Here is a 57,671-nt window from a genome sequence, read left to right on the forward strand (position 1 = left end):
GCTCCGAGCGGATCCAAATCCTGATCGACATCGCCGGACGGTTCAAGAAGGTGGTGGTGCCGGAGAGCGTGGCGACGCGCCCCTTTCCGGAGGACCACAAGGTCCCGGGATGCGAGTCGCAGGCTTACGTCTGGGCCACCGACCTGCCGGATGGCACTCTCAAGTACACCTTCGCCGTCGAGAACCCCCAGGGAATCTCCGCCATGGCGACCTCGGTCATTCTGGCGGAGACTCTTTCCGGCGCACCGCTGCGACAGATTCTCCAGGTCCCCAAGGACATCATCTACACCATCTTTGGCGATGAGCTCTCCATGGGGAAAAGCATGGGGCTGATGGGGATCATCGCAATGGTGCAGCACCTTGCCCGGCGCAAGCTGGAAGAGCAGGGCTCCGGATCCCCTGCGGCTTAGTGTCTAGCTGCCGGAATCCCTGCTCCGGCGCAGGGGCATCGGAGGCGGCGCCTCCAGGAAGAGCGGCTCTCCAGTGGAAGGATGCTCCAGCTGAAGCCTGTGGGAGTGCAGCAGGAACCCGCCTTCGCCCGGACGGGACGTCGTTCCGGGCAGAGGCACCCCGCCGGGACCGTAGAGAGGATCGCCGGACAGCGGATGGCCTGACGCCGCCAGGTGGATGCGCGCCTGGTGCGGCCTTCCCGTGACGATCTCGATCTCCACCAGAGCTTGATTCTCCCTTGCCTCCAGGACCTCGACGCGGCTGAGCGAAGGCTTGCCTGCCGCGGTCGCGGCATGGACGAAGCCTCCCTCGCGATGCGGAATCTTCCCGATCGGAACGTCGACCGTGAACGATTGTCTCAGCGGCACTCCGGCGACGAGCGCGCGGTAAGACTTGCGCACCTTCCCCGCGCTCCAGTCGCGGGACAGGCGGGCGGCCGCCGGGCGGTTTCGCGAGCACAGCACCAGGCCCGTGGCCGGGCGCCCGATCCGGTGCAATGGCGACGCTTCGGGGTACCGCCGTCGCAGGAGTGCCAGGAGCGTGTGCTCCAGGTAGCCGCCTCCCGGGAGCGTCGGAAGACCGGCCGGTTTCAGGACTGCCAGCAGGTCGGCGTCGCGATGCAGCAGGGCGAACGACAAGGGAGCGGTCGGCTCATCCCAGCCGGGCCGCTTCCAGGTCAGGGTCTCGCTCCCCCGAAGGACGGCTCCGGGCCGGGCCGGCTGTTCGTCGAGCAGGACGCTGCCGGAGAGAATCCTCAGCTCCCACTCCGGTCCCGCCGTGTGGGGGTAGCGACGCGCGAGATAATCCAGCAGGGTTTCCCCGGCGGCTGCACCCTGGACGGGCCCCCGATACTCGTAGCCGCGATTCATGGCGCCGCCACGGAGGCGCGCGCGGCGAAAGGGAAGGCGCGGCGCGTCAGGATCGACTCCCACAGCTTTCCCCAGGTAATCCAGTCGTGGCCGCCGGGGAGAACGATTACCCGCTCGGGAGGAAGGATTTCCGCCAGCAGGCGTTGCGCGGCGGCGTAGCGATCGGACTCACCGAAGGCGAGGAGGACCGGCGGCGCAAGCGGATCGCGCGCGATGCGCCGGAGATGCTCCCAGTTGCGCGCGAAAAAGGGCTCGAACGACCTGGACAGGTCTGGGCTGCCGGGAGACCAGCGCCCGAGCCCTGCCGCGCTAATCTCCTCGATCATCGCCTCGGGACCGAGGAAGGGGCCCATCAGGATAATTCCGGCGATCGAGCCGGAGTATTCACGCGCCGCCCCTACCGCGGCGGCCGCGCCCACCGAGATCCCCACCAGGGCGACTTCCGTGTAACCGGCCGTCCGCGCCGGCTCGAGGACGTCCCGGCGGAGCCGTTCCAGAGGATCTGCTTTGAGGTAATAGCCGAAGTGCAGATCCACGGCGAGCAGGTCGGCCGCCAGACGATGCTCGCGAGCCGAAGCGACGAATCCATGGCGTTCGAAATGCGTCGCTCGCGAGCCCCGGCCGGGCATCAGGACCACCAGGCGATCCGACCGGCCGGAAGCGGTGGAAGGATACGAGGTGGTCGGAACAGGAACCGAGGCGGGCGGCAGGAAAAGCGATCGGATGCCGTAATGAACCCCGTCCACGAGATGGCGCGCGATGTGACGCGGATTCATGACCTCACGTCCTTCGATGCATGTGCTCCGGCGGGTCCGCCCCTGGCCGGGGCGCCGGGCTGGAGCCGGCCCGGCGCCCTGCGTTTCATCGATCAGCGGCCTATGGCCTTGAATCAGCCGGCCTGCGGTCTTCGATCAAACGGCCTGCGGCCTTGGATCAAACGGCCTTCGGCCTTGGATCAAACGGCCTTCGGCCTTGGATCAAAAGGCCTGCGGCCTTGATCAGCCGGCCCGCCGCCTCGGATCCGCCGAGCGCGGGTAGGTCCGCTCTTCCTCGAACCTTCCGGTCCGATCCTTGATCTTCACGGACCCCCCTTCCGGCCCCAGCGCCTTGGCGACGCCGCCGCCTCCGATAGCTTCCTCTTTCGTGTCGAATTCGTCGCAGATCTCGCCCGTGCCGTCTTCCAGGAGGGCCCATTTCCGCTTCGCATCATCATAGGTCAAAGTGTACCTGGGAATGTTTGGCATGGATTCTCCCCTTCTTGTGCCGACCGGATGGCAGGATTCGAATCTATCGTCCCGCGGCCGGACGGACAATGCTTTTTCCCCCTCTTTATGGCTCCGGAAAAATCGGCAGGGAAATACCCGGAGTCCCTTCCGATCCGGTGCGCGCCCGCGGGCGAAAGTATTGAGGCGACGGCCCCAGGGCGCTTATTTCCCTCGCGCCGGGAGTTGCGGTAGATTACCTTGCGGTTCACTTTTCAAAGGAGTCACAATGAAGAAGGGTGGGATTCTGGCTCTGGGCGCCGCGGCCCTGCTGGCGGCGGGAGCGGCCGTCGCCGACAGCTCGCCATCCGGCAAGTCGGCGGCGCAGACGGCGCCCGCAGGCAAGAGATCGGTGCCGATCGAGGGAAGGAGCGGCAGCAGCCTCACCGGGACGGCGGAGTTCATGGTGCACGGCGGTCAGATGATGATCACGGTCAACGTCAAGGGCGCCCCTCCCGGCACCCACGCCGTCCACATCCATGAGAAGGGGGACTGCAGCGCCCCCGACGCCTCTTCGGCCGGAGGCCACTTCAACCCCGCCGGTCACCAGCACGGCGCCCCCGACGCCAAGGAGCACCACGCCGGGGACCTGGGCAACATGGAGGTGAAGTCCGACGGCACCGGGTCGCTGATGATCCACTCCTCCGACCTGTCGCTCGAAGGAGCCAACTCGATCGTCGGCAGGGCAATCATCGTGCACGAGAAGTCCGATGATTTCGTGACCCAGCCCACCGGCAACGCCGGAGGCCGCATCGGCTGCGGCGTGATCAAGTAGACTCTCCCGCGCGGCGGGATTCCTTCCGGCCGGACGGACGCCACTCCCGCGTCCTTCCGGCCTTTTTGTGTCCCGCGGGAGATCGGCGCTGAGAGAGACACTTTCGGATTTGAGAGCCTTCCTGGCGCGCCTGCGCGAGGCCGGGGAGGTTATCGAGATCCCCACCGAGGTCGACCCGCGTCTCGAGGCCGCGGAGATCCATCGCCGCGTGGTCGCCGCCGGCGGCCCCGCGCTGCTGTTCCGCCGGATGAAGGGGTCGGGCTATCCCGCCGTGACCAACCTCTTCGGGACCGCGCGGCGCGTCGAGCTGGCGTTCGGGACCCGGCCCGCCGAGTTGCTGGCGCGCGCCGCGCGCCTGCCCGAGACGCTGCTTCCTCCGAGCCTTTCGAAGCTCTGGGACCATCGCGATCTCCTGTCGACTCTGCGCCGCATCGGGCTTCACCGCCGGCGCCGCGGTCCCGTGCTGGACCGGATCGAGTCCCCGCCGCGGCTGCGCAGCCTGCCGGCGCTGACCACCTGGCCGAAAGACGGCGGACCGTTCATCACCCTGGGGCAGGTCTACACGGAGAATCTCGCCGGCTCCGGCCACAACCTGGGGCTGTACCGCCTGCAGATCTTCGACGATGCGACCACCGGGATGCACTGGCAGATCGGCAAGGGGGGCGGGTTCCATCACGCCGCGGCGGAAGCGCAGGGGAAGCCGCTGCCGGTCGCCGTCTTCCTGGGAGGTCCGCCGGCGCTCACGCTGTCGGCGGTGGCGCCGCTGCCGGAGAACGTGGGGGAGCTGCTGCTCGCCTCGCTGCTGCTGGGCGAGAAGCTCCCGGTCACTTCGAGCGCGCTCACACCCCATCCTTTGGTGGCGGGCGCCGAGTTCGCGCTGCTCGGGGAGGTCCCGGCGGGGGAGCGCCGGATGGAAGGTCCCTTCGGGGACCACTACGGCTATTACTCCCTGGCACACGAATATCCCGTCTTCCGGGTGCGGGCGGTGGCGTGCCGCGAGGACGCGATCTACCCCGCCACCGTCGTCGGCAAGCCCCGCCAGGAAGACTTCTACCTGGGCGATTTCCTCCAGGAGCTGCTGTCGCCGCTGTTCCCGGTGGTGATGCCGGCGGTGCGCGCCTTGTGGTCGTACGGCGAGACCGGCTACCACTCGCTGTCGGCGGCGGTGGTGCGCCAGCGCTACAAGCGCGAGGCGCTCGCCTCGGCTTTCCGCATCCTGGGGGAGGGACAGCTGTCGCTCACCAAGTTCCTGCTGCTGCTGGACCGACCGTGCGACCTGAAGGACTTCAAGACGGTGCTGACGGAGGTGCTGCGGCGCGCCGACTTCCGCACCGACCTCTACGTCTTCGGCAATCTCTCCATGGACAGCCTCGATTACGCCGGCCCGCGGATCAACGAGGGGAGCAAGGGCGTCCTCCTCGGCGTGGGGGAGCCGATCCGCGAGCTGCCGGCGGAGTTTTCCGGGCAGCTCCCGCCGGGGCTGCGCAAGGCGATCGTCTTCTGCCCCGGCTGCCTGGTGGTGGAGGCGCCGCGCTTCCCGGAACCCGGGACTCCGGGCCGGCCCGCCGCCGATCTGGCGCCCTACCTGGGACATCCATCCCTCCAGCCCTGGCCGCTCGTGGTCTTCAGCGACGACGCGACGCGCTGCGCGCGCAGCGTCTTCAACTTCCTCTGGAGCACCTTCACCCGGTTCGAGCCGGCGGCCGACCTGCATGCCCGCTCGGTCGAGCTGGTCCGCAACCACCCATCGTTCACGCCGCCGGTGGGGCTGGACGCCCGCATGAAGCCCTGGTATCCGGAGGAGCTGTTCTGCGACGCGGAAACGAAGGCGCGGGTGGATCGGCGATGGAAGGAGTACTTTCCAACGGGTGGCGTGGAGATGGGAGATTCCGACCGGGCGCACCTCGACTGAGGCGGTGCGTTACTTCGTCTCGAAGTGCACCACCCCGTCCCAGTCGGCGGGAGGCTCCTGAGCGAAGCGCGTCAAGAGGTCGAGATAGAGCTCCGAGGGGCCGTCGCGCCCGCCGAGCAGATCGCGCGTCTGGCGGAAGCCCTCGGCGGCCCGCTCCAAGCGGCGCTCGGTGTAATCCTCCAGCGCCTCCTGGAAGCGCCGCAGTGCCGCGGCGGGGAGCGGAGATTCCTCTCCTTTCAATCCCAAGAGCTCGAAGAGCTCCACCGGCTCGCCCCGGCCCACCACCCGGGCGCGCCCGAGGCGACGCGCCAGGAAGGCCCCGCCGGTCCGTGAAAAAGTCTCGCCGCTCACCAGGGCCACCGTCCCCCAGGCTTTGTTGAGGCTTTCCAGCCGCGACGCCAGATTCACCGCGTCGCCAATCGCGGTGTAGTCGAAGCGCTGCGCCGAGCCGAGGTTCCCCACCACCATCGCCCCGGTGTGCACCCCGATGCGGGTGATGAGGCGCCCTTCACCCAGGCCCACCGCCTCCGCAACCTTCCGGTCGCGCGCCAGCTCGAGGGCGGCCCGGCAGGCGCGCGTGGCGTGGTCGTCCATGCGCAGCGGCGCCCCCCACAGGGCGAACACCGCATCGCCGATGTACTTGATGAGCGTCCCCTCCGCCTCGAAGATGTGGCGGGTCGCCTTCGAGAAGTAGTCGTTGAGCAATGCCGCGGTCTGGTGCGCGCTGAGCGATTCGGCGATCGTCGTGAAGCCTTTCAGGTCGGTGAACAGCGCCGTGGCGACGATCTCCTCGCCCCCCAGGTTGAGGGAGTCGGGGCTGGCGGCAATGCGCCGCGTCATCTCGGGGGAAAGGTACAAGGAGAAGGCCCGCTTGATGCGCTCGCGCTCCCGCACCGTGGTCAGGTAGTACCAGCCGAGGCAGAGCACGCCGGCGATCGGCAGCTGGATGGCGCAGGGAATCACCACCGGGAGCCAGAAGTGCCAACGGGCGAACCCCACACCGGTCAGCGCGAGCGTGCCCAGCTCCATGGCGCCGAAGGCCAGTACTCCCCACAAGGGACGCAGCGCCAGGAAGACCAGCGTGGCGGCGAGCGGCAGCAGCAGGAGCATGGCGGCCTCGGCGCCGCGCGGCAGGAGCCGGATGCGCCGCCCCTCCAGGAGGTTTGCCGCCACCGTGGCGTGCACCTCCACCCCGAAGGTCAGATCACCGGCGGCTCCCCGGAACGGGGTCAGGAAGGCGTCCTTGGCAGAGATGCCGGTGGCGGTGGCCTGCGACAGCCCGACGAAGACCACCTTGTCCTTGAAGTAGTCGGGCGGGAGGTACTGCGCCGGATCGAGCGCCTGATAGTAGGAGACGGTCGGAATGGTGCGCGGCGGCCCGTAGTAATCGATGAGGCGGGGTCCGGTGTCACGAGCCTGGAGGTTCTTCGCGGCGACCCGGACGGCCGCCAGGGAAAGGGCCTCATGGCCCCCGTAGGACATCGAGGCGGTGCGGATGATGCCGTCGCGATCGGTGGAGAAGTTGGCGTTGCCGACCGCCGCGGCCGCCTCGGCGAAAGGCGGGTAGGGATCCTTCATCTGGAGGCGGCGGAAGCGCGGGTCATCGACCTGATCGACGGTCGAAGCGAGCACGACATTGCCCGCCTCCGACAGGGCCGCTTGCAGCTCCTCGTCCTGCGCTGCGTCGCGCGGCTCCTCGAAAAGAACGTCGAAGGCGATGGAGGAGGCGCCGGCGCTCTGCAGGGTCCGGATGAGGGTGGCGTGCAAGGCGCGCGGCCAGGAGTCGGTTTGTTTGACGCCCAGCTCCGGGTAGGAGTCGTCGTCCAATGCCACGACGCGGACGCGATCCGGCGACGGTAGCGGCCCGCGGATCTGGAAGAGGACATCCAGCCCGCCGCGCTCGAGGTTTTCCCCCGGCGCCCAGCGGGACAGCAGGACTCCCACCGCGCCCGGGATCAGCGCGATCAGCAGCGCGGCCCTGAGCTTCCCGGGGCGCTTCCGGGAATTCGGGCGCCGCGGCGAAGCCATCAGTAGGTGAGCGTCACCCGGAGGCTGACGGTGCGGGCCGGGATTACCGAATCCTGGATGGTCCGCTCGTAGAAGTCGAACTCGCGATCACCCAGGTTGCGCGCCTGCAGCGTCACGCTGCCGTAGCGTTTCGGGAAGCGGTACCCCACCATCAGGTCCTCGATCCAGAACTTGGTGTTGATCGAGTTGCGGCTGCTCGACGTGAAATCGTCGAAAGTGTCGACCTGCTGGTCGTAGCGGGTGCCGGCGACCCCGGCGAAGAAGCCGCTGGGGAGGTAGAAGCGCACCTGCGGCCGCAGGCGCTGCGTCTCGATGTAATCCTCCCAGGTGTTGGTCGCGAGGAGCACCCGCGTGTAGTCGAAGTCGTACTGCTCGACGGAATACTCCACGCCGGCGGAGACGAAGCGCCCCAGCGCGGCATTGACGTAGGCGTTGAGGTAGTCGTCCTTGCTCTCTTTGTGGTCCACGATATCGGCGACCTGGAAGCCGCAGCCGCCGAAAGGATCCTCGGTGGAGCAATAGGCCTGCGGGATGTTCAGGTCGCGGCGCACCACCGACAGCCCGCCGAACAGCCGCTTGCCGAACTCCTGGTCCACGCCGAAGCCGTAGGACAGCGAGTGGGTGCCTCCCGGCTCCTCGTAGAGCTGGTTGAATCCGGAGATCTGGGTCGGCTCGAGAGTCTGCACGCGCCCGAGGCTCGGGGCGAGGCGGTACCAGCCGGCGGCGCGCAGCGTCGTCTTCGAAGGCAGGTAGAGGGAAACCCCGGCCTTGGGACTGAACTTGGTCTCGGAGAAATCGAGATCCTCGGCGGCGCCGATGCCGGAGTTGCGCGGCAGTACCAGCCCGGTGGGAACGTCGACGCTCTCCACGGCGACCCCGGCGGTGAACTCCCAGGGACTGCCGTGCCTGCGATATTTCATGTAGCCGTAGCCGTTGAAGAAGGTGTCGTCCCCTTCGAGCTGTCCCGCCCCCTGGTCGAATTCGGTGGTGCCGTCGAAGCCGCCGACCCCGGCGATCCAGCTCATGCTCTCGCCGGTCTTGAAGACGGTCTGCGCCTCGACCTGGGGCCCTTTCAGCGTCCCATCGCCCTTTGCCTGCGTGAAGAGATCGGTGATTTCCTGGTCCAGGTCGTTGTAGATGCCGGAGACGACGAGGTGGGCGGACGGGGAGAGCCTGCGATGCCATCCGAATCCGACGTTGGTCAAACCGGTGTTGATCCGCTCGTAGAGGATCAGTGCCGGGGTCTCCGTCAGCGGCTGGTCGCCCGTCTCGCGCCGGCCGATCTGGGCGTTGACCTGGAAGCTGTCCTTGTAGCCGGGCGAGTACTCGAAGAAGCCGCGGTAGGTGGCCAGGCGCTGGTCGTTGTTCTGGCGGAACCCGTCGTCGTCGAACTTGCGGTACGAGAGAGCCCCGGCATAGTGATCCCCGTTGACCGTGCCGGTCACGTTGCCGTCCCAGAAGTTGCTGTCATCCAGCTCGGTGGCCTGATCGCACGGAATCCCCCCCGGAAAGCCGGGCGGGAAGCAGAGGACGTTCGAAGGGACCACCTCGTCCAGCTCGGTGTCGGTCTGCCCGTACTCGAAGGCCCCGAAAGCCCGGGCCCGCGGCCGATCGAACAGTGCCGTATATTCGTTGAAGGAGACGTTGCTCTCGTTGATCACGTCGGGCCGCGCCGCGTTGACGTTGGCCGGCTGGAAGATGCGGGCCTGCAGGACCTCGCTCAGGAAGGCCGGTGCGTAGTTCGGTGTGGTCCGGTAGGTTCCCGACAGGAAGAGATGGCTGGAGAAGTTGGCCTGATCCTGATCGGCACTGCGCCGCGCCGTGACCATTCCCAGCTGCTCGAAGCCGAGATCGTTGTAGACCCGCGCCATATCGCTGGCCCGGGTGGCGGTGTCCTGGTCGAGCAGGAGGCGCGAGCGGTAGACGGCGCGCCGGTCGTTGCGCTCGATCGATTCCTGCATCGCCGTCAGCGCCTCCAGCGGGCGGTTGTCGTTCTGCTTGAGGATGGCGTCATAGAGGTAAGGTGTCGGGTCGTTCGGGTCGAGCTCCTTGGCGGTCGCCAGCTCCTTGCCTGCCTCGGGAATGCGGCGCTCCTCGTAGTAGGCCTTTCCCAGATACGAGCGCGCCAGCGAGTCGGCCGGGTCGAGGGTCGCCGCCGTCTGCAGCGACTCGCGCCCTTTCTCGACCTGCTTGGTGCGCATCTGCGAGATTCCGAGGCCCAGGTGCGCCAGCGGAAGTCCCGAATCGGCCTGAACTGCCTGCTCGAACAGCTGCCTTGCCTTGCTTGAGTTGAACTCGGCCAGCTCCACGAAGCCCAGCACCGACAGGGCGCGGGCGTTGCCGGGGGCGGCCTTCACGGCCGCTTCGGCCATCGACCGGGCCTGCTCGATGTTTCCCTGGGCCATCAGCATCTCGGCGGTGCGTGCCTTCGCCTCGCCGCTGGAGGGATCCAGCTCCGACGCCTTTCGGGCCAGGGCCGTAGCCTTGTCGATGTCGAAGGCGCCCTGCGCGGCAATCGAGCCCGCCAGCGCCGCCGCCGCGGAATCGGGGGCCGCCGCCATCGCTTCACCGGCCAGCTTCGTCGCATCCTCGCGCCGGTTCTCGCCCGAGGCGATCACCGACGACAGGGCCAGTGCGATCGGGTCGCGCGGATTGGTCTTCAGCGCGCCGTCGACCAGGGGCTTGGCTTCATCGACCTGGCCGGCGGAGAGCTTCGTGGCGGCGCGAGAGAGCGAGTCGCCCGCGGCTCCCTGCTTCTCGAGCCGGGCGGCGTCGCCCTTTCCGAGGATCGGCGGGTAGTAGAAGCTCCAGGCCACGGCGTCGCGCGGGTGCACCAGGGTGCGGCGGACCGGCGCCTTGCCCGGCTCGACGTAGGCCTGCTCCCCGGGCCGGACCTCCAGGCTCCCCTGGGCGTTGCTCGCCTGAACCACCCCTTCGAGCATGGTGATGGTGACGGTGGAATCCTCGGCCACGTCGACCTCGAACTCGGTCCCCTTGATCGCGGCGGTCACGGTCGGCGTCTCGATCTTTCCGAAATCCTTTGGCGTGCGGCTGGAGAAATAATGCTGTCCGGAGAGGACCTTCAGCACTCCGGGCGTGTCACCCGCGGGCGGCAGGATCTCGACCTCGCTCTTCTCGTTGAGCCGGTGCAGGGTCTGGTCGGCGTAGAGGAGCGACGCCCGGCTGGCGGCGCCGGTGCGCACCCGATCATGCCCCTGAAGCGTCTGGTTCACCGTTGCAGGGGCCCAGCCGGTCTTTCCGGACGGGCGCGACTCCACCGTGTTCTGCATCGAGGTAATCCGGGCGACGGCCGGCCCGGCGGCGAAGGAGCCGCCGCGAATCGAGCCGAAGAGGACCAGGACGGGTAGCGCGGCCAGGGCCGCGGCGCGGAGCGCGCCCGGGATTCGGGCCGTCGCGGCGCGGGGCAGTGACGACATGCTCAGACCCCCGTATCAGAACTGCGATTGTGGATTGGAAAGCGGCCAGCCTCGTGCTGCAGGGTTGCAAAAGAAACCCCCCGGGGGATGGCCCCCGGGGGGGAAAGACGTGACTTCTCGCTCCGGATTCGCCCGTTATTGCAGGACAAAGCCCGTGACGAACCGGCGCCCGTTGATATCGATCGTAAGAGTGTAGATTCCGGCACCCAGCTCCTTCGTCCGCATGTTGTAGATCCACTGCGAGGAGTTGGTGTTGTAGCGGAAGAAGGGATCATTCGTGTTCGCGTCGTCGTTCAGGTTGATATGCGAGATGTCCAGGGCTCCGAGCGCGGCTTCCGAAAGGCCCACGATCTGCGGCGGATTAATCATCGAGCCGGTGAGATTGATGCCGCCGCACAGGAGCTTCATCTTGAGGGGACGGGACTTGCCGACGGCGAACGGCTTCGGAGGGAACGGCACGATCTCCCCTTCGGGAACGAGCTTGGCCATGGGGGAATCGAGGCCGACCAGGCCGTCGAAGGTGCGATCCGCCACGGCGCAGGCTCCGGCGATCCCCAGGCTGACGGGGACGTCGAAGACGATCGGCCCGGACGACGAGTTCCCGGTGAAGTGCAGATTGAACGGTCGGGCAACATCCCCGGGATGATTGATCGGCAGCGTCACGACGAACGGGGAGAGGTTGGTCGCCGGCGTGACGGGGCTGGGCGGGAGATTGCAGTCGCCGCTTCCCGCGGCAGCGCCGGCAATCGAGCCATAGGCCTGGGTGGCGCCCGCGATGGTGATGCCCACCGGATTGGCGACGCCGTCATCCGTGAGATCGACCGGAGGGCTGCTCAGGGTCGCGGAGACTCCGGTCAGCGCGGTGTTGCCGGCATTGATCACGGAGATCTTCAAGCTGGCCTTTTCCCCCGGCCCCATCAGGCCGTCACCCGTCGCATCGGCCACGGCCACCAGATAAGGCGACAGGAAGATGGCGGGAATCCCTTTGGTCAGATCGGGGAGGAGCTGCATGTAGGTTCCCTGGGTCGGAGGCAGGCCGTTGTCGCACAGGCCGTCGAGGCCGACCGGGCTGCCGCCGGCACAGTAGATGAACCGGTTCACAACCTCCTTGGCGAGAACCGCGCTGGTGTGGCAATCGCTGAAGCTGCCTCCCGGCGGGAGGGTCTCCTGGATCGGCTGCGTCTCGCACAGCGGCGCCTCCACGGGCAGAGGAGCCGACGTGCGCAGACCGGCGCCGCTCCCCGTGCACTGGCAGGATTGTCCCTGGCTGCAGGTTCCCTGGCCGGTGGACGGGCAGAGGTTATTGCAATTGATGCCGCAGCCGCCGCAGTTCTGGGAGTCGGTGTGGATGTTCACGCACTGGTTGTCGCAGGCGGTCTGGGTCGGCGGCGTGCAGGTGACGCAGGCCCCGCTGGTGCAGATCTGGTTGTCGCCGCAGGCATTGCCGCAGCCGCCGCAGTTATTGGGATCCGACAGCAGGTCGACGCAGGCTCCGGCGCACAGCGTCGTCCCGGCAGGGCAGCCGGCGACACAAGCTCCCTGCGAGCAGGACTGGCCCGAGGGGCAGATGTTGCCGCAGGCGCCGCAGTTGAGGACGTCGGTGAGGTAATCGACGCAGGTGCCGTCGCAGTTCAGCTGGTGCTCTGAGTTGCAGCAGCCGGGAGGAAATGCCGGAACGTCCAGGGTAACGGTCGAGTTCGACGGATTCCGCAGCGTGGTGGTGTAGCCCACCTGCCCGGTGGAGACTTGCCCGACGCTGCTGGTGGCGCTGAAGACCAGCTGATCCGGGCTGAAGAACTGGATCAGGCTCGAGGTCAAAGATGCGTTCGACAGCGTCACTCCGGTGGAGGAGAGCGATCTCCCCGGCACCGCGAACGGTCCGCGGGTGGTGATGGGATCGGGCCCGGCAGTCTTGGTGAAGCAGATATCATTGCTGCACAGCGACCCGGTGTAGGAGACGATCGACGAGCCGGTCTCCCAGGTGTACTTGACGCCGATGCCGGTCGCCGTTCCCGCCGCGATGTTGGTGCTGAAGCCGCCCGGCGCGGCGGAGGGATAGCTGAAGGTGAAGGCGTCGCCGACCGCCTTGTTGGTGATCTTATTCTCCACCTTGGGGGGGAAGGTCCTCAGGATCGTCAGAGTGACGGAGCTCTCCGCGCTGTTGGTGGTCTTGCCGTCCAGGTCGATCGACTTGGATGCGGCCCAGGCGGCGAGAACGCCGAACGCGGCGGCTATCGCGAGGATAACGAGAAATGCATGAGGCCTTCCGGACTTTCCAAGCATGAACACTCTCCTAGACGAGCGGCCCACGTACTTGCGACCAATCTGTTCTGTTAGAATTCCGCGGCGAAGAGCTGGAATGGCTTTATACTATACGCCCTTTGACCAAAATGTAGCACAGAAATAACAGGTTTTGCACGTCAGGTTGGAGCGGCCGCCTCACCGGCGGTCAGCGAGGGAGCTTTGACCGACCCGGGCTACAAGCTGCGGTTCTGGGGAGTGCGGGGCACCGTACCCACGCCGGCACGCGAGATGCTCAGCTTCGGCGGCAACACCGTCTGCCTGGCGGCGGCGCTGGGGGAGCAGGAGTTCCTGGTCCTGGACTGCGGCAGCGGCCTGCGGCTGCTGGGAAACCACATCGCCTCCCTGCCTCAGGGGATCCCCCGCCGATATCATATCTTCCTTTCCCACTATCACTTCGACCATATCGAGGGGCTGCCGTTCTTCCCCCCGCTGTACGATGCGCACTCGGCCTTTACCTTCCACGGCTTCAAGTCGGATGGACGGTCGACCCGCGAGATTCTCGAGGGGCTGATCTCTCCTCCCTACTTCCCGGTGCGGCTGGCGGGAGTCCCCGCCCGCGTGGAGTACATCGACACGGATGGCTTTCCGATCAAAGTCCGGGATGTCCAGGTGAGCTGCCTGCCGCTGCGCCACCCGGATGGGTCGCTCTCCTATCGCCTCGAGCACGCCAACCGGCGCGTCGTCTTCGCCACCGACCACGAGCATGGGGACGAGGCGACCGACAAGGCGCTGGTCAAGTTCTCCGAGGGGGCCGACTACCTGATCTACGACGCCACCTATCTGCAGGGGGAGTACGAGAGCCTGCGCCGGGGCTGGGGGCATAGCACCTGGTACGCCGCGGTGCGGACGGCCCGCCTGGCGGGGGTGAAGAACCTGGTTCTCTTCCACCACCATCCCGACCATACCGACTCCGACCTGGAAGAGGTCCTGCGCGTGGCGCGGGAGGAGCTCCCCTCCACCGAGATCGCGCGGGAAGGAATGGAGCTTCCTTTTTGAGCCCTGCCGTCCGATAGCCCGAAATCCCCCTTTCATGCATCCCTTGAATCGTCCTCTCCGGGAGAAGCCTTGAGACTTCCGCTGCGCTGGAAGCTGATTCTCGCCATCTCTCTCCCGGCCATCGCGGTGTGGGGGGCGATGAGCTGGATCCTGGCGGACCAGGCCGGGCGCCGGAGCGAGCGACGCCTGGAGGAGGAGTCGACGCGGCGCATCGGCCGGATCGCTGCGCTGATCGAATCGAGGGTCGAGCGGATTGCCGCAACCGCCGGGCAGGCGGCCGCAGCAGCGGGGAAGGCGCCCGATCTCTCCGAGGCGGCCTCGAGGTCGCTGCTGGAGGCGGCTCTCGAGAACGAGCCCGCCATCCTGCGGGCCGGCGCCGCATGGAAGCTCCCCGGCGAGCCAGGCGCGCACGGGATCGCTCTCACGCGAGCCGCGGGAGGCTTCGAGGCCGAGACACTCCCGGAGGAGGCGGCGTCGAGACAAACGGCGGATACGGCGGGCTGGAAGGTGCCGGAAGCGGAGCGTGGTCCGGGCCTGGTTTTCACGGCGCCGTTTGCCCGCCCGAGCGGCGGGCAGGGCGATCTTTCCTTCGAGGTGTCCCTGGAGGATCTCTGCGCCGGCCTTCCCGTGGAGCTGCGCCGGGAGGGGGCCTATGCCCTGGCGGGCCCGCAAGGCAGGATCCTCTGCGCCTTCGCTCCTCCCGGAAGCCGGCTTCCCGAGGAGGTATCCCTTCCGGAGATCGTACGCAAGTCGGGCCGCGCCGACCTGGAAGATCTCGGCCGCCGCATCGCGTCGGGAGAGACCGGCATCGCGCGCGCCCCGGGACTCCTCACGCCGGATCGGCGCTGGTTCGCCTACGCCCCGATCCATTCCCTGGACGGCTACCTGATCGCTTCGGTCCCCGAGTCGGTGGTCCTGGCCTTCTCCCGCAGCCAGATCTACATCGGCTTCGTGCTGCTGTCCGCGGGGCTGGCGGCGCTTTTGGGGATCATCATCGCCATGTCGACGCGCATCACCGCGCCGCTGTCGCACCTCTCCGGCGCGGTGGCCGAGCTGGGGACGGGAAACCTCAAGACGCGGGTGACGGAGGTGCCGGCGGGAGACGAGATCGGCGATCTGGCGGCGTCGTTCAACCGCATGGTGGGCGATCTGGAGCGGCACGTCGAGGCGCTGCAGCGGGAGACGGCGGCGCGCGAGAAGGTGGAAGGGGAGCTGCGGGTGGCGCGCGGCATCCAGACCGCGCTGCTGCCGAAGCGCCTGCCCACCGGGTCGAAGTTCGAGATCTCCGCCACCAACCTGGCGGCGCGCCACGTGGCGGGCGATTTCTACGACGCCTTCCTGAGGAACCCCGACACTCTCGTCCTGCTGGTGGCCGATGTCTCCGGCAAGGGACTGCCCGCCGCTCTTTTCATGGCGGTGTCGCGCACGGTCCTGCGCCGGCTGCTGCACTCCGAGGCGCCCTTGTCGGAGGTCCTGGCGCAGGCGAACGAGTCGCTCGAGGGGGAGAACGTGGGCGGGATGTACGTCACCCTGTTCGCCGGCATCTACGACATCCCCTCGGGCACGCTGCGCTACGCCAACGCCGCCCATCCCGTGCCCCACCGCATCGATGCCCGCGGCAAGGTCACCGACCTGGGAGAGGTCACCGGGACGATGGTGGGGCTGCTGCCGGCGCGCACCTACGAGGAGAAGGTCGAGCATCTGGCGGTGGGGGATCGGATCCTGATCGTGACCGATGGCGTGCCGGAGGCGAAGGACGCGGCCGAGGAGTTCTTCGGGGACGAGCGGCTGAAGTCGCTGCTGGGTGCCGGGGATCCGGGCGAGACGGCCGACGCGCTGCGCCGTCGGGTGATTGCGGAAGTGGAGCGCTACCAGGGGGAGAACCTGGCGGACGACGTGACGGTGATGGCGCTGCGCCGATTGGGATGAGGGGCTAACGCGGCAGGCGGCGGACCAGGAGCATCGTCATGTCGTCGGCCTGCGGAACCGGCCCGCAGAAGCGCTCTACCTCGGCCACGATGCGCTCCAGAAGCCGCGCCATCGGATCCCCCTGATGCTCCTGGACGAGGCGGGCGACGCGCTCCTTCCCGAAGGCTTCCTCCTGCGGGTTCTCGTATTCGAAGATCCCGTCGGTGATCAGTCCCAGGATGTCCCCCGGGCCCAGGTCGTGCGATCGGGCCTCCGGGAGCGGCAGGCCCGCCATGAACCCCATCGGGACGGTGGAGGCCTCCATCCACTCGCAGGTTCCCGACTGCGCGTGAAAGTGCAGCAAGGGTCCCTGGCCTCCGGCGTGGTAGATCACCCGGTGCTTCTCGGTGTCGAGCAGCCCCAGGAAGGCGGTCACGAAGCGGTTGTCGGGGAGATCGTCCACCAGCTGATCGTTGATGTGCCGGAAGGCCGAGTCGAGGTCGCTCCCCAGGCGCACCGCCATGCGCAGCATGGCCCGCACCTGGGTGACGCTGAGAGCGGGGCCCACGCCGTGCCCGGTGGCGTCCCCGAGCAGCAGCATGAGACGGTTCCCGTCCATGGCGATGATGTCGAAGATGTCGCCGCCGGTCTCGTTGGCGGGCCGGCTCCAGCCCGCCAGATCGTAGCCGGCCAGACGCGGCACCGCCTTGGGTAGCACCCGCGCCTGGATGTCCCGCGCCACCGAGAGCTCCTGCTTCAGCTTCTCGTTCTCCACCAGCTCCATCAGCATCTGCGTCCGCTGGATGGCCACGGCGCACTGCGCGGCGAGAGCCGTGGCGATCGACTCGTCTTCCTCCGAGAAAACCCCCTCGCGCTTGTTGAGCACCTGCATCACCCCAACCAGCGAGTTGTCGTAGCCGATCAGCGGGACGGTGAGCAGGCAGCGGGTGCGGTAGCCGGTCTTCTGGTCCGCCTCGCGGTTGAAGCGCGGGTCGTTATAGCAGTCGGGGACGTTGATCACGGCGCGGCGCTCGGCGCACTCGCCGATGATGCCGCGGTTGGCCGGGAAGCGCAGCGCCGTCACGCCGGTGGCCACCGTCGTGGTCAGCTCGTGGGTCTTGGGGTCGTAGAGAAACACCGATCCGCGATCGGCGTCGAGGACGGCCCGCGCCGCGTCGATGACATGGCTCAGGGTGGTATTGAGATCGAGGGGCCGGGCCAGCTCGCGGGTTACGGACAGGATGCGCTCCATCGCCTCTGCGGTGGGGGACGAGCGAACCTTCTCCTGCCCCATGTCCCGTGACCTCCCCACAAGTGTCCGGTTAGAGTAACAGAGAACCGTTCCGACGCCTACCGGGCGGCGGGGTTATGATAGACGGGCGAGGTGCGGAGATGACGGCGGCGCGCGGCGCGCAGCGCAAGGGGATCGGCAAGTCGCTCGTCCTGGGCGGAGCGTTCGCCCTGGTCATGGGCGGGCTCATCTGGTACGCCAGTGTCTCTCTGGGCGGCCACCGTTGCGAAGTCTGCCTTACCTACGGCGGCGGCCACTCGTGCCGCAGCGCCGAGGGGGCCACTCTGGAGGAGGCGCGGCGCACGGCGCTCGATCTGGCGTGCGCCGAGCTGGCCTCGGGGATGACCGAGAGCCTGCGCTGCCAGAACACCCCTCCCACCCGGGTCACCTGCGACCCCTGACGCATGCGAAGCAACGACGTGAAGGAGCGCCATGAGGCATGAACGGACCCCCGGCGGCGGATTGATGCTGGAGCTGGATGCCCGCGAGGCCAGGCTGATGAAGTTCCTGGCGGAGCGGGCCACCTTCGTGGACACCCCGCCGGAGGAGCAGGACGACATCCTCCGGCTGGCCGATCAGATCCTCGGCGCGCTGGGGGAGCGGACCGAGCCGTGAGCGGCAGGGCCATGGTGCGGATTCTGCCGGGGCTGTCGATTCCCGGCGACGAGATTGTATATACCGCCTCGCGCAGCGGCGGCCCGGGCGGCCAGCACGTCAACAAGGTCAGCAGCCGCATCACGCTGACCTTCGATGTCGCCGCTTCGCGCGCCCTGTCGGCCGAACAGAAGCGCCGGATACGAACGAAGCTTTCGACGCGGATCAACTCGGAGGGTGTCCTGCGGGTCATCGCCCGGGCCTCCCGCAGCCAGTCGGTGAACCGGGACGCCGCCGAGGAGCGCTTCGCGGAGCTGCTCCGGCGGGCGCTGGCCACTCGCAAGCGGCGGGAGAAGACGGTGGTCCCGCTCAGCAAGCGCCGCGACCGGCTCGAGGAGAAGCGGCACCACTCGCAGATCAAGCGTGAGCGGGTCTTTCGGGACGGAAAAGAGGATTGACGGGAGCGCTTCAGGCCGACGCCTTGCCCGGCCCCCCCTTGATCGGCAGGACCGACTTGTCGTCCAGACCCAGGACGTTCACCAGGTCGGACCCTGCCGGGATGATGTATTTCGTCTGGGTGGCGAGGATGTGGTTGAGCACATCGAGCCGCTTGCTGACCTCGGCGCGCTCCTTGAAGTAGTGCTCGGCGGCATTCGACACCACTTCGATTGCCTTGGCCTCGGCGTTGGCCCGGGTGATCCTCGCCTGGGCGTCGCCTTCCGCCCTCAGGATCTCCGACTGCTTCACTCCCTCCGCCTGGAGAATCTGGGCCTGCTTCACCCCTTCGGCCTCCAGGATGTTGGCGCGCTTGTCGCGCTCCGCCTTCATCTGCCGCGACATCGCTTCGGTGATGTCGGCGGGCGGGTCGATCTTCTGGACCTCCACGCGGGTCACCTTGACGCCCCAGGTGTTGGTGGCCTCGTCCAGCACGGTGCGCAGGTTGGCGTTGATGGTGTCGCGGGCGGTGAGGGTCTCGTCCAGCGACTTGTCGCCGATCAGGTTTCTGAGGTTCGTCTGGGCCAGCGTGGTGGCGGCGTAGCCGAAGTTCTGCACCTCGAAGGTGGCCTTCACCGGATCGCTGATGCGGTAGTAGATGACCGCGTCGACGACCACCGAGACGTTGTCCTTGGTGATGACCTTCTGCGGCTCGACGTTGATCACCCGCTCGCGCATGTCCACCTTGATCATGCTCTCCATGATCGGCACGAGGAAGGTCAGCCCGGATCCGACCGTCGTCCGGTAGCGCCCCAGGCGCAGCACCAGCCCCTTCTCGTACTGCGAGACGATGCGCGCCGAGCGCGCCAGCGCCACCAGCATGATGAAGGCGAAGATCAGCAGGAAGATGAACAGGAAGCCGCGGCCGAGATCGTTCTCCATGGGTGCTCTACCTCACCGTGAGGGTCACGCCGTCCAGGCCGATGACCGTGATTTCGGCGCCTTCTTCCACCGCCTCCGCTTCCTCCTGCGGCAGGACCGCCCGCCACTCCTCCTGGTTCACCCGCACGCGTCCCGGCAGGTGCGGCGCGATGCGGGCGAGAACGATTCCTTTGCGCCCGATGAGCGAGTCGGTATTGCTGGTGACCGCGGCGCCCTTGAGATCGAAATGCGACCTCACCCAGCGGCGTCCGACGGCGATGTACAGGGCGCACAGGACGCCGGTGACGAACAGCCCCAGGTAGAGGCCCTGGAACATGAGGCCGACCGCGCCCCCGATGACGAAGGTGGTGCCGATCAGGACGAGATCGAACGCGGCGAAGCCGCCGGCCGCCACCTCGATGAGGATCATCGCGGCGCCCGCCAGGATCAGCAGCCAGTTCCACGAGACCGACATGCCCACTCCTCCCTTGAAAGAGCGATCGAGCGCGACGCGGCCGGTCGGACGAGGGGGCCCGCGGAGCCGGCTGTCTAACCCCAGGGCTCGGAGCCGCCGCGTTTGTACCAGGCGCATTCGCGGGAGGTGTCCCGCGTGCGCGATTCGATCTTCGCCATCGTCTCGGCCGGCAGCGGCTTGAAGGCGCGCGCCAGGGAGACGTTCTCCTCGAGCTGGGCGACCGTGTCGCACCCGATGATCACCGTGGAGACGGGAAGCGTCCAGGTGTAGCCGACGCATTCCTTCATGCTCAGACGGGCCTGCTGGAGCAGGCGCCCGCGCGCCGGGACCTTCATTCCGATGATCCCCATCTTCCTCGAGACGGCGGTGGAGAGAAGCTCGTCCTGGAACGGGAGGTGATGACGGTCCGCGGCGTTGAGCGCCATCAGGATGCAATCGAAGTCGTAGCGGCGCAAGCCTTCCAGGAGAGAAGCCGGATCGAAGTGACCGGTGATCCCGAGGAAGCGCGCGCTCTTCTCCTCCTTGGCGCGGACCATCGCCTCCAGCGCCCCGCCCTTGCCGAATGCCGACTCCAAATCGGCGCGCGAGCCGACATGGTGCATCTGCCAGAGGTCCACGTGATCGGTCTGCAGCCGCTTGAGGCTCGCCTCCAGCAGCCGCAGGGAGCCGTCGCGCGTCCGGTCGTCGGTCTTGGTCGCCAGGAAGGTTTCCTTGCGGCGGGTCTTCATCACTTCGCCGTAGTAATCCTGGCTGGGACCGTACAGCGGTGCCGTATCGCAGTAATTCACCCCGAGATCGAGGGCGCGATGGATGATGGCGACGGCGGTGTCGTGGGCTTTGGCGCCTTCCTGCTCGAGGGTCGCCTGCCCCCCCAGGGAAAAGAGCGCGACTTCGTGGTCCGTCTTGCCGAGCGATCGCCGCGGCATTCCGCGAAGCGGCTCGGAGCCGGCGGCAGGCCGCGAGGGCGTCGTGTCCGGAGCGTCCGCGCCGGAGCGGGCTTGCAGCAATCCCAGGGAAATGCCGGCGGTGCCGGTGAGCCCGGCCTTTAGGAAGGTACGACGATTGACTTTGGGAGACATGCCTCGCCTCGTGGATTTCCGGCCCGCGGTGGAATCCGGCGCCGGCCGATGCTTCTGAAGCCCTCCCAAACCCCTGGCGGATACTACCAAGGAAACGGAGCGCGCAACAACAACGATGCGGGGATCAGTCGACGGAGGGGAGGCTGGAGGCTTCGGGGGGCGTCTTGTCGGGCTTACCGCGAGGGCGTGCGACCAGCCGGGCAGGGCGCAGTGCCTCCTCGCCGAAGCGCTCCCGGAGAGTGTCGGCGGCCGCAACCAACCGGTGCGCTTTCAGCGAGCCGGCGTCGGGGAACAGCGCCGCCTGGCCGGAGCGCGCGGAGAGCAGGTGGGAAGCCCCGACGCCGAGCAGACGCACCCCTTTCCCTTCGAGGCGGATGTGGCGGCTGAACAGATGGCGCGCCGCCTGCAGGATGGCGTCGGCAAGATCGGTCGGGGCCCGAAGCGTCATCGAGCGCGTCCAGGTGGTGAAATCCCCCGTGCGCACCTTGAGGCGGACGGTGCGCGCCACCAAGCCGGCCCTTCGCAGCTCACGGGCCACTCCTTCGGATCGCGCCACCAGCGCCCGGTCGATCGCTTCCTCGCCGCGCAGGTCCTCCGCGTAGGTGCGCTCCTGGGAAATGGATTTCGCCTCACGCGACGAGTGCACCTCGCGCGCGTCCTCGCCGCGCGCCAGCGCGCACAGGTGGTGCGCCAGCGCGGACCCCAGCGACTCCTCGAGGCGGCGCGACGATTCTTGACCGAGATCGCCGATCGTCGTGAGCTGAAGAGCGTGCAGCCGGGCGGCCGTCTTCGGCCCGACGCCCCAGAGCCGCTCCACCGGCAGCGGGTGCAGGCGGCGCGGAATATCGGAAAGGGGGAACACCACCAGACCGTCGGGCTTCTCCAGGTCGGAGGCGATCTTGGCCAGGAACTTGTTCGGTGCGACGCCCACCGATGCGGTGAGGCGCTGCTCCCGCGCGATCCTTTGCTTGAGATCGCGGGCAATCGACGCCCCGCGCTCCAGGGACGGGGCGATGCCGGTGAGATCAAGGAAGGCCTCGTCGATCGACAGCGGCTCGACCACCGGAGTGAAGTCGTCGAGGATCCGGCGGATGGCGCGCGACACTTCGACGTACAGATCCATGCGGCCGGGAAGCCAGGTGGCCTGCGGGCAGAGGCGCTCGGCCGTCAGCGACGGCATCGCCGAGCGCACACCGAATTTCCGGGCCTCGTACGAGCAGGTGGAGACCACACCGCGCCGGCCTCGGTGGCCGACAATCAGCGGCTTTCCGGCGAGCCCCGGGTCTTCGCGGACCTCCACCGCGGCATAGAACGCGTCCATGTCGAGGTGGAGAATCACACGCTCCGGATGCTGCTTCGGCATAAATTTGCTTTGCCCTGCGCCGATCTGATGGGACAACCGCATTTGACGCGCAAATGATCTTGCGCAGCCGCGCGGGCCGGGGTATAGGGTAGATCAAAATCCCGTCAGCGCGGGGAGAAACAATGGCGGTGACATACCCACCCAAGCCGTTGGTGAAAGCTCCGTTTCTCCCTGGAGATGAGAGGGCTGCGGAACCGGCTTCTCCGCAGTCTCCAGCCTTGACCCCGCGCTGACGGGGACTTCTTCTAAGAACGGGCCGATTCCGCCTCGAACACCGCATCCCGGAACCAGCGTCTCCCGCCCACCGATCCCCTCAGTCCCCAGATCGCGAGCCCCAGAATGGCCAGCAGCGGCAGCATGATCGTCGCTCCATACCAGGCGCCGGGCTCGATCCCGATCGGAAGCTGGTCGAGGAGCCGATTGACCGTTCCCAGCACGACCATCGCAAGCAGCCCGAAGCGGAACAGCGCCGTGAAGAAGATGACCACGCCAATGGCCAGGCCGACAAGCGAAATGACGGGACTTCCCGACTGAAAGGTCACCACGGCGCCGATGATCGAAGTTCCCGTGATGGCCACCCAGGTGCGTCCTGAAAGCAGCCGCAGGATGAGGAGGAGCATCAAGGGGAAGAACATCTCCAGCGCCGAGCTGACGTGCACTCCCAGCAACGCGGCGATACCGTTGCGGAAGCCACGCATCGATTCGAGGGCCCAGATGTCGATTCCGGGCAGGCTCCCGGGGAGCCCCAGCCGCGCCGCCAGGACAGTCACACCGGTGCCGGCCAGGGAGAGGAGGACGCCGAACAGGCTGCCGACCAGGACGTCGCGGCCCACCAGCGGATCGCGGAAGCGACCGTCCACCAGCCTCACCCAGGAAACCAGCATGCGGGGCCAGAGCTTCCGGGCATAGGGTTCCAGCGCGAGATAGAGGACGCCAACCATGCAGACCCGATAGGTCGACCAGGCCAGATGCGCCATGAGCAGGTCCACCTCCGCATCGCTCGGCAGGTGGTGTGCGGAAAGCATCCAGAGGAGGCGCAGCGTTCCCAGATAGACGGCGCAGCGCAGAGCTCCTCTCCAGTCGCCCCGTCCCTGGCGCAGGTTGCGGGTGGCGACGACCAGGGCGGCGACGATCGCCGACACGAAGACGGCGGCGCGCGCGAAGCGGACGATCCAGGGATCCGACCCCGAAGGCTCGGAGCCTGCCTCTTCGCCGCGATCCCAGGGAGCGAAAATCCGGAACCCCACGACCTTTCCCGCCAGCCCCGCCGCTTCGAGGCGCACCGGCGTCGGCGGGGAGGTGGGATACTCAGCCTTCCAGGCCTTGCGGGTATCGGAGAAACAGGGCGGGACCCACTGCGGCTCCACGCTCTCGAGACTGCTTTCCGCGAATCCCGCGATCGATAGGAGCTTCGCCCAGTCGGGCTCACCGGCGGGCGCCCCGGTTGGAAGCTTCTCCGGAGGCGTCGCCGCGAGCGCCACCAGCCTGCCGTCGGATCCCAGCGTGACGTCGAGCATCCCCGGCCGGAGGGGTGGAGGATCCAGGAACCAGTCGCCGATCGTCCCCTTGCTCTCGCGCACCAGCAGCGCCGGGCTCTCCCGGAGGCGGAACTGGATGACCGCAGGCTGGGGCCGGGCCAGCGTCTCCGGCCATTGCGGCGGAGGACGCAGGCGGTTCAAATAGGAGAGATAGCTGGTATCGATGGTGAAAGCGACAATATGGTCCGCGGGGCGCTCGGTGTATCCCAGCTCCCCGAGGATTTCCCGGGCCCTCTCGGCGAGCACCTCGGGTGATTTCGACAGCCTGGAGAGGAGGAGAACCTGACTGCGGGCCGCGAGTGGGACGAGTGCCGCCATCCCCAGGACAATTCCGGCGAAGAGCATCGCCGCCGTCTTCACGCGGAGGCCTTCGGAGTCACCTCCCGCGGCGACCATCTCAGGGGAGGGAGTTTCTCCCGCGGCCAGCGCGGCGGCAATGGGATCCCCGCCCGGCAGCGCCGCCGCCACCGCCAGCGCGGAGGAAGGCCGGCCGGCGGGGTCGGGGCTCAGGCAGCGCAGAATGATCCGCTCCACGGCCGGATCGAGCCCCCCGACCACGCTCGAGGGAGACGTGGGGGAGGTGGTGGTCTGCTTCTTGAGAAGATCGGCTCCCGAGGTCGAAGAGTAGGGCCGCTTGCCGGTGAAGGCCTCGTAGAGAATCAATCCGAGCGCATACAGATCGCTGCGCTGCGTGACCCCTTTTCCTTCCAGCTGCTCAGGCGCCATGTAGGCGGGTGTCCCGGAGCGAGCCTCGTCACCTTTGACCTCCTCCCCCAGCGCCGCCAGCCCGAAGTCGGTGATGCGGGCCCGGCCACGGCCGTCGATCATGATGTTGGCGGGCTTGAGATCACGATGCAGGACGCCGGCGTCGTGCGCCGCCGCCAGGCCGGCGCTGATCTGGCGCGCGATTTCGACCCCTTTGTCCGGGGGAAGGCGGCCGATGCGCCTCAGGAGCGAGGCGAGGTCCTCGCCGTCGACATACTCCATCGTCAGGAAGTGGTTGCCGTCCACCTCGCCCACGTCGTAGACGCGGCAGACGTTGGGATGGGCCACCTGGCGCGCGATGCGTACCTCGTCGTGGAACCGGGCCAGCCGCGCCGCGTCCTTCTCGATTCCCGGAGGCAGGAACTTGAGGGCAACCGCCTGACCCAGCTTCAGGTCGTCGCCCCGGTAGACCTCACCCATGCCGCCGCGTCCGAGCAGGGCGATGATGCGGTAGCGATCGCCGAGCAGGGTGCCGGGAAGGAACCGGCCGTGCCGGGGGTCGGAGGAGGACGAGCCGGAGGAGCTCAGGCGCGTCGGTGCCTCGGAATCGCTCAGGGACGCGCCGCAGGAAGGGCAGAAGTGCCCGAAGCCGGCTTCGGAAGAGCAGGTGGGGCAGCGCGCCATCGGCGTTCTCGCAGGCCCTGGGTTGCGACTCGGATGCGGATCGTAGCACGCGCCGGAGTCGGGATTCTCAATGGGCGCTGCGGGTGCGCTCCCGGGCCCAATTCCTGAGGGCCTGGATCTTCTCTCCCATCGTCTGGATCAGCGGCCGGGTGCGGGTGATCTCCTGGAGAATCGTCTCCGTGGTGAGAGGGCGGCCGCCCGAGAAGGCGGTGTACAGCGCGGCCACGATTGCCTGCTCCACCTCGGAGCCGCCGAAGCCTTCCGTCGCCTCGACCAGGCGGGGCAAATCGAAGGCGGTTGGGTCCTTGCCCCGCTTCTTCAGATGGATCGCGAACAGCGCAGCGCGCGCCTGGGCGTCGGGAAGGTCCACGAAGAAGATTTCGTCGAAGCGCCCCTTGCGCAGGAACTCGGGAGGGAGGATCGAGACGTCGTTGGCGGTGGCGACCACGAAGACGTCTCCCTTGCGGTCCTGCAGCCAGGAAAGGAACGTGCCGAAGATGCGCTTGGAGAGCCCGCCATCCTCGGCCTCGCCGGCGGCGGAGAAGGCCTTCTCCAACTCGTCGATCCAGAGCACGGCCGGAGCCATCTTCTCCGCCATGGCCATTGCCTTGCGGAAATTCTTCTCGCTCTCTCCGACATACTTGTCGTACAAAGCGACCGGATCGAGCTTGAGCAGCGGCAGATTCCACTCGCGCGCCACCGCCTTGGCGCACAGGCTCTTGCCGCACCCGGGAACTCCAAGGAGGAGCACTCCCTTCGGGAAGGCCAGACCGAAGCCGGCGGCGCGCGCCGGGTCGGTGAGAATGGCGCGGCGCTCCGCCAGCCATGATTTCAATCCCGCCAGGTCGGCGATATCTCCCATCCCTTCCTCGGCCGGGAAGTACTCGAGCACTCCTTCCCGCTCCACCACCGCCTTCTTCGCCGCGATCACTCCCGCGATGTCCTCGGGTGAAAGAACGCCGTCCTCCAGGACGGCGCGGCTGAGGATGCGCTCCGCCTCCTGCAGCGTCAGCCCTTTCAGGTTGTTGAGCAGGCGGGTGAAATCCTCCGCCTTCATCGCCACCTGGATCGGCATCCGCGCAGAGAGATCCTTCAGCACCCGATGCAGCAGGTCGCGGTACTCCGACAGCTCCGGGGAGGGCAAACGCAGAGTGGCGGAGATCGGCTTCACCGCCTCGGGAAGCTCGAGCGCGGTGCCGGTCAGGATCAGCGCTCCGGTGGAACGGGTGAACGGCTCGGCGGCGTCCTTCAGGCGGGCGGCGAGGACCTTGTCTTCCAGGAAGCCGCCCAGAGAGAGGAAGTGGTAGAGCGCGGGGAGCCGCGCGCTCTCGATGTGCGCCAGCGCCTGCCCCGGATCGGCGGTGCCGTAAATCGCGCCGCTCTCGCCGTCGCGCCGCAGCCCCTTGGTGGGCGTCCAGGAGAAGAACGGCACCCGCAGGCGCGCCGCGAGCTTGCGCAGCAGGGATTCGGCCCGATCCTGCTCGTCGGTTTCCAGGACGATGATGCAGTAGCGCGATCGGATCAGCAGGTGGAGGTCTTGGAGGGGGTCGCGCACCGGCATGTTCTCTCGGAGGATCCTGGTGCACTCGGCGACGCGCGACGATAGCGGATTTGAGGTTTAATATCAACCCTTTTGGGCCGGGGCGACGGCGCTTCGGAAAAGCGGGGGAGAAGCTTGGAAGCGGCGCTGGAGACGCGGGGACTCACCAGGACGTTCGGCGAGCTGCGCGCCGTCGACGGCATCGATCTGGAGGTGCCGCGCGGCACCCTGTACGGTTTTTTGGGCCCCAACGGCGCCGGCAAGTCGACGACCATCAAGTGCCTCACCGGGCTGCTGCGGCCGAGCGCGGGAACAATGCGGATCCTGGGGCTCGATCCGGTGAAGGAGCCCGTCGCCGTGAAGCGCCGCGTGGGCGTGGTCCCGGAAGATCTGGCGCTGTTCGACCGTCTCACCGGCGCGGAGACGCTGACGTTCGTCGGCAAGGTGCACGGTCTGCCGCAGGCGACGCTGGCGTCGCGCAGCGCCGAGCTGCTCGATCTGATGGACCTGAAGGGCGCCGCGGGAGTCCTGGTGGCCGACTATTCGCACGGCATGCGCAAGAAAATCGCGCTGGCCGCAGCGCTGCTGCCGGGCCCGCACCTTCTCTTCCTGGACGAGCCTTTCGAAGGGATCGACGCCGTCGCCTCGCGGCAGATCAAGGATCTCCTGCACGCGTTCGTCGGGCGCGGCGGCACCGTCTTCCTCACCTCCCACATCCTGGAGATCGTCGAGCGCCTCTGCACGCACGTCGGCGTCATCGCCAAGGGAAAGCTGGCGGCGCAGGGGCCGCTGGAAGCGCTGCGGTCGGGCGGCGGCGGCCGGACGCTGGAGGAGGTCTTCCTGGACCTGGTGGGGGCCTCCGAGGAGCGCGGCTCCGACCTCGCATGGCTGTCGGGATGATCCGCACCGCGCGCGTCATCCTCTGGCTGCGCTGGCGGCTGCTGCTCAACCTGATGAAGCCGACGAAAAAGCGCGACACGCTTGAGCGCGCCTCGCGCGCGCTGCAGGTCCTCGGTCCGGCGCTCATGGTAATTCTCTTCCTGCCGGGGGTCCTGCTGGTCGGCTTCCTGGGGGCGCTGGCCGGCTACTACCTGCCGCAAAGCGGCCAGGTCCATCAGCCGATCCTCCTGATCCTGCGCATCATGCTCGGGGCGGAGCTGGGAATGACCTTCCTGGCGCCGCTGCTGCGCGCCGCGCAGGGAAGCATGCCGAACGCCGAGCGCCTCATTCTCCTCCCCATTCCGCTGCGCGCGCTCTACATCAGCGAGCTGATCGCCGCCCTGGTCGAGCCCTGGTCCGCCATCCTGGCCTCCGGCACGCTGGGCCTGGCCCTGGGGCTGGCGGCGGCGGACGCCTGGGCCGCCGCAGCCATCGCCTTGCTGGCCGGGCTCGCGCTGCGGCTGCTGATCGCCGCATTGTCGACCCTGTGCTCGACGGCGGCGCAGCTGATCTTTCGCGACCGCCGCCGCGGCGAGCTGGTGAGCTTCGTGCTGCTCACCTCCCTGGCGATCCTCGGCTTCATGCCGGGGCTGCTGTCGACCTGGAACCGGGACCGCCGAGGTCCGACGACCTTGGAGAAGGTCGAGGAGAAGGCGGCCGAGTCGCCGGCCGAGAAGAAGCGCCGGCCGCCCGATGCGCCCGGCTGGTCGGGAAAGGCGCTGCCGCTCTGGTCGGTGATCTATCCGCCCGAGCTGTACGTGAAGAGCGTCGCCAAGGCGGCCGACGCCGCGGAGGCCGTGGCGCTGCTGCCGGTGGCGATCCTCTGGGGCTGGGCGCTGGGGCTGCAGGCGGGAGGGTTCGGGATCTACCGGCGGCTGATGGAGACACCGGAGGTGGCGACGCCGCGGCGCGGATCGCGGGTGCTGGAGCCGCGCTGGCCCCGCGTTCCCTGGATCAGCGACGCCGCCTCGGCGGTGGCGATCGCCCAGATCCGACTGGTGCTGCGCTCGGTCCAGGGGAAGATCCAGACGGTGATGCTCCCCGCCGTGATCCTGGTCCTGGGGATCCTCTGGAGGCGCCGTCCGCCGGAGCTGGTGCCGGAGGGGTTCGCCTTTCCGATCGGGCTCCTCCTCGGCGGCTTCGCCGTCTTCCTGGCGATGACTACGCTGGAAGGGACGGTGCTCAACCAGTTCGCCAGCGACCGGGCCGGATTGACCCTGGAGTTTCTTTCGCCCATCTCCGATGCCGATTTGATTGCCGGCAAGGCGGCGGCGGGCGCCATTCTGGGGACTTGCCGAGGCGTCCCGTCGATTCTGGTCGCCGCCGTCATCGCGCCGGGCGGCTCGCCCTGGCTCTGGCTGTGCCTGCCCTTCGCAGGTGCCGCGGTCTTCTCGCTGATGTCTCCGGTGGGAGCGATCCTCTCCGCCGTCTTCCCGAAGGCGGTGAATCCGGCCCGGCTGACCAAGCAGAACCAGCCCCATCCGCTCGCCGCGATCCTTGGAATGATGGTAAGCGTCCTGGCGCTGGCGCCGGTGGTCGGGCTGACCGCGCTGGCCACCCTCCTCGTCGGCAGCCCGCCGCTGGCGCTGCTGCTCGATGCCCTCTACACCGCTGCCGCGATGCTGGTCTCTGTCCCCCTGTTCCGGCTCGCGGCGCACATCCTCGCCGGCCGGCGCGAGAACCTGGCGCTCGTAGCTCAGGGCCGCTGAAACGCGGGACCCGGCTCCTACTTCACCAGGCGGCGTTTCATCAGGAAGATCCCGAGCAGGCAGACCGGTGCCGTGAGCGCCAGCAGCGCGGCGACGTCCCAAACGGCGCGCAGGGTCAGGCGGCCGAGGCTCGCCTCGCGCATCACCGACACGACGTGAGTGAGCGGCACCGCCTGCGCCAGGATCTGTCCCCAGCGCGGCAGCACGTCCAGCGGGAAGAAGGTCCCCGAGAAGAGGAACATCGGCATGATGAAAAGGAAGGTCGGGAAGTTGAAGGAATCGATCTGCGGCACGATGCCGGTGAAGCAGAGGGCCAGTCCCGAGAAGAACAGCCCCGCCAGGAACGAGAAGGGGAGGATGACCAGAGTTTGAGGATAGGAGAGGACGCCGAAGAAGCTCACCGCGGCCATCATCACGGCGCAGCCGATCGTCCCCTTGGTCGCCCCCCACAGCAGCTCGCCCGCCATCACGTCCTCCAGCGTCAGCGGCGTGGTGACCAGCGCGTCGAAGGTGCGCTGGTAGTACATGCGCACGAACGTGTTGTAGGTGTTCTCGAAGAAGGCCTGGAACATCACCTGCGTGGCCAGCAATCCGGGGGCGATGAAGGTGGTGTAGTCGATGCTCTCGCCGCGATAGGGGACCTCGTGGACCAGCGCGCCCACGCCCGCCCCGAAGGCCAGCAGGTAGAGGATCGGCTCGAGCAGCGGCGGCACCAGGTTCGTCTTCCAGGTCACGAAATAGACGTCGCGGTTCCTCTGCCAGACCCGCAGGCTGCGCGCGCTGATGTTGCGCACCAGGTCGATCATTCGCGCAGCTCCCTGCCGGTGAGGGTCAGGAAGAGATCCTCCAGCCCCGCGGTGCGCACCATGCAGCGCTCGACCGGGTACTTGCCGGCAATGGCGGAGAGCACCGACTCGCCGGAGTCGGTGTAGACGAAGAGCCGGTCGCAGTCCGACTCGAAGCGCCAGCCGCTGCGGCGCGCCAGCTCCCGCAGCGCTTCGGACGCGCCCCAGACTTCGACCACCTCCCGTCCGACGCGCTCTTTCACCAGCGCCGCCGGATCCCCCTCGACCAGGATCTTGCCGTGGTCCATGATCACCAGCCGGTCGCACAGCGTTTGCGCCTCGTCCATGTAGTGGGTGGTGAGTAGGATCGTCTTTCCCTGGCGCCGCAGCTGCCGGATCCGATCCCAGACCTGGTGGCGCGACTGCGGATCCAGCCCGGTAGTGGGCTCGTCCAGGATCAGGAGGTCGGGATCGTTGATGAGCGCGCGGGCAATCACCAGGCGGCGCTTCAATCCGCCGGAAAGGTCGCGGATGCCGCTGCCGCGCCGCTCCCACAGCCCCATGAAATCGAGCAGCTCCCGCGCCCGCTTCTCGCGCACGGGAGCGGGGATGCCGAAGTAGCGGCCGAAGACCAGCAGGTTCTTGTGGACCGAGAAATCGGGATCCAGGTTGTCCTCCTGCTGGCAGACCCCGATGCGCGCCTTGATCTCCCGGGGGTGGCGGCGAACGTCGTAGCCGAACACCCGAAGATCGCCGGATGTCACCGGCGCGAAGCAGTGAATCATCTTCACGGTGGTGGTCTTGCCGGCCCCGTTGGGTCCCAGGAAGCCGAAGCACTGCCCGGCGGGGATGGCGAAGTCGATCCCGTCCACCGCCGTGAGGTCGGCGTAGCGCTTCACGAGCGCATGGGCTTCGATGACCGGCGTCACGAGCTCCTCCAGGGGGGAGACAGGGTACGGGATTGGATTCGAACACTCAAGATGTCAGGAGTGAACGGAGAGGCGGGCAGTCAGGGAAATCCGGCCGGAGAAGCTCAGAGAGGACAGGCCAGCGCCGAAAGAGTGCGCGGCGTGCCGCCGGTGCCCGTCCCGGGACTCGTCTGCTGGCCCGCCGCGTTGCGCGCCACCACCAGGTAGGAGAAGAGAGAGCCGACGGCCGGGATTTGCGGATCACCCCCTGTCCAGCTCGGCGTGGCGCTCTGGAACTCGCAGTCGAAGGTGCCGCTGCCGTTGCCGGCGGTGCGGTAGACGCGGTACTGGCTGATCGGGTGATCGGAGCTCAGGTGGAGGTCCTCCCACGTCCAGTTGGCGTCGAGCGAAAGGAAGGGAGCGTTGGGCCCGGAGACTTCCAGGTTGGGGAGAATCGGGACGATCTTGAAGACCTCGCCACCGCGATCGACGATGTAGATCTCGCCGCGTGCATCCTCGCCATAGGAGGTGATCTGGGAAATGCTCAGCCCGCCGCCCGGGGCCAGCTCCGTCGTATGGGTGATCGGGTCGCTCACCGCCCCGCCGACGACCCGGAACGACTTGATGAAGGCGGAGCAGAAATCGGAATAGAAATAGCGTCCCGCGAGCGCCGGCATGCGGCAGCCGCGGTAGACGTAGCCGCCCGTCACCGAGCAGCCGCTGCCATGGTCATATTCCGTGATCGGCAGGATGGCGTTCGGAACCGTCGCGCAGGCTTCGACGCCCGGGCAGGAGGGGTTGGGGTCGCAGTGGGTCCCTTCGTAGACCCGCCAGCCGAAGTTGTCGCCGGCGGAGCGCGGCGCGGGCCGGAAATCGATCTCCTCCCAGTTGTCCTGGCCGACGTCGCCGATATAGAGATCGTTGGTCAGCCGATCGAAGGACCAGCGCCACGGATTGCGCAGCCCCTTGGCCCAGGTCTCGATCGTCGGAGGCACGGCATCCACGTTGATGCGATGCAGCTTGCCGAGCGGCGACGCATCGGTCTGGGCGTTGTTGCTCGTATCGCAGCCGCCGCCGCCGTCGCCCGTGCCGACGTAGAGCCTGCCGTCGCTGGTGGAGAAGGCGATCATGCCGCCGTTGTGGTTGCCGGCGCCCGGGTGCAGGAAGGTGAAGAGGACCTGCCGCGTCGAGGTGTCGGCCAGATCGGGGTTCCCCGCGCTGCGCGCGTAACTGACCAGGAGGTTCGAGCCGGTCAAATCGGTGTGATAGACGTAGAACAATCCATTGACGGCGTAGTTCGGGTGGAACGCGAGGCCCAGCAGCCCCTCCTCGTTGTTGCCGCCGTCGGCAGGGGAGAGCACGAGCGAGGCGATGTTCAGGAAAGGGGCCGCCAATAGAGCGCCGTCCTTGATGATGCGGATCGTGCCGTCCTGCTCAACGATGAAAAGGCGGCTGGTGTCCCCGGGAGGGGAGGTAACGAGCAGAGGTAGCAGGTAGGCACCCGGCATCTTCACGGTGGTGAGCGGCGTTGACGATGCCGTCGAAATGCCGTCACAGACTCCCGCCGCCGCCGAATGCGCGCCGGCCGCGGCGCCGAGCCAGATCGTCAGACCCAGCTTCGCGAAGCGGTTCCCTCTCATGGACCCCCCCTCTCACCGGGTGCCGCGAGTGTAGCCCCGCGGCGGCCGGGCGGCAAACCTTTTTGAGGGGAATCTTCGGGGCGCGACGCTCAGCGAGGGGAGGGCGCGGCGCCGGCGGGGACGATTTCGAAAATCTCGCCTTCCTGGTCGATGACGTAGATCTCGCCGCGCGCGTCCTCGCCGAAGGAGGTGATTGCTTCGATGTGCGCACCGCCCCCCGGCTCGAGCTCGGCGGTGCGGTCGCGCATCTCCATCGCCTTGCCGTCGCGCACCCGCAGGGAGCGGATGAAGCCGGCGCAGAAATCGGCATAGAAGTAGGTGCCGCGCAAATCGGGCATGGCGCAGCCCCGGTAGACCGGGCCCCCGGTGATCGAGCAGGCGCTTCCCTTGTGCGAGAACTCGGCGACGGGGGGGATGGCGCGGATGCTGTCGCAGCGTTTGCGCCCCATGCACGACGGGTTCGGGCAGTGGGATCCCTCGTAGAGGTCCCAGCCGAAATTCGCTCCCTTGGCCCGCGGCGCGGGATAGTAGTCGACCTCTTCCCAGTCCCCCTGTCCCACGTCGCCGATATAGAGGTCCGAGTTGGCCCGATCGAAGGCGAAGCGCCAGGGGTTGCGCAGGCCAATCGCCCAGACCTCGACCTTGGGAGGATCTGCGTCAACGTCGAGGCGCAGCAGCTTCCCGAGGAGCACCTCGGGGTTCTGCGCGTTGTCGTCGGGATCGCACATCGAGCCGCCGTCGCCGGTGCCGGCATAGAGCTTCCCGTCGTCCGGGGCGAAGGCGATCATGCCGCCGTTGTGATTGGCATGCTTCACGTGGGGGATGGTCAGGACGACCTGGCGCGAAGCGGGATCGGCGGCGTCCGGGTCGGCGGAAGCGGCGCGGTAGCGCACGATCAGGTTGCTCTTCCCGGTCGTGTCGGTGTGGTAGACGAAGAAGGTCCGGTTCTCCGCGAAGCGCGGATGAAACGCCATCCCCAGCAACCCCTCCTCCCACCCTCCTCCCGTCGCCGGCGAGCGGGTCAGCCCCTTGAGATCGAGGAAGGGCTTGGCGGCCAGCGAGCCATTTTGGAGGATGCGCACCTTGCCGTCCTGCTCGACGATGAACAGCCGGCGCGTGTCGCCGGGAGGGGCGAGGACGAGGAGAGGACGCGTCAAGCCCGAGGCCACCCGCACCGCACGGATCGCGGTTCCCGCCGACGGGCGGACGCCGGCGCACGGGTCGGATCCTGTTTCAGCGCCCTCCAGCATCGCGATGCCGAGGACGCCGGCCGCCAGGAGGGCGACGAGTCGCGCGGCGCGCCAGGCGATCATGAGCTGCCGATCAGGATCCCGGCCAGGAAGACCGCGGCGCCGCCCACGACCACCTGCAGCGTCGCCGACAGGAAGGGAGTGTCCATGTAGCGCTTGCGGATCCAGGCGATCAGGATGAGCTCGATGGCGACCACGATGGTGGCGACCACCGTGGCGGTGAGGAAGTGCGGGATCAAATAAGGCAACGCGTGGCCGACCCCGCCCAGGAACGTCATCAACCCGCAAATGATGCCGCGCAGCAGCGGCTGGCCGCGGCCGGTGAGGCTGCCGTCGTCCGACAGCGCCTCGGCGAACCCCATGCTGATCCCGGCGCCCACCGAGGCCGCCATCCCGACCAGGAAGGTCTGCCAGGTGTCGCGCGTGGCAAAGGCGGCGGCGAACAACGGCGCCAGCGTCGAGACGGAGCCGTCCATCAGTCCCGCGAGGCCCGGCTGCACCACCTGCAGGACGAACAGCTGGCGCGAGCGCTGGTGCTCCGCCTCGCGTTCCGAGGGCTCCTGGTGCGCGGGGTCCATCAGGGCCGACATCTCCTCGTGCTTGCGCTCCTCTTCCGCCAGATCCCCCAGCAGCTGGCGCTGCTCGGCGTCGGTCGTCTGCTGCGCCGCCCGGATGTAGAAGCGCTCCGCCTCGAACTCCAGGATCGCGACGCGGCGGCGCACCTCGTCGACGCTCAGGCTGCGCCACGCGGGAAGCGGATCGCGCCGCAGGAAGCCCTTCACGTCCTGCGGCCGGATCAGCGGGATCTCCTCGCCGAACTTGCGGCGGAACAGCTCCACCAGGCGGTGGCGGTGCGAATCCTCCTCGACGCGCATCTCGTCGAGCGCCGCGGCGGCCTTGGGATAGTTGGGGCGGAGCAGGCGGGCGAATTCCTGCAGGATCCGGCCGTCCTCCTCCTCCAGCGAGATGGCCAGCGCCAGCACTTCCGCTGCGCCCAGGTCCCTGAACCTTCGTTTCATCGACACGGCTCCTTCAGCGCTTGGGCGATTCGGCGGGGATTTCCTGCACGGGGGCCGGCGTCACCGGCGCCTCGCGAGCTTCCGCCAGTCGCGCCGGATCGGCCAGGTGGGCGATGTCGGCGGGGCGTCCGACGACGATCAGGCCGTCGCCGGCGCGCAGCTCAGTGTCGGGACCCGGGATCAGCCGGTGCTCGTTGTCGCTGCCGACCTTGCGCTTGACCTCGACGACGTTGACGCCGAAGCGACGGCGCGCGTCGAGGTCCCGCAGCGTGGTGCCCTGGAAGGTGTCGGGCAGCTTCACCTGCGCGACCACGTATTCCTTGGGGAGCTCGACGTAGGTGGTTTCGGGGCGCCCTCCTTCCGTGGGCCGGTCGAAGCGTGCCAGCCGCTTCTCCCGACCCAGGACCTCCTGGCTGTACAGGAAGATGATGTCCCCGGCCGACAGCTCTCCCATGTAGCGCCGGGTCTCCAGCCCGTCGACCACCGGAAGGCGATCACGGCTTACCTGCGACCAGTGGGCGATGGCGTCGCTGAGGCGGTCGGAGAACTGCAGCACCGGGACGTCGGGATAGGTCACGTCCCCCGCCTTCACCGTCTGCAAGGCCTCGGGCTGGGCGATGTACTCGGTGAGATCCGCCAGCGTGATGGCGCCACGGAAGCGACCGTCCTCCCGCACCACGAACAGCTCCTTGCGCCCTTCGTGAAGGAGCCGCTTGACCACCGCCTCCAGCGGCTCGGTGTCGAGGATCGGGGCGGCGCCCTGGCGCATCACGTCGCGCACCTCGATGGTGTCCATCACCAGCTCCTCGGTGCGGCCCCCCAGCCGGACGCCGCGGTCCGCCAGCGGCAGCGTGTAGATGGAATGAGGGTGCACCAGGCGGCTCACCAGCAGCGCCACGGTGCAGCAGATCATCAGCGGCAGGATCGTCTCGTAGTCGCCGGTCAGCTCGAAGATGGTCAGGATGGCGGTCAGCGGCGCCTGCGTCGTGCCGGCGATCATCGCCCCCATGCCCACCAGCGCGTAGGCTCCCGGTCCGGCCGTCACGTCGGGAAAGATGTGATGGCACCAGGAGCCGTAGGCCGACCCCAGCACCGAGCCCACGAACAGCGTCGGCGTGAACAGCCCTCCGGTGCCGCCCGATCCGAGCGTCAGCGCGGTGGCCGCGAGCTTGAGGAACGGCAGGAGGAGGATGAGCTGCAGCGGCAGCCCCTCGCGCAGGACGAGGTTCACCGTGTCGTAGCCGTTGCCGTAGACGTGCGGGAAGCCGATTCCCAGCACGCCCACCAGGGTGAAGCCCAGGGCCGGCTTGGCCCAGTCGGGAAGGCGCACCTTGTCGAAACCTTTCTCGCCGGCGCGCAGCGCCAGGATGAACACGACGGAGGCCAGTCCCAGCAGGGTGCCCATGAGCAGGTAGTGGCCGATCTCCCAGCCGGAGACCAGCATCTGCACCGGCGGCGGGCTGTAGGCGCGATAGTTCCCCAGCAGCCCGCGCGACACGATCGTCCCCATGGCGGAGGCGACGACGATCGGACCGAAGCTCTCCAGGGCGAAGTTCCCCAGCACCACCTCCAGGGCGAACAGCGCGCCGCCGATCGGCGCGTTGTAGGCGGCGGCAATGCCCGCCGCCGTGCCGCAGCCCACCAGGATGTTGAGCCGGTTCCCGGTGGTGGTGGAGCGCCGCCCCGCGATCGACCCGATGGCGGCGCCGACCCGCATCAGCAGCCCTTCGCGGCCGAGCGAGCCGCCGCAGCCCACGGTGACGATGGTGGAGGCGGCCATGGTGAGGGTGCGGCTCAGGGAGATGTAGCCGCGGCTCTTGGTCACCGCCTCGATGATCCCGGTGGTGCCGTGTCCGCGCACCGAGCGTCCGGCGAGGAAGACGATGAAGCCGATGATGACGCCGCCGGCGGCGAGCGCCCCGACGCGGTGCAGCGGCGTCGCCTTCTGCGCCCATTCCAGGAGATCGCGGCCGCCTCCCCAGAACAGCTTCTGGACCAGCGCCATGAGGCGCACGATCCCGACGGCGGCGAAGCCGGTGGCCAGGCCGGTCAGCGGCACCAGCGCGAGGAACCGCTTCTCGCCGGGGCGGATTCTCCGGAGGTAAGCGATGAGGGGGAGATTGGACCAACGCATGCCGGCTCCCAGAAGCCACGCTGCGGCGCCATTCTACTCTGAGCGGGAGCCGGGAGTGCGGCTGGATCAGAAGAGGTCGAGCTGCCTTTCCTCTCCCATCACGGCGCTGAAGGAGCTGCCGAGCTGGCTGAGCAATGCGTCGGCCACCGGGCCAATCTGCTTCGCGATGTAGTGCTCGTAGTCGATTGGGCTGTCGCGGTGCCCGTCGGGCTGCGGTCCGGCCAGCGTCATGACATAGGCGATGCGCCGACCGGGAGCGGCGGGCAACAGCCGGGCCGCCTTGACGTGCGGGGGCGTGGTCTCGGTGTACTGGTCCAGCGGCTTGCGCAGCGACTTGCGGTAGACGAGCAGCTCGTCCTGCTCGCCTGATTTGAGGCTGCCGACGAACGCCCGCACGAACTCCTCCACCGGCTCGCCGCGGAACACCCGCTCGAACAGCCCCTTCTGGAACTCCTTGCTGAGGTCGGTCCAGTCGCTGCGCACCGATTCCATGCCGACGAACACGACCCGGCGGATTCCCTTCTCCTCGACCCAGCCGGCGTATCGCTTGCGCGCCCCGGCGGTGCCGTGACGCATCGCCGGCAGGAAAAGCTTCAGGTACAGCCTCTCGAATTCCAGCTCGAGCCGGCTGGCCACCCGGTGCGTGGCGAGCAGGTGGCGGGCGAGATCGCGGTTGATGCGCTCCGACAGCTCCGCGCCCACCCTCGCCGCGAACTCGGGGGTGGCGGCGTTGCTTTCGACGAACAGCGAGTCGGTGTCGCCGTACAGCACCCGATGGCCCAGCGCCTCGACGTGCTGCTTGGTCCACAGGAGGATCGACTGGCCGAAGTGGGTGATGGCGTTGGCCACCGGCGCCGAATGGAAGCGGCAGGCGGGAGTGGCGAGGACGCCGTAGAAGGAGTTCATCAGGATCTTGATGGCCTGCGAGGCCAGCAGGTCGCCCGAGCGCTTCGCCGCCTCGCGGCGCGGGATCAGGCGCGCGAGGATCTCCGGGAGGATGCCGCTGTCGCGGCGGAAGCGGGCGCCGTTGGGGGCCTGGATCGGATCCATCTCGCCCGACGGGCCGACGAGCAGCCCGGCCGGATCGATGTTGAAGGTCAGGATCAGGCTGGGGTAAAGGCTCTTGTAGTCGAATCCCAGGATGTTCTCGTGGATCCCCGGGACGGGCTCGAGGACCGCGCCTCCCAGCGTCGGCTCCGGCTCCGCCGCGGCGGTCACGGTGGGCGCCACCAGGCCGCGCTTGCGCATCTCGGAGAGATACAGGAAATCGAACGAGGCGATGCTGCCGGAGACGCGGTCCAGCGGCATGCCGGTCAGCAGGCTGCGCTCCACGGCGAGCTCCACCAGCTGGGTCTTCTGCAGGATGCGGGCGACCAGGCGGGCGTCGGTGAGGTTGTACTCCACGAAGGCCTCCAGGTCCTCGCGGAACAGCCGCTCGATCTCCTCGTGCCGGGCAGGACCGGACAGGGTCTTCCCCTCGCCCAGCAGCGTGCGCGCCGCGGTCTCCAGGCTGTAGTCCTCCAGCTTGACGAAGGCGCCGCGCAGGAGCTGGATGCCGTCCAGCACCATGCGCCCGGGAAGGTCGGCGCGCGAGGCGCCCCAGAAGGAGCTGTCGCGGGTGATCTTGAGCGGTCCGGGAATCCTGCCCAGCTCCAGGGAGACGCGGTGCTCCTGCATGCGCTGGTTCAGCACGGTCAAATCGAAGTCGATCAGATTCCAGCCGGTAATGACGTCGGGATCGTAGTGGCGCAGCGCCTCGGCGAGGCGCAGCAGCAGGTTCTTCTCGGTGCCGCAGTAGACGGCGGCATGGACCCGCTTGCCGATCGCCGGGACGGCGAGGAGCACTTCCTCGAAACCGGGGGCGTGCAGCGCCACCGAGTGGATGCGCGTTCCCTTGGGGTCGGTCTCGAAATCGATCGACAGGACTTTCAGCGTTGGACGGAAGTCGCAGGCGGCGAGCGCCGGATTGTCGAACAGCCGGGAGACGCGGTTGCCGCTGCGGAACGGGCCTTCGATGGCCACCGAGCCGCGCAGGCCTCGATCGATCAGGCTGCGGATGGCGAAGCGGACGTCGGCTTCGAAGGTCGGGATGCCGGCGCCGTGCAGCCGATCCCTCAGCGGCACGGTGTCGGGCGGAGCGGGGACCTCGATGCGGGTCACCGGCTCACCGGTGAGCGTCGTGTATTCGGTCTCGCCCTGGCGATCGGCCCCGAGCGTCCAGGCGCGCGCGGCGTCGTCGCGGCGCACGAAGAAATAAGGGGTGCAGCGGCTGTCGCGCACCAGGAAGGTCTCGCCCGTCTCCAGCTTGCCGAACAGGTAGACGATCGGACGGCCGCCTTCGATGCGGTAAGTGGGCTGGAGCACGAATCCCCGGACCATGCGCAAAACCCCTGCCCTGTCGGTCTTTTTCGAGAGTGCAGAGTGTAACACACACCGCGTCTCTGCGGGGCGGGTGTCGCCGCGGCTGTAACGGAGGGTTAAGGTGCGGGGTTCGGAGCGGACCGCGGCGCCTCGCGCATCTGCTCGGCCTTCCAGCGCATGGCCATCCGGATGCGGCTGCGCCCGCTGGGATGGTCGAAGAAGATCGCTTCCTCCAGCGGGCCCGGAGCCAGCTTGCGGTATTCGCCGAGCTTGAGGGCGATCTCCGCCGCGCCCTCCGGCTCGCGAGCGGCATTGAGGGCGAACAGGTCGGCCTCCGCCTCGTCAACGCGCGTCTGGGTGTTGATCACGGGGGTGAGGACGAAGAAATAGACCGCCAGCAGCGCCGACAGGAGAGGCATGCCGGCAGGGTCCGCGACGCCGCGGATTCGCCAGCTCCGGCCGAAGCCGCGCAGGACCCGGTCGAAGGACCAGCGCAGGAAGGCGAAGCCGGCGACGATGACGACGGCGAAGAAGAGAATCCCTTCATAGACGTGGTGCAGGGCATAGTGCCCCATTTCGTGTCCCATGACCTCGCGGATCTCGGCGCGCGAGCAGCGGTTGAGAAGGTTGTCGTTGAGCGAGATCCGCAGCGTGCCGAGGAAGCCGCTGACATTGGCGCTCACCCGCTTGGTCTGGCGCGAGGCGTCGACCTGGTAGACGTCGGTGGCGGGGATGCCGTTGGCGCGCGCCAGCGACAGGATGTCGTCCCGCAGCGCGGCGTCATGGAGCGGCGTGAACTGGTTGAACAGCGGCGCGATGAAGACCGGATAGATCAGGGTGAGGAGCGTGGAGAAGACCAGGCCCACGGCGGAGCCCCACAGCCACCAGGTCCGCGGCGTGCGCCGCAGCACGCCGTACAGGACGGTCAGCGCCGTTCCCCCCAGGACCAGCCCCACCCCGAGCCCGATCGACGCGTCCTTCATCCAGGCGGCGAAGGTCATGTTGGACATGCCGTATTGATGCTCGCGGAAGAATCCCTCGTAGAGCGTCATCGGAAACGTCAGGAGGGCGGAAACGAGGATGTAGACCAGGGAATAGAGGAGGGCCTGCAGCCAGAAGCGTCCGGTCCAGCGCTCGATCCGATCCCGAAGCGCGGCCGACAGCCCCGTGGCGAGGAGCAGCCCGGCAATTCCGACGTTCAGGAGGAAATCCCACAGCTGCAGCCAGTAGCCTCCCTCGAAGTAGGCGTCGGAGCGCCGGCGCTGCTCGGGAGTCAGCCGGGCGAGATAGGCTTCGGTCTCGGCTTCGGGATCGAAAGCCTTGGGGCCGGCCGGAGCGGGCTGCGCTGTCGGCTGCGTCTGCTCTGAAAGGGGTTCCAGGTTCGCGGGTGCGGGCTCGCTCGTTCCGGCCGGCGGATTCGCAGCCAGCACGAGCAGGGCCGACCCGAGAACCAGCACCAAAGCGGCGAAGCGCCTCAGAGGATCTCCACGCGAACCTGATGCACGACGTTGTTGCCGTACCCCTGGGCGTTCCAGGACGATTCCATGGGCTGGCCTTGGCCCGAGGCGTCGGTGGCCCGGGCCATCAGCAGGCAGTGGCCCGGAGCCGTGAAATTCCACGAGAGCTTCCAGGGGACCCAGGCATGCTCGGAGACCGCCCTTCCGAGGGCGGCCTCGCACCAGCTCTTCCCGCCGTCGACGCTCACCTCCACGCGCTCCACCCGCCCGTCGCCCGACCAGGCAGTGCCGGCAATCTCGGTCACGCCTCGGGGGAGCCGGGTCCCCTCCGCGGGGCGGGCGATGACCGCCCGGACGCGCATGGTGGACACCGGCGTTTTCTCCGGGGTTCCGTGCTCCCGCTCGTAAACATATTTCTCGTCCTGGAAGTGGCCCGAGAAGGGGATCTCGAGGAGCCGCACCTGGGTGAGCCACTTCACCGAGGCGACGGCGTACCAGCGGGGCACCACGAGCCGCAGCGGGGCCCCGTGCTCCACGGTCAGAGGCTCGCCGTTCATCTCCCAGGCCAGCAGCGTGTCGGGATGCCGCGCCAGCTCCATCGGCAGGCTGCGCTCGAAGGCGACGATGCGGCCCGGCGCCACTGCGCCGCGATCGGCGCCGACGAACAGCGCCTCGACCGCGGACCCGCGGACGCCGCTGCCATCGAGAAGATGGTGCAAGGACGTTCCGGCGAAAGAGGCGGTGCCGGCGGCCCCGAAGCCCCAGCGCACTCCGGGTACCGGAGGCTCGAGCCGCGTCCGCCCGTTACCGGCACACTCCAGGGTGGCGGTAATCGTGTGCCGCGGCAGGGAGCGGACCTCGGATAAGGACCAGGCGCGGGGCCTTTCAATCGCCCCTTCGACCGAGAGATGGTGTCCGGCGGCGTCGAGCCGCGGCATGTCGAAATGGGAGCGGACGTAGAAGTTAGCGGTCGGGGTGATCTCGCGTGCCATCTCCGCGAGCGGGGTTTCGGCGTTGAAGGGGCGCTCTTCGATGGTGACCAGCTTCATGCGGCGGCGGGTCTCATGCCACGGGCTCCTCGGTGAAGGTCACGTCTCCCTCCTCGCCGTCGAACTCGGGACCCAGCCTCGTCTCGAAATAGCCCTCGTCCACGAGCTTGCGGGTGCCGGGATGGGCCTGGATCACTTTCCAGAGCCGGTCGGTAGGCGACTCGCTGCCGCAGCGGCGGCAGAGCCAGAGGATATACCAGACCCAGCGGTGCCGCTGCGTGAACTTCTTGCGCCGGCGGCCGAAGAAAAAGGACCGGTACTCTCTGGCCTTCGGCGGAGTGTCGTGCCGTCCCACCGCGAAGGGAAGACGCACCGGGGCCGGTGCCTCGCCACACAGGCTGCAGGCCCGGGACGGCGCCGCGGAGGCGGACGTACCGGCCCGCAAGATCTCTTTCACGGCTCTCCCAATCCTCTCGAGAGATCGAAGCGCCCGGCAGCGCAAGGATCCCGCACGCTTGAGACGAAGGCATACCGGAGAGTCGAGCTGTTGGCGTGAGTCTAACCCAGGGTCTGGGGGATTCTCAACCACCGACCGGCTCAGACGCGCGGGATGTCGGACAGCTTGAAAAGATGATCGAGGTAGAGGTTGGAGAGCTTCTCGGCGACGGTGTTCGCCTTCAGTCGGGCGGAGAGGTTCGGGAAGTCCACCTCGTCCAGCGGCTGGTCCTGATTGAAGCAGGAGAACACCGGATGGGTCTCCTGTCCGGTGGCCGGATCGACGTGCTTCTGCAGACACTGGGCGCAGATCTCTTTCATCATGCACTGCATCGGCGAATTGATCGATCCGATGGCGATGTGATCGGGCTTCAGATAGGGGGCCAGGACTCCCTTGCGGGCCTCCTTCACCGCCGCCATCATCCGGTCGGAGCCGATGGCGATCAGGCGCGTCGCCGAGGAGAGCGGCACCAGCGTTTCTCCCAGCTTCCCCTGGGCATACTGGACCATCGCCTGGACGATGTTGCCGCGGAAATGGAGATCCTGCGGGCGCCGAGGCTCCACCGCGGCGCCGGCGTCGGTGCTCCAGATGACCTGGTCGGTCGAGGCCTCGATCTCCTCCCGCTTGAACAGGTCCTCCCCCCGCTTGTAGCCTGCGAAGTAGAGCACGCGGCAGCCGTTGTCGCGCAGCGCGCGCGCGATGGAAAACAACACCGCGTTTCCCAGTCCGCCGCCCAGCAGCAGGACCGGCTCGTCCTTCGGGATCTCGGTCGGCGTCCCGGTCGGCCCCATCACCACCACCGGGTCTCCCGGCCGCATGGCGGCACACAGACGCGAGGAGACCCCCATCTCCAGGACGATCAGGCTCAACAGCCCGGCGGCGGGATCGGTCCAGGCGCCGGTGAGCGCGATCCCCTCGGTGCTCAGCCGGGCGCCGTTCACCTTCGGGGAGCAGGCCTCGAAGCTCTGCAGCCGGTAGAACTGGCCGGGGTGGAACTTCCGGGCCGCCAGCGGCGCGCGCACGATGACCTCGACAATGGTCGGCGTCAGCCGCACGACTTGGTGAACCTTCGCGACGAGCTCCTCGTCGAGCCGCTGCACGAGCGAGCCGAAGGCGTGATCACGCTCCTGCTGCGCCGCGGGATCGAGCTGAGCGATCTCCTCCGCGAACAGCCGCACCACGTGGGGGAAGCCGTCCTTGGCGGAAGCCATCGCGCGCACCACGCTGCCGGCGTAAACGGGATGGTTGTCGCCGTAATAGGAGACCAGCCGGCCTTCCTTCTCGTAGGAGGTGAAGAAGCCGGTGCCGCTCTCCACTTTTTCCAGCTGGATCCGCCCATCGGCGCCGCGCTCGGCGCGGTGCGCCTGGAAGAACTTCCCCTGCGGGTCCTTCATGAAGGTCCCCGGGTGCTCCTTCTCGTAGGTGATGTTGGGCGTGGTCCCGGCGGCCACCATGAGGCTGCGGCAGGCCAGGGTCAGATCGCGGCCCGAAGGGGCGAACCTGCCGCCGCGCTTTTGCATGACGTGGAAGCGCAGCGCCCGGATGGCGCCGTGCTCGTCGGGTATCGCCTCCACCGGATCGAGGCATTCCGCGAAAGTGATCCCTTCCTCGAGGCACTTGGCGACCTCTTCATGGTTCAGGCGGTATGCGGGGGAGTCGGTGAGCGATTTGCGATAGGCCAGGGTGACGCCGCCCCATTCCTGCACCAGGCCCAGAAGATTCGGGACTTCGCCCGCCGCGGCGGCGCGCCTGCGTTCGGCCCGCACCGCCCGGCCATGCTCCAGGAACTCGCGCAGCGTCGCCGCCTCCTCCACATCCAGCCGGGACCAGACCGCCTGCTCGCCTTCCTTCCCCGCGAGGACCTCGAAGCGCTCCAGCGCCTTCTCGACCTGCACCGGGTAGTAGGCGGCCAGCTCGGTGGCCGTATCGATGGCCGTCAGTCCGCCGCCGATGACGACCGCCGGCAGGCGCACCTGCAGGTTGGCCAGCGAGTCGCGCTTGAACGCCCCGGTGAGCTGCAGCGCCATCAGGAAATCCGAAGCTTTGCGAATCCCCCGGATCAGGTTGTTCTTCATCTCAATGATGGTGGGACGGCCCGCGCCGGCGGCAATTGCCACGTGATGGAAGCCGCGCTCCCAGGCATCCTCCAGGGTCAGAGTGCCTCCCAGGCGGACCCCGCCATAGACCCGGAACCGCTCGCGGCGCATCAGCGTCAGATGCACCAGCGTCAGGAAGTTCTTGTCCCAGCGCACCGTGATGCCGTACTCCGAAACGCCGCCGAACCCGGCCAGGATGCGCTCGTCGAGCTCCGAGGAGATGGACGAGAAGTCGCGTATCGGCTCCGGGGGCGAGCCGAGCGAGCCGATCCAGGTGGCGGGCAGCGGCTCGATCTTCAGCCCGTCCACCGCCACCACGCCGAAGCCTTCGTTCAGCAGGTGCTGCGCCAGGGTATAGCCGGCGGGACCCATACCGACCACCAGCACATTCTTGCCGTTGTAGGGAAGCGCGTAAGGGCGGCGCACGTTCAGCGGGTTCCAGCGCGTCAGCAGTCCGTAGATCTCCACTCCCCAGGGAAGATGCAGGACCTCGGTCAGGACGCGTGTCTCGATCTGCGGGATGTTCACCGGGTCTTGCGTCTGGTAGATGCATCCCTTCATGCAGTCGTTACAGATTCGATGTCCGGTCCCCGGGCACATCGGATTGTCGATCATGACCAGGGCCAGAGAGGCGATCGAGTCTCCGTCGCGGCGCAGGAAGTGCATCTCCGAGATCTTCTCGTCCAGGGGGCAGCCCTTCACGGGGACGCCGAGAGGGTTGATCTTGAAGTGGCCGTCTTTCTGAATCCCCTTCGAGCAGGAGTCCTTGTCGCGCTCGTGGCAGAAGACGCAGTAGTTCACCTCTCCCAGGACCTCGCGGGCGTCCATGCGTGCATCGGTGAGCTTGAATCCATCGCGCCGCCGCAGCTGTCCCGGAGCCGCGGTCATGAAGGGCTCGTCCGGGTTTTCCATGGGCCGGGAGGTATGGACCAGGTGCTCGAAATCGAGGGCATGCGGGAAGCGGAAGGAGACCCAGTGGGCCACCTCGGCGCCCCGGGCCGCGTCGAGCAGCCGGGCGCCGCACCATTCCTCCAGGATTTGCAGCAACCCGCGCGCCGTCTTCAGGTCGGAGTCTCCCGGCTCCCCCTCCACGCGCACCAGCGCCGCCAGGCGGGGCGGCGGATCGGCGATACCCGAGAGGCGGGCCCTGAACTGACGGGCACGCGCGACGATGTCGGGACGCAGGACGGCACCCGCTTCGACGGCTCCCGCCGACAGAGCAGCTTCGAGGTCCATCAGCTCGCAGGCGAGGCCCGCCAACGCCAGCTCGGCATCGGGGCTTTCCTGGATAAGCCGGGAGACACAGGCGCTCACCTCTTCATGGTGCAGCAGGGGAAGGTGCTCCGGCCGGATGTTCTTCTGAACGCGCCGGCGCAGGAAGTCGACCTTGAAGCGGAAGATCGGATCCTGCTCGCGCGTGGCGCTGCGCAGTCCGCGCATCGCCTCTTCGATGCCGAACAGGCGGCCCAGGAACTCGCTCAGGTGGGGAGCCATGCGGACGAGGAGTTCGGAGAGCTTCTTCGGAGGCGTCGCATCGGGCGCGGCCCGGTAGGCGCGCCACTCCTGCAGCAGGGCAGGATCCGAGGACTCGACACCGGACTCGAAGCGCTGCGCGAGATCGCGCAGGCGATCGGTCAGGAAGAGATCGTTGAATTGAAAGCCCGGGATACCGAGGCGGAGCTCCGAGCCAGCCGCCAGGGTGGAGCCCGAACGGCCAGGTTCGGTCTGCATGTCACCCGCTTCTCGAGAGGTCTTTGGAGAAACCCGCACGGTCGGTTCTCCTCCGACCGCGGTGGGTCATTCTCCACACGTTCTTCGCGGCCGTCAAGCCGGATGCCGGCTTAAAAAAACTTAATGTCCGGAGGGATCTGTTTCAAGCCGCAAGGTTTAGTCACCCTCACGCGGGAGGGGCAAGACCCCTTTCCATGATCCCGGCTCACACCTGTACACGAAAATAAGCAGTGTCGGGGCGATTACGTTAGAAACCTTGTAACCGCAGGATTTTGAAGGTCTTTTATGCTGTAATCGCAAAACTTTGCGCCGCCAAGATGCTTGACTGGACCCCTGATCTTTTGTGGTATATTCGGCCCCGCTGTGGGCAGCTAAAGGAGTTCCTTCAGTCTGTTCGTTCTTCAAATGCAAGGCCTTTCGAGCAGGAGCGTGGCGTGAGGATCTACGTCGGGAATCTGTCGTACCAGGTCACGGATGATGAGCTTCGCCAAGCCTTCGAGGCTTTTGGCCAGGTTGCATCCGCAAACGTGATCATGGACAAGTTCAGCGGGCAGTCCAAGGGATTTGGCTTCGTGGAGATGCCCTCCAAAGAAGAGGCCGAGTCCGCGATGCGCTCGTTGAACGGGAAAGATCTTCGGGGGAGGGCGCTGAACGTGAACGAGGCGCGTCCTCGACCTGCCGGAGAAGGAGGGGGAGGAGGCCCGCGACGCAGCGGTCCGCCGCGCGGATACTAGATCCCGACCGGGGCGAATCCCTCCACGGAGAATCCGAAAATACTCCTGCGGGGAGGCCGAAAGGCCTCCCCGCTTTCGTTTTGTACCCCGAATAATCCTTGACCTGCCTGGAACTTGGGGGTATATGCGAGGCAAATGCGCTTCGGGGATTCATTGGGGGGAAATATGAGAACCCGCAATCCTTATCGATTGATCGCCGTTTCGGCCCTCCTGCTGGCTCTGTTCCCACCCTTCAGCACGGGCGACGCCTTCCTGGACCTGGGGGACCGGGACAGCTCCGGAAAGGGGGTCACGACTCCGCCCGCAAGGGCTGCCGCCAGCATCACGACCGATGCGGGGATGTGCGTCCAGTTCCTGTCGGTCTGGGTTCCGGCCCAGGGAGGACAATACATGGTCGGTGTGAGCTTCGCGTATCGCGACATGGATCGCGACGGCCATTACACTCCGGGAACGGATAAGCTGGATGTCTGTGTGAACTGCCTGGATGCCTGCGGCTGGGGACCCTGAACCTGCTGCTGCATATCCGCGAACCTGGCATTTCCCTCATTGACCTTCCCATCCAAGCTCGTTACCCTACCCACATGAAGCGCGCGTGGCATCCCATTTCCAGAGCGAGCTGCGCCGGACGCGGCGCCGGCGGCCGCATTCGGACGCTTGCCGGCGCAGGAACGCGTCGATTCGCCTCCATGGCGCTGTTGCTCCTGGTGGGTGCCATCCATGCCGGTGCGGCTTCCGAAGCCCCGGCCGGGGAGCCCGATCCGGCCACCCGCCTGCGCGCCGTCCTCCTGGGAGGAAACGGCCAGCGGATTCTCTGCCCCGGCTGTCCCGCCGAGCCTGCGCTGCGCTTCGATCCCGACACCGGACAGGCGACCGAGGTCCCTCTTCCTTATGAAAGAGTCAATGCCCTGGCCCCCTTTCCCGGCGGCGACCGGCTTCTGGCGGCGACTTCCTCCGAGAAAGGGAAGCGCAGCCAGCTCCTTGTTCTTTCGGCGGCGAGCCTGGCCCCCCTCGGGCGCGTCGAGATTCCAGGCAACGGAGAAAGACTCGCCGTCTCTCCCGACGGCTACACGGCCTATGTCATCAGCCATCGTCCCGGCAAAGGAGACGAGGCCGATCCGAGCGAGGGAAACTGGGACCTGCTGGCGGTGGATTTGGGGAAGAGCCAGGTGGCCTCCACCTATCGTCTTCCCTCCGCGGGCTACGATGTGACGCTGTCGGCGGACGGGAGCCGTGCTTTCGTAGGGCTGGACGGCAAAATCCAGAGCTTCACGACCTCTCCTCTGACCGCGTCCTGGTTCTTCCGATCCCCGGGACGCAACTTTCGGATACAGGTTCGCCCGCGCCAGGGGCACATTTATTCTCTGCGGGACGCGCGCGTCGCGATCTTTCCCAAGGAGCCACGCAAGCCGGCCGAAGGGGAGCAGGCAGCCCGCGAGGACGACGCTTCGCGAGTCCTCGAGCCCCCCTCTCACGTGGACCGGTTCGGTTTCTCGCCCGACGGAAGATTCGCGGTGGCGGCGGGACGCGGTCTCGACGTCCTGGTGATCATCGACGCGACGAAGGGAAAGATTGCCGGCCTGTGGCCCGAGGAGGATGTGCAGGTCAGGACGCTTCTGGCGCAGGTCGACGCGGCGGAGAAGCCGAAGGGGCCGCGCGGCAAGCTGGTTGCCCAGGACAAAGGATATGCTCCGCCCCTTGGCGGCAGCGGACCGCAAGAAGAGCCGCTGCGCCCGGTCGCCGAAGGCGGGCAGCCATCCGACGGCGTGTCTGCCTCGAAGACATCTCCCACCTCGGCCAGCGGCCAGACAAGACCTTCCCAGCCGGGACTTGTCTCTGACCCTTCGGCGGCACCCGCTACCGCGAAGAGCGGGATGTTGCCGGGTGACACTCCCGGTGGGCCGGCACCGCCGGTCCCGGCAGGCGATTCGAAGAGCCCGCCGGCACCTGCCCGGGATGAGATCAAGGCCTCGGCTCCAGGGATGCGGGCATCCGACGGCTCCACGGCGCAGATCACCGACAAGCCCGTGGTGGTGCCTCGGGAGGTCACCAGGCCCCGCGCGGTTTCTCCGGAAGAGGCGGCGCTGGAGGAGGTGGAGGCTGCCCAGCTGAAGGGACAGATCGCGGGAGATCTTTCTGCCGTGGCCTGGGTTGTCCTCTATGGCCCCGACAGCATCACGAAGGAGAAGGGGCGCGTGGCGCCGGCCCCCGACGGGAGCTTCTCTTTCGATCTGCCGCCGCGCGGCAAGTACCGCATTCTCCTGGCCGCCAAACCGGGCTTCACGCTCGTGACCCGGCCGGTTTTCCAGACCCTGGATGTCGGCGAGTATGGATACTCCGGGGTGGACTTCAACGTCATCAGGTCAGTGGCAGTTTCCCGCTAGATCGCTTTCATCCGATTTCCGAAAACAGCTTCGCGATCACGGACAGGGAGGCAGGGTTCGTTCCTAGCCCAGATGTGGGGAGATCCATTCCGGCCAGAAATGCCGGGAAGGTGGAATCAGCGACAAACCGTCAGGCTTTGAAAGTGGCTGGAATGGCGGGGCCGACGGGACTCGAACCCGCGACCTCTGGCTTGACAGGCCAGCGTTCTAACCAATCTGAACTACGACCCCGCAAGACGACTCAGGCAGGCTGACCTCTTCGCACCAAAGGCAGATTTGGTGGGCAGTGCGGGATTCGAACCGGCGACCCCCTGCGTGTAAGGCAGGTGCTCTACCGCTGAGCTAACTGCCCCCCAGGGCCGTCCCGTCCCTCTTCCGGGAGACCACGGCGGAAACGCCGCTTTCTACACTGTTTCGGTCGAAAAGGCGGGTCATTCTAGCCTCGGCTCCGAAGAGGTGTCAAGGCTCGTCCGGGTCCGCCACTTTCCTGAGGCGGCGTCGGATTCCCCTGACATGGGTGGCGCTCCAGTAGACACGCCGGCACTCAGGACACTCCAGAAACGAGGCTTGGGTCTGGAAGACGTAGGGAGGAACCCGGCTCTTCGCCAGGGCCCGGTCGAGCACCAGCATCGACTTGTTGCAGACGGTGCACCGGGTGCCGGCGGCCGGGAAGGCGAGGCTTCCGCCTAGATACGGCAGCATCTCCTCGAGCTGCTCTTCCAGAGCGTGGCTGTGAATCAGGATGGCGTCGCGGGCGGCCCGGCGCTGGACGAGACGGGTATCGCGCGTCAGGATCCTCCTTCCTTCACGCCGGGCGAAGTCCACCAGCTCCTCATCACGAATGGTTCTGAAATAGGCGACGTCATGCCCCAGAAGCCGCAGCCAGCGCGCCAATCGGCCGAGCATGCAGTCGGCCGCGAAGCGCTCCGGAGCTTCTTTGACACCCTCGGGAGCGTGTGTTAGCTTCGAGTTCCGATGGCTTCGCGAGCTCATGATTCCAATCCAAGAAATCGATCCCGGGCCGGCTTCCTCGGGGGCTTCGCGCTCGGCGCGGCCCTGACGCTCGTCCTTGCCGACCCCCTCCAGGCTGCGCTGCTCGGAAGGATTCGGGGGACGATCAAGGATCTGGCCGGCGGCGCGGTCCCCGGAATCCTGGTGCGTCTCAGCTCTCCCCAGCTGGGAGTGGTCGACGTCACCAACACCGACGGCAAGGGGGTCTATGGCTTCTCCGACCTGGAGGCGGGGAGCTACAACATCGAGGTGAGCGGCTCCGGCTACCAGAGCCAGATCAAGAAGGGGATCGTCGTCCAGCCCCCCTTCCGCAACATCGTCGATTTCACGCTGCCCGCCGGACCGCTCCTCGAGGGGCAAGGCTCGCCGGTCATTTACGAAGCCCCCACCGGCGAGGTGGTCCTGAAAGAGGTGGTCGGGACGATCACCGACAAGGACAAGCGACCCATTCCCGACGCGCTGGTCAGCCTGGTCAACCCCGCGACCGGCGCCTCCTTCCGGGTCCAGACGGGGCGCGAGGGGAAGGTCAAGATCGATCAGGTGCCGGTGGGCACTTACAAGGCGCTGGTCGCTTCGCCCGGCTACGTCACGATGGAGCTGAAGCCGGTCTTCGTGACCAAGGAATGGGGGCTGGTCCTGAACCTCTCGCTGGTGGAGTACCCGCTGCGCTTCCAGGGACGTCCGACCGATTTCATTCCGGAGGAGCGTCCCGTCCCGCCCGATTACACCCCGCCGTCGCCCTGATCACTTCGACGCCTGGGGCGCCCCGCCGAGGGGCCGCCGCACGGCGTAGTACCCCTTGCGCGTCCGGATGTCCAGGCTCTTGTGCTGCGGCGAGGTCAGCTTGATCTTGCGCCACTTTCCGTTCCAGTCGTCGTTCGACGGGGAATAGGCGATGTAGTACTGGCTGCGGAGCTCCTCGGCGATCTGCTGATAGACCTCTTCAAGATCCTCCACTTTCCCGGGGAAGAAGGCCCGCCCCCCGGTCTCCTCGGCGAGGTTCTTGAGCACGGAATGGGTGGCGACGTCGAGGAACGACACCCCCAATCCGATGGAGAAGATCATCACCTCGTTCGTCTTGGCGGCCTCGAGCACCCGCTGGAAAGAGAACTTGCTGTTGGTGTCCTCGCCATCGGAGAGGATGACGATGGCGCGCCGGCCGGTGCGGTCCTTCAGCTTGCGGAAGGCGGCGTAGACGGCGTCGTACAGGGCGGTGCCTCCTTCGGCCGTGGTGCTGTCGATCGCCTCCTTCAGGGCCTTCCGATCGTCGGTGAAATCCTGCAGGAGGAAGACCTTCTCGTCGAAGTCGATGACCAGCGCATGGTCCTCCGGCTTGAGCGAATCGATGAACTTGCCGGCGGCGATGTGGACTTTGTCCATCCTCCCCTGCATGCTGCCGCTGCTGTCCAGCAGGAGACACATGACCACCGGCTTCTCCTCGCGATTGAAGTCGAGGATATTCTGGACCTTGTCGTCCTCCTCGACCTTGAAGTCCTCGCGCTTCAGGTCGAGGACGAAGTGGCGGTCGGTATCCTGGGCGGTGGCGAAGAGGACGACGCGGTTCACGTTGACCTGGTAGTTGAGGAAGACGCGCCGGGTGATCACCGTGGCGGTGACCGTCACCCCTTCCTTGTGGGTCGCCTTGGCCTTCAGCACGTAAGAGCGCGGGTCGGTGCCGAAATCGTAGAAGCAGGAATAAGGCGGCTCTTTGTCGATGAAGATGAGCTTGTCGTCCACGTAGAATTCGACCTTCTCGACCGCCGAGGGATCGGATGCTTTCACCTCGGCGGTGATCTCCGTTCTACCGAGGACGAACTCATTGTTGGCGGGCGAGGTGATGGCGATCTCGAATCCCTTGCGCTTCGATTCTTCCTGGGCCCGCAAGGGGGCCAGCGACAGGAGCACCACCATCATGCCGAGGATGCGCCATCCGCGGCCCCTCACGGCGTGACCTCCGATCCGGTGAGGACCTGCAGGAGTCGCCGGACCTTTCCGGCTTTCTCCTCGGGGGAGAGGTCGAGGTACGACTGGTAGGCGGCGCGCGCCTCCTGCGCTTTTCCGAGACGAAAGAGGCTGTTGCCGAGGTAGAGATAAGGAAGCGGGTCTTTCGGGTGCTTCGCGACATATTTCTGATACGAGGCGACGGCCGCATCATCCTGCCCGAGGGAAGCCTGCGCCACGCCCAGGTTCAGCAGGGAGCCGGGCGGACCCTCCTCGCCGACATCTTTGAGGATCGCGACCGCTTCGGCGCTGTGGCCCGCCTTCATCAGGTAATAGCCCAGCTTGGCGCGGGTGGCCGCATCGGGGTTCAGCTCCACGGCGCGGCGCGCCGCCTCGACCGCCTTCTCGCTCGCTCCCGCGCTGGAGAGCAGCGATGCAAGATCCAGGTAGGGGCGCGCATCCTGTGGCGAGGTGCTGATGGTGGCCAGCAGCTGTCCCAGCTTCTCCTGGGTGGCGAGGTAGTCGGCGTGGGCCGTTTCCAGCTCCTTGCGACCCTGCGCTTCGCGCAGGTCGGTCTTGAGCGCTTCTTCGAGTGTCTTGATGGCGCCGGGAAGATCCTCGCGCGCCACCTGCAAGCGCGATTTGAGCAGCCAACCTTCGTGGCCGCCCGGATCGCGCACCAGCCCCGCCTCGATTTCCGATTCGGCCCGATTCAGGTTCCCCTGGTCGAGAAAAATTCGCCCCAGCGACAGATAGGGGAGCGGATCGGAGGGGGCGATTTCCTTGCCACGGTTGATGGCGGCCACCGCTTGATTGATCAGCCCGAGACGGCTGTAGGCGATGCCGAGGCGGCTGTAGCCCACGGCGAAATCGGGCTTCACCTGGATTGCTTTGAGGAACAGCTCGATGGCGTCGTCCAGGCGCGCCCGCCGCAGATAGAGCTCGCCCAGGTTGGCGTAGGCGTCGGGATAGGCGACGTTGATCTCGAGCGCCTTGCGGTACTCCTCGATGGCGCGATCATCGTCCCCCTGCGCTTCATAGACCTTTCCCAACCCGTCGTGCGCCGCGGCGTAGCTTTCCTGAAGCGTCAGGGCGCGCAGGTACTCGGCTTTGGATTCGGAGAGATCCCCCAGCTTCAGGTAGACGTCGCCGAGCGCGATGTGGGCCTGGATGTGGGAAGGCTCCAGATCGAGGGCGATTTTCAGCGGCTCGAGCGCCTCGCCGTACTGCCGGTCGGCGGAGAGCGCCAGCCCCAGGTAGAAATAGGCGAGGAAGGAGTTGAGGGAGAGATTGGTGACCTGGCGCAGCTCCTCGATCGCCTTCTTGTAGCTCCCCTCCTTGTAGAGCTTCATCGCCTCGGTCTGCAGTTTGAAGGCGGTATTCCGCGCCGCCATGGCGGTCACGGCGGAGGCAGGGGAGGGCAGGGCTCCGGCCAACGCGGCGGCGATCAGGGCGGCGGCGGCCCGGCGGAGCCGGCGATTGGGGTTCAGGTTGTCGGGGGGAAGCCCCATGGAGCAATCACCTCGCCCCCATTATGGGAGAGGCAGGCCCCGGTTTCCAGGGAGGAGGTCCTTCATCTCCCGCACGGCGCGCTCCATGCCGACCAGGGCGGCGCGGGCGATGATCGAATGCCCGATGTTCAGCTCCTCGATCTCCTCGAGGGTTGCGATCGGGTGCACGTTGCGGTAGGTCAGGCCGTGCCCGGCGGCCACGCGCAGCCCGAGCTTGCGGCCGGCGCGCGCGGCGTTCATGACCTTGGCCAGCTCCAGGGAGCGCAGCTCGTCGGTCCGGGCGGCGGCGTAGAGCCCGGTGTTGATCTCGATCACGCCGGCGTTGATCTTGCTGACCGCCTTCAGCTGATCGAAGTCGGGATCCACGAAGACGCTGACCGTCAGGCCGCTCTCGCGCATCGCCGTCACGATGCGCTTGAGGTGGTTCTGGTTCAGGATCACGTCCAGCCCCCCCTCGGTGGTGATTTCCTCGCGGCGCTCCGGCACCAGGGTGACGCAGGCCGGCTTGACGGTCGCGGCGATCTTGACCATCTCCTCGGTGGCGGCCATCTCCACGTTCAGGCGTGTCTGGACCGTGCGGCGGAGCACGTCGAGGTCGCGCTCCTTGATGTGGCGGCGATCGCCCCGCAGGTGCACGGTGATCTGGTCGGCCCCGGCCAGCTCCGCCAGCGCCGCGGCGGTCACCGGATCGGGCTCGTCCGTCCGGCGTGCCTCGCGCAGCGTCGCCACATGGTCCACATTGACGCCCAGTCTCATGCTCGCTCTCCTGATTACGGTGTTGACGATCCGGCGCCGGGCCCGCCCAGCCGCGCGGCCACCAGCTCCTTCAGCTCGGAGGCGGTCCGGGAGATGCGCGATTCGTCCTCGCCTTCCACCATGACCCGCAGGATCGGCTCCGTCCCGGAATAGCGCAGGAGCACTCTGCCGGCCCCGGCCAGGTCGCGCTCGGCCCGCTCCACCGCTTCGCGAATTTCCGCCACGCTCTCCAGCGGCGGCTTCGAGGCGACCCGCACGTTGTGCAGCACCTGCGGACAGCGGGTCACCGTCGAGGCCCAGGCCGACAGATCCATTCTCCGGCGCCGCAGCAGGTCCAGAATCTTCAGCGACGTCAGCACGCCGTCCCCGGTCGTCGCATCGCCCAGGAAGATGATGTGGCCCGACTGCTCGCCGCCCAGGCTGAAGCCGCCTCGCAGCATCTCCTCCAGCACGTACTTGTCGCCCACCGGCGCGCGCAACATGCTGATTCCCAGTGCCGCGAGGGCCTTTTCCAGCCAGAGATTGCTCATTACCGTCGCCACGACGGTGTCGCCCGCCAGCTTCCCGGCCTCTTTCAGGTCCAACGCCGCCAGATAGAGGATGAAATCGCCGTCCAGGGTACGGCCCGAGCCGTCGAGCAGGATGACGCGATCGCCGTCTCCGTCGTAGGCGAACCCGATGTCGGCCGACTTGTCACGTATCATCGCGGCCAGGGCTTCCGGATGGAGCGAGCCGCATCCTGCGTTGATGTTCTTTCCGTCGGGCTCGTTTCCCATCACGAAAGATTCCGCGCCGAGGCGCGCGAAAATCTCGGGGGCAATGGCGCAGGTGGCGCCATGCGCGCAATCGAGCGCGACGCGCAGGCCGGCAAAGGGACGTCCACCGCCCACGCTGCGCGCCAGGAACCCCAGGTAGCCTTCCAGGAGATCCTCGGCCCCCGCAGGGGGCGGAGCGGCGCGGCGCGGCGGGTTGAACCCCTCGCCCAGGATGCGCTTCTCGATCCCGAGCTCTTCCGCGTCGGGAAGCTTCATGCCCTGGTGTGAGAAGACCTTGATGCCGTTGTCGCGGTACGGATTGTGGGAGGCGGAAAGGACGACCCCGGCGTCGAACCTGCCGGAGACCGTCATGAAGGCGACGGCGGGAGTGGAGACGACTCCGGCCAGGCTCACTGCCGCTCCGGCCGACCCGAGGCCGCGGGCCAGGGCGGCCTCGAGCCCGGCCCCCGATTCGCGCGTGTCCTTGCCGAGCAGGACCCGCGGGGCATCGATGCCTTCCTCCTCGCGCAGGGTCCATCCGAGTGCCAGGCCGATGCGCTCCACGGTGGCCGCGTCGAGCGGATATTCGCCGGCTACGCCGCGGATGCCGTCGGTTCCGAAAAGATGGCGCATCGAGCTCCCAGCCGCGGTGCGGCGCCTCTGTTGCACTCAGGCGTTTCGGGGATTGCCGGCCACTCACGCATTGAATTGACCCGGTAGTCTACCACTTCACGGCGCGAGACGCGGCAGGGTGAACCGCTTGCTTGTCGCGCCGTCCGCGGCCTCGAGCCTCCAGCGCCGAGTGCCGGACGGCCTGCACGACGCGAAGCACCGCGACGGTCGGCGCGATGTCGTGAACCCGCAGCACCGCCGCCCCCTGCATGGCCGCCACGGCCGCGACCGCCAGGCTGCCATACAGCCTCCGGTCCTCTCCTTCCCCGAGAATCCGGCGAAGAAAAGACTTGCGCGAGGCCCCGACGAGAATGGGACAGCCGGTGGAGTGCAGCGCCCGCAGGTAGTGCAGAAGGAGGAGATTGTGGACCGCGGTCTTGCCGAAGCCGAGGCCGGGATCCACCAGGATCGACTCGGCCGCCACGCCCGCGACGCGGGCTGCACGCACGCTTTCCTGCAGGAAGCCAACGACCTCGGGCACCAGGTGGCGGTACCTCGGCTTGCGCATCATCGTCCGCGGGCGGCCGCGGATGTGCGAGAGGATCAAGCCGGAGCGATGCTCGGCGGCGATCCCGGCCATGGCAGGATCGAAAGTCAGTCCGCTCACGTCGTTGATGACCGAGGCTCCCGCCTGGACCGCGCGCCTGGCAACCTCTGCTTTGGTCGTGTCGATCGAGATCGGAATCCGCAGCTTACTCCGGAGGGATTCGATCACCGGCATCACCCGGCGCAGCTCCGCGTCCACGGAGACCGGCAGGGAGCCGGGACGGGTCGACTCGCCTCCCACGTCGATCATGGCGGCACCTTCTTCCTCCATCTGCAGGCCACGCGCGATGGCGCGCCGCGGCGTGGCCCATCGCCCTCCGTCGTGGAACGAATCGGGGGTCACATTGAGGATTCCCTGGATCAGGCATTCTTCTCTCAGGCGCAGTGTGCGTCCGGGAAGCTTCCACAGACGATCTTCGCGGCGCGCGGCGCGCAATGCCTGGAGGATTTCCGCCGTGAGCGGGACCTCGGAGTCGGCCTTTCTCTCCAGCTCCTCCACGAAGGCGGCGCGAGAGAAGGGAGGCAAGCCGGCGGAAAGAGAGCTCTCGGAATGCCGGGATTCGCTCCAGCCGCCGCAACGCCGGACCGCTTTCGCGAGACGGCGGGCGTCAACAGGAGAGATTCCTTGAAAGCGCAGGAAAAGGCTGATGGTTCCGTGGTCCGGGAAGGTGGGGGCCAGCCCGATCGCCGCGGCGCGCAGAGGATTGGGTGGAGAAACCAAATCCTCCAGCAGGACGAAGGTCGGATTGCTCTTGTTGCGGGGACGCGACACGGGTGTCGCTCGAAAGGACGCGGACGTTGGGATGAATCGTGAGCTGTCGGACCTTATCCGGGTTGCTTCAGGGGATCGGTGGAGATGACCGGGGCCTCGCCGCGGCCATCCCGCGCCCTCTCCGGCTCGGGTCGGGTCGGCGTCTCGGGCGACGGCCGGCGCGGGCGCCGCTCGCGCTGCGGAGCAATCTCCTCGCCGCGCATGGCCCGGAGAACCTCCTCTCCGTTGAGGACCTCGTACTCCAGCAGGGCGCGCGCGATGCGATGCAGCGTGTCGGCGCTGGTGGAGAGGATGTCGCGCGCCCTCTCGTAGCCCTCGAGGACCAGGCGCTTCACTTCCTTGTCGATGAGCGAGGCGGTGCTCTCGCTGTAGTCCTGGTGCTGCGCGATCTCGCGCCCGAGGAAGATCTGCTCCTCCTTCTTGCCGAAGGTGAGCGGGCCCATCGTCTCGCTCATGCCCCACTCGCAGACCATGCGCCGGGCCATGTCGGTCGCCTGCTCCAGGTCGTTGCC

The 57,671-nt window shown here is 67.5% G+C and carries 45 protein-coding genes and 2 tRNA genes (1 of these 47 running past the window's edge); 14 read left to right on the top strand and 33 right to left on the bottom strand.

The window, feature by feature from the left end; translation table 11 throughout:
• Positions 1–410, top strand: a 410-nt coding sequence (locus tag VFW45_05435) for a SufE family protein (protein ID HEU5180212.1), incomplete at its 5' end; no start/stop codon positions are given.
• A 3-nt stretch (positions 411–413) separates the two neighbouring features.
• On the opposite strand, the gene VFW45_05440 is transcribed toward VFW45_05435, so the two are convergent.
• From VFW45_05440 to VFW45_05450, 3 genes are all read right to left on the bottom strand, one after another.
• Positions 414–1,319, bottom strand: coding sequence for a pseudouridine synthase (locus VFW45_05440; GenBank protein ID HEU5180213.1), 906 nt, complete (start codon positions 1,317–1,319; stop codon positions 414–416).
• Positions 1,316–2,095, bottom strand: coding sequence for an alpha/beta fold hydrolase (locus VFW45_05445; GenBank protein HEU5180214.1), 780 nt, complete (start codon positions 2,093–2,095; stop codon positions 1,316–1,318). Before VFW45_05445 ends, VFW45_05440 begins: the two co-directional genes overlap by 4 nt.
• A 222-nt stretch (positions 2,096–2,317) precedes the next feature.
• On the bottom strand, positions 2,318–2,563 hold the full coding sequence (locus tag VFW45_05450; GenBank protein ID HEU5180215.1) for a DUF2188 domain-containing protein: 246 nt from the start codon (positions 2,561–2,563) through the stop codon (positions 2,318–2,320).
• 247 nt (positions 2,564–2,810) lie between these two features.
• Between VFW45_05450 and VFW45_05455 the strand changes: the two genes are divergently transcribed.
• Complete coding sequence (locus VFW45_05455; GenBank protein HEU5180216.1) at positions 2,811–3,356, top strand: superoxide dismutase family protein; 546 nt, start codon at positions 2,811–2,813, stop codon at positions 3,354–3,356.
• A 109-nt stretch (positions 3,357–3,465) separates the two neighbouring features.
• Positions 3,466–5,268 carry a UbiD family decarboxylase gene (locus tag VFW45_05460; GenBank protein ID HEU5180217.1) on the top strand — a complete coding sequence of 601 codons (1,803 nt, stop codon included), beginning with the start codon at positions 3,466–3,468 and terminating at the stop codon, positions 5,266–5,268.
• A 9-nt stretch (positions 5,269–5,277) separates the two neighbouring features.
• On the opposite strand, the gene VFW45_05465 is transcribed toward VFW45_05460, so the two are convergent.
• The 3 genes from VFW45_05465 to VFW45_05475 form a co-directional block, all read right to left on the bottom strand.
• The gene (locus VFW45_05465; protein ID HEU5180218.1) at positions 5,278–7,296 is read right to left on the bottom strand and encodes an adenylate/guanylate cyclase domain-containing protein; all 2,019 of its coding nucleotides are present in this window, start codon (positions 7,294–7,296) and stop codon (positions 5,278–5,280) included.
• The gene (locus VFW45_05470) at positions 7,296–10,733 is read right to left on the bottom strand and encodes a tetratricopeptide repeat protein (protein HEU5180219.1); all 3,438 of its coding nucleotides are present in this window, start codon (positions 10,731–10,733) and stop codon (positions 7,296–7,298) included. Before VFW45_05470 ends, VFW45_05465 begins: the two co-directional genes overlap by 1 nt.
• A 135-nt stretch (positions 10,734–10,868) precedes the next feature.
• Positions 10,869–13,016, bottom strand: coding sequence for a hypothetical protein (locus tag VFW45_05475; GenBank protein ID HEU5180220.1), 2,148 nt, complete (start codon positions 13,014–13,016; stop codon positions 10,869–10,871).
• 180 nt (positions 13,017–13,196) lie between these two features.
• Between VFW45_05475 and VFW45_05480 the strand changes: the two genes are divergently transcribed.
• Together VFW45_05480 and VFW45_05485 are read left to right on the top strand one after the other, a co-directional pair.
• Positions 13,197–14,033, top strand: a complete 837-nt coding sequence (locus VFW45_05480) for an MBL fold metallo-hydrolase (protein HEU5180221.1) — start codon at positions 13,197–13,199, stop codon at positions 14,031–14,033.
• Between the two features lie 69 nt (positions 14,034–14,102).
• Positions 14,103–15,962, top strand: coding sequence for a SpoIIE family protein phosphatase (locus tag VFW45_05485; protein ID HEU5180222.1), 1,860 nt, complete (start codon positions 14,103–14,105; stop codon positions 15,960–15,962).
• 4 nt (positions 15,963–15,966) lie between these two features.
• Here the strand turns inward: VFW45_05485 and VFW45_05490 are convergent, their stop codons facing one another.
• Positions 15,967–17,235, bottom strand: coding sequence for a GAF domain-containing SpoIIE family protein phosphatase (locus VFW45_05490; GenBank protein ID HEU5180223.1), 1,269 nt, complete (start codon positions 17,233–17,235; stop codon positions 15,967–15,969).
• Between the two features lie 98 nt (positions 17,236–17,333).
• Between VFW45_05490 and VFW45_05495 the strand changes: the two genes are divergently transcribed.
• From VFW45_05495 to arfB, 3 genes are read left to right on the top strand one after another with little or no spacing between them, the layout of a single operon-like run.
• On the top strand, positions 17,334–17,633 hold the full coding sequence (locus VFW45_05495; protein ID HEU5180224.1) for a hypothetical protein: 300 nt from the start codon (positions 17,334–17,336) through the stop codon (positions 17,631–17,633).
• Positions 17,634–17,664: 31 nt separating this feature from the next.
• Positions 17,665–17,847, top strand: a complete 183-nt coding sequence (locus tag VFW45_05500; GenBank protein ID HEU5180225.1) for a hypothetical protein — start codon at positions 17,665–17,667, stop codon at positions 17,845–17,847.
• On the top strand, positions 17,844–18,284 hold the full coding sequence (gene arfB, locus VFW45_05505) for an alternative ribosome rescue aminoacyl-tRNA hydrolase ArfB (GenBank protein HEU5180226.1): 441 nt from the start codon (positions 17,844–17,846) through the stop codon (positions 18,282–18,284). The genes VFW45_05500 and arfB overlap by 4 nt, the downstream gene beginning before the upstream one ends.
• 10 nt (positions 18,285–18,294) lie before the next feature.
• Here arfB and VFW45_05510 read toward each other — a convergent pair whose 3' ends face one another.
• The 6 genes from VFW45_05510 to VFW45_05535 form a co-directional block, all read right to left on the bottom strand.
• On the bottom strand, positions 18,295–19,176 hold the full coding sequence (locus VFW45_05510; protein ID HEU5180227.1) for an SPFH domain-containing protein: 882 nt from the start codon (positions 19,174–19,176) through the stop codon (positions 18,295–18,297).
• 34 nt (positions 19,177–19,210) lie between these two features.
• The gene (locus tag VFW45_05515) at positions 19,211–19,657 is read right to left on the bottom strand and encodes an NfeD family protein (protein HEU5180228.1); all 447 of its coding nucleotides are present in this window, start codon (positions 19,655–19,657) and stop codon (positions 19,211–19,213) included.
• A gap of 74 nt (positions 19,658–19,731) precedes the next feature.
• The gene (locus VFW45_05520) at positions 19,732–20,736 is read right to left on the bottom strand and encodes an aldo/keto reductase (protein ID HEU5180229.1); all 1,005 of its coding nucleotides are present in this window, start codon (positions 20,734–20,736) and stop codon (positions 19,732–19,734) included.
• 124 nt (positions 20,737–20,860) lie between these two features.
• A complete protein-coding gene (locus VFW45_05525; GenBank protein HEU5180230.1) occupies positions 20,861–22,075 on the bottom strand; it encodes a DNA polymerase IV in 1,215 nt (404 codons plus the stop codon).
• A 269-nt stretch (positions 22,076–22,344) separates the two neighbouring features.
• On the bottom strand, positions 22,345–25,026 hold the full coding sequence (locus VFW45_05530) for a serine/threonine-protein kinase (protein ID HEU5180231.1): 2,682 nt from the start codon (positions 25,024–25,026) through the stop codon (positions 22,345–22,347).
• 67 nt (positions 25,027–25,093) lie between these two features.
• On the bottom strand, positions 25,094–26,587 hold the full coding sequence (locus VFW45_05535) for an AAA family ATPase (protein HEU5180232.1): 1,494 nt from the start codon (positions 26,585–26,587) through the stop codon (positions 25,094–25,096).
• Positions 26,588–26,701: 114 nt separating this feature from the next.
• Between VFW45_05535 and VFW45_05540 the strand changes: the two genes are divergently transcribed.
• Complete coding sequence (locus tag VFW45_05540) at positions 26,702–27,466, top strand: ABC transporter ATP-binding protein (GenBank protein HEU5180233.1); 765 nt, start codon at positions 26,702–26,704, stop codon at positions 27,464–27,466.
• Positions 27,463–29,214, top strand: coding sequence for a hypothetical protein (locus VFW45_05545; GenBank protein HEU5180234.1), 1,752 nt, complete (start codon positions 27,463–27,465; stop codon positions 29,212–29,214). Before VFW45_05540 ends, VFW45_05545 begins: the two co-directional genes overlap by 4 nt.
• Positions 29,215–29,231: 17 nt before the next feature.
• On the opposite strand, the gene VFW45_05550 is transcribed toward VFW45_05545, so the two are convergent.
• The 11 genes from VFW45_05550 to VFW45_05600 form a co-directional block, all read right to left on the bottom strand.
• Complete coding sequence (locus VFW45_05550; GenBank protein ID HEU5180235.1) at positions 29,232–30,020, bottom strand: ABC transporter permease; 789 nt, start codon at positions 30,018–30,020, stop codon at positions 29,232–29,234.
• A complete protein-coding gene (locus tag VFW45_05555) occupies positions 30,017–30,928 on the bottom strand; it encodes an ATP-binding cassette domain-containing protein (protein HEU5180236.1) in 912 nt (303 codons plus the stop codon). The genes VFW45_05550 and VFW45_05555 overlap by 4 nt, the downstream gene beginning before the upstream one ends.
• A 104-nt stretch (positions 30,929–31,032) precedes the next feature.
• Positions 31,033–32,547 (bottom strand): PQQ-dependent sugar dehydrogenase, encoded by a 1,515-nt coding sequence (locus VFW45_05560; protein ID HEU5180237.1) that lies wholly within the window; start codon positions 32,545–32,547, stop codon positions 31,033–31,035.
• 89 nt (positions 32,548–32,636) lie between these two features.
• Positions 32,637–33,860, bottom strand: coding sequence for a PQQ-dependent sugar dehydrogenase (locus tag VFW45_05565; GenBank protein ID HEU5180238.1), 1,224 nt, complete (start codon positions 33,858–33,860; stop codon positions 32,637–32,639).
• Positions 33,857–34,816, bottom strand: coding sequence for a ferritin family protein (locus VFW45_05570; GenBank protein ID HEU5180239.1), 960 nt, complete (start codon positions 34,814–34,816; stop codon positions 33,857–33,859). Before VFW45_05570 ends, VFW45_05565 begins: the two co-directional genes overlap by 4 nt.
• 13 nt (positions 34,817–34,829) lie before the next feature.
• Complete coding sequence (locus VFW45_05575) at positions 34,830–36,950, bottom strand: chloride channel protein (protein ID HEU5180240.1); 2,121 nt, start codon at positions 36,948–36,950, stop codon at positions 34,830–34,832.
• Between the two features lie 66 nt (positions 36,951–37,016).
• Entirely contained in the window at positions 37,017–39,329 is a 2,313-nt protein-coding gene (locus VFW45_05580; protein ID HEU5180241.1) for a DNA polymerase II, read from the bottom strand.
• Positions 39,330–39,427: 98 nt separating this feature from the next.
• Entirely contained in the window at positions 39,428–40,768 is a 1,341-nt protein-coding gene (locus VFW45_05585; protein ID HEU5180242.1) for a M48 family metallopeptidase, read from the bottom strand.
• Positions 40,769–40,785: 17 nt separating this feature from the next.
• Complete coding sequence (locus VFW45_05590; GenBank protein ID HEU5180243.1) at positions 40,786–41,817, bottom strand: sulfite oxidase; 1,032 nt, start codon at positions 41,815–41,817, stop codon at positions 40,786–40,788.
• Positions 41,818–41,830: 13 nt separating this feature from the next.
• The gene (locus VFW45_05595) at positions 41,831–42,214 is read right to left on the bottom strand and encodes a hypothetical protein (protein HEU5180244.1); all 384 of its coding nucleotides are present in this window, start codon (positions 42,212–42,214) and stop codon (positions 41,831–41,833) included.
• 140 nt (positions 42,215–42,354) lie between these two features.
• Positions 42,355–46,080 (bottom strand): FAD-dependent oxidoreductase, encoded by a 3,726-nt coding sequence (locus VFW45_05600; GenBank protein ID HEU5180245.1) that lies wholly within the window; start codon positions 46,078–46,080, stop codon positions 42,355–42,357.
• 434 nt (positions 46,081–46,514) lie between these two features.
• On the opposite strand from VFW45_05600, the gene VFW45_05605 reads away from it, so the two are divergent.
• From VFW45_05605 to VFW45_05615, 3 genes are all read left to right on the top strand, one after another.
• Positions 46,515–46,814: an RNA-binding protein gene (locus tag VFW45_05605; protein HEU5180246.1), complete on the top strand. Its 300-nt coding sequence runs from the start codon at positions 46,515–46,517 to the stop codon at positions 46,812–46,814.
• 165 nt (positions 46,815–46,979) lie between these two features.
• Positions 46,980–47,321, top strand: a complete 342-nt coding sequence (locus VFW45_05610; GenBank protein HEU5180247.1) for a hypothetical protein — start codon at positions 46,980–46,982, stop codon at positions 47,319–47,321.
• A gap of 179 nt (positions 47,322–47,500) precedes the next feature.
• The gene (locus VFW45_05615) at positions 47,501–49,195 is read left to right on the top strand and encodes a hypothetical protein (GenBank protein ID HEU5180248.1); all 1,695 of its coding nucleotides are present in this window, start codon (positions 47,501–47,503) and stop codon (positions 49,193–49,195) included.
• 153 nt (positions 49,196–49,348) lie between these two features.
• Here VFW45_05615 and VFW45_05620 read toward each other — a convergent pair.
• The 3 genes from VFW45_05620 to VFW45_05630 all read right to left on the bottom strand — a co-directional run bounded on the left by VFW45_05620 (position 49,349) and on the right by VFW45_05630 (position 50,188).
• Positions 49,349–49,426 (bottom strand) — tRNA-Asp (locus VFW45_05620).
• A gap of 46 nt (positions 49,427–49,472) precedes the next feature.
• Positions 49,473–49,547, bottom strand: a tRNA-Val gene (locus tag VFW45_05625).
• Positions 49,548–49,654: 107 nt separating this feature from the next.
• A complete protein-coding gene (locus VFW45_05630; protein ID HEU5180249.1) occupies positions 49,655–50,188 on the bottom strand; it encodes a Mut7-C RNAse domain-containing protein in 534 nt (177 codons plus the stop codon).
• Between VFW45_05630 and VFW45_05635 the strand changes: the two genes are divergently transcribed.
• Complete coding sequence (locus tag VFW45_05635; GenBank protein ID HEU5180250.1) at positions 50,171–50,950, top strand: carboxypeptidase-like regulatory domain-containing protein; 780 nt, start codon at positions 50,171–50,173, stop codon at positions 50,948–50,950. The genes VFW45_05630 and VFW45_05635 overlap by 18 nt on opposite strands.
• Here VFW45_05635 and VFW45_05640 read toward each other — a convergent pair whose 3' ends face one another.
• The 6 genes from VFW45_05640 to VFW45_05665 all read right to left on the bottom strand — a co-directional run.
• Entirely contained in the window at positions 50,951–52,150 is a 1,200-nt protein-coding gene (locus tag VFW45_05640) for a VWA domain-containing protein (GenBank protein ID HEU5180251.1), read from the bottom strand.
• Positions 52,147–53,658, bottom strand: coding sequence for a tetratricopeptide repeat protein (locus VFW45_05645; protein HEU5180252.1), 1,512 nt, complete (start codon positions 53,656–53,658; stop codon positions 52,147–52,149). The genes VFW45_05640 and VFW45_05645 overlap by 4 nt, the downstream gene beginning before the upstream one ends.
• A gap of 21 nt (positions 53,659–53,679) precedes the next feature.
• A complete protein-coding gene (locus VFW45_05650; protein HEU5180253.1) occupies positions 53,680–54,414 on the bottom strand; it encodes a pyridoxine 5'-phosphate synthase in 735 nt (244 codons plus the stop codon).
• Between the two features lie 14 nt (positions 54,415–54,428).
• A complete protein-coding gene (gene glmM, locus VFW45_05655; protein ID HEU5180254.1) occupies positions 54,429–55,802 on the bottom strand; it encodes a phosphoglucosamine mutase in 1,374 nt (457 codons plus the stop codon).
• Positions 55,803–55,890: 88 nt separating this feature from the next.
• Positions 55,891–57,159, bottom strand: a complete 1,269-nt coding sequence (gene folP / locus VFW45_05660) for a dihydropteroate synthase (protein HEU5180255.1) — start codon at positions 57,157–57,159, stop codon at positions 55,891–55,893.
• A 53-nt stretch (positions 57,160–57,212) separates the two neighbouring features.
• On the bottom strand, positions 57,213–57,671 hold part of the coding region annotated (locus VFW45_05665) for a cell division protein FtsH (GenBank protein HEU5180256.1) (this coding region is incomplete at its 5' end). Its footprint extends 61 nt past the window's final position; 459 of 520 annotated nt are visible.

Source organism: Candidatus Polarisedimenticolia bacterium (genome assembly GCA_035764505.1).
In the GTDB taxonomy this organism is placed as follows: Bacteria; Acidobacteriota; Polarisedimenticolia; order Gp22-AA2; family AA152; genus AA152.

Coding starts and splice junctions, on each gene's coding strand:
- VFW45_05440 (HEU5180213.1), bottom strand. CDS start 1,319: ATGAATCGCGGCTACGAGTATCGGGGGCCCGTCCAGGGTGCAGCCGCC.
- VFW45_05445 (HEU5180214.1), bottom strand. CDS start 2,095: ATGAATCCGCGTCACATCGCGCGCCATCTCGTGGACGGGGTTCATTAC.
- VFW45_05450 (HEU5180215.1), bottom strand. CDS start 2,563: ATGCCAAACATTCCCAGGTACACTTTGACCTATGATGATGCGAAGCGG.
- VFW45_05455 (HEU5180216.1), top strand. CDS start 2,811: ATGAAGAAGGGTGGGATTCTGGCTCTGGGCGCCGCGGCCCTGCTGGCG.
- VFW45_05465 (HEU5180218.1), bottom strand. CDS start 7,296: ATGGCTTCGCCGCGGCGCCCGAATTCCCGGAAGCGCCCCGGGAAGCTC.
- VFW45_05470 (HEU5180219.1), bottom strand. CDS start 10,733: ATGTCGTCACTGCCCCGCGCCGCGACGGCCCGAATCCCGGGCGCGCTC.
- VFW45_05475 (HEU5180220.1), bottom strand. CDS start 13,016: ATGCTTGGAAAGTCCGGAAGGCCTCATGCATTTCTCGTTATCCTCGCG.
- VFW45_05490 (HEU5180223.1), bottom strand. CDS start 17,235: ATGGGGCAGGAGAAGGTTCGCTCGTCCCCCACCGCAGAGGCGATGGAG.
- VFW45_05495 (HEU5180224.1), top strand. CDS start 17,334: ATGACGGCGGCGCGCGGCGCGCAGCGCAAGGGGATCGGCAAGTCGCTC.
- VFW45_05500 (HEU5180225.1), top strand. CDS start 17,665: ATGAGGCATGAACGGACCCCCGGCGGCGGATTGATGCTGGAGCTGGAT.
- VFW45_05515 (HEU5180228.1), bottom strand. CDS start 19,657: ATGTCGGTCTCGTGGAACTGGCTGCTGATCCTGGCGGGCGCCGCGATG.
- VFW45_05520 (HEU5180229.1), bottom strand. CDS start 20,736: ATGTCTCCCAAAGTCAATCGTCGTACCTTCCTAAAGGCCGGGCTCACC.
- VFW45_05530 (HEU5180231.1), bottom strand. CDS start 25,026: ATGGCGCGCTGCCCCACCTGCTCTTCCGAAGCCGGCTTCGGGCACTTC.
- VFW45_05535 (HEU5180232.1), bottom strand. CDS start 26,587: ATGCCGGTGCGCGACCCCCTCCAAGACCTCCACCTGCTGATCCGATCG.
- VFW45_05545 (HEU5180234.1), top strand. CDS start 27,463: ATGATCCGCACCGCGCGCGTCATCCTCTGGCTGCGCTGGCGGCTGCTG.
- VFW45_05550 (HEU5180235.1), bottom strand. CDS start 30,020: ATGATCGACCTGGTGCGCAACATCAGCGCGCGCAGCCTGCGGGTCTGG.
- VFW45_05560 (HEU5180237.1), bottom strand. CDS start 32,547: ATGAGAGGGAACCGCTTCGCGAAGCTGGGTCTGACGATCTGGCTCGGC.
- VFW45_05565 (HEU5180238.1), bottom strand. CDS start 33,860: ATGATCGCCTGGCGCGCCGCGCGACTCGTCGCCCTCCTGGCGGCCGGC.
- VFW45_05570 (HEU5180239.1), bottom strand. CDS start 34,816: ATGAAACGAAGGTTCAGGGACCTGGGCGCAGCGGAAGTGCTGGCGCTG.
- VFW45_05575 (HEU5180240.1), bottom strand. CDS start 36,950: ATGCGTTGGTCCAATCTCCCCCTCATCGCTTACCTCCGGAGAATCCGC.
- VFW45_05580 (HEU5180241.1), bottom strand. CDS start 39,329: ATGGTCCGGGGATTCGTGCTCCAGCCCACTTACCGCATCGAAGGCGGC.
- VFW45_05590 (HEU5180243.1), bottom strand. CDS start 41,817: ATGAAGCTGGTCACCATCGAAGAGCGCCCCTTCAACGCCGAAACCCCG.
- VFW45_05600 (HEU5180245.1), bottom strand. CDS start 46,080: ATGCAGACCGAACCTGGCCGTTCGGGCTCCACCCTGGCGGCTGGCTCG.
- VFW45_05610 (HEU5180247.1), top strand. CDS start 46,980: ATGAGAACCCGCAATCCTTATCGATTGATCGCCGTTTCGGCCCTCCTG.
- VFW45_05615 (HEU5180248.1), top strand. CDS start 47,501: ATGGCGCTGTTGCTCCTGGTGGGTGCCATCCATGCCGGTGCGGCTTCC.
- VFW45_05635 (HEU5180250.1), top strand. CDS start 50,171: ATGGCTTCGCGAGCTCATGATTCCAATCCAAGAAATCGATCCCGGGCC.
- VFW45_05630 (HEU5180249.1), bottom strand. CDS start 50,188: ATGAGCTCGCGAAGCCATCGGAACTCGAAGCTAACACACGCTCCCGAG.
- VFW45_05645 (HEU5180252.1), bottom strand. CDS start 53,658: ATGGGGCTTCCCCCCGACAACCTGAACCCCAATCGCCGGCTCCGCCGG.
- VFW45_05650 (HEU5180253.1), bottom strand. CDS start 54,414: ATGAGACTGGGCGTCAATGTGGACCATGTGGCGACGCTGCGCGAGGCA.
- glmM (HEU5180254.1), bottom strand. CDS start 55,802: ATGCGCCATCTTTTCGGAACCGACGGCATCCGCGGCGTAGCCGGCGAA.